Genomic DNA, 57,671 nt, shown 5'->3' with positions numbered 1-57,671 from the left:
AACCTTTTATTCAGAGTTAAATACTTGTGTTTGCATCATTTTGATAAAAAATCATTTTGAATAACATTGAAGCATAAAAACGCATTTTAGAAATAAAAACACATGCAACGAGCCGAGAAGAATAATGAAATTTCAATGCTGTCGACGCACTAGGAAGGCAAGCCAAGATAAACGGATCAATACTCAAGCTCTACCTGATGATAAAGCCTATGCAGAGTTGAATTATTACCTTCATCAATACAAAAAATTAGAAAAAAGGTTTCACCGAAAAAGTAAACTGACCAGACATATAGCATGTTATAGCCTGCCCATCGCATTAATGGCCATATTAGCCACTTTAGGCGAGCAATATTATGATATAAAATTACCTGAATTCTTCAGCAGGTTATCAGTAATTAAACCTCACTTATCGCTGATCGCCATTATCGGATTAGTTGCATTTTGTTGGGCCTATTTTACCAACCATTTATTAGGCTTTACTCGCGGCTGGAGCCGTAACCGTTTAATGCGGGAACACCTTGAACGGCTTATTCGTGAATATCAACTCGCCGTTCATGAGCAAGATAAAAACATCATACGCATAGAGCAAGACAATATTCTCAGCAAACTATCGCACCTTGAAGAACAAAACCGCATTCAAACTCACAAAGATATTGTTGGTGATTATCACACTGCCAATACAGGCGTAATGAACTGGCTTAAAATAAAAAAATAATAGGCAAGAAATAATGAATTATCAATTGAATTTAACCAAGGAAGAGTACCTTGATGATTATATATCAGGTAAATCAGCTAATGAAAACACATCAAATAATAGTGAATTTTGGCAAGATAATGCCCGTAGCGCATTAGTCAGTAACCTGTATACCATTCTTAATGATGCAAAAAAATATAGCCAATTTCGTCAAAGCATCACTGGTAATAAGACTTGGCTCTCCCATAATGCTATTCTCATCACGGGAGCACGTGGCTCAGGCAAAACCGTCTTTTTGCGTAACACTGAAAATATGTGGAAACAAGAAGCTCATAGCAAACACAACTATCAAGTCAGCGAACTGTACTTTCTTGATGTTATCGACCCCACTATGTTGATGAATAACGACTCTTTTGCCAGTGTGATTATCGCGCAAATTTATCAAGCAGTCTGTCACAAACTCAACCAACAAACCTGCACTGATAACAATCATCGAAACAAACGAGAACAGTTTCATCAAAGTTTAAAGAATCTTGCAGATTCATTAGGAAAAACCGATGAATTTAATGGCTGTACAGGCATAGATAAAATTTTAAAATACAGTTCAGGCATTCAAATTGAAAACCGCTTTCACCACTTTGTTGAGACAGCCATTCAAATTTTAAGCTGCCATGCGCTAGTCGTCCCTATTGACGATGTAGATATGGCATTAGAACGCGCCTTTGAGGTGGTGGATGAGGTACGTCGCTTTTTAGGTTGCCCCTATATCATCCCCATTGTTAGCGGTGACTTAAAACTGTATGAGCATATGACCCACATGCATTTTGATGATAAGTCCTATAGTCAGCAGTGTAAAAATGAACAACTTATCCATGACGGTAAGCAACTGAGTAAAACTCTCACCACAGCTTATCTCACTAAGGTCTTTCCAAGTCCTATGCGCATAGGCTTATTTGGCATAGATAAAATTATTCCGACATTGAGTCTGATATTAAATGAACATAAGACAAATTCAAGTTCATTAAGCTATAAAGACTATATCGAAAAGCTGCTCAATACTTTTTACTTTCTTTGCAAAAATAATGAAGCACGTAAAAACTGGCCAAAGCCTGAAACCGCCCGTGAGCTAACTCAATTGGTTAGAAGCCTAAAACCCGAAGATTTACCCGACAGAACCAGTGCCCACAAGCCCGATATCACCGAGAATAAAGCACAAATCACGCTTTGGAGCCATTTTAAGAACTGGGCCGAACAAAAACAAAATGGTGAAGCCTTTACCAATGCAGAATCAGCTTTAACCTTATTACATCGCGATAAAGGTGAGCCTTTTGATATTCAAACCTTATTAGCCTTCAACATAAAACTACAAGCCGATGCCAACCTTTACCCTTGGGCAAGCTATCCCGTACTGAAAAGTCAAATAGAACGACTTGAATACCTAATATTTTATTCACAACCTAATAAAATACACGAAAGTAATAAAAAGCAAGAAAGTAATTTAAGCATTCTAAAATCTGTGCTTGATAATGAAACAAGAAATTTACGCCCCATGCCGCCAGTAGAATTTATCACAACCAAGCTCTTTATCGTCGAAGATACAGTTAGTAACCATTTAAGAAATAAAAATCCAATACCATTAGACTCAACAGACATTTTAGGTAGGCTTAGCCAAACACAACAAAAGGCAATTGAGAAAACACCTGCTTCAATGGAACAAGTATTACTGGATATTTATACCCATGATGAACTGTATTCTTCTTTAAATAATAAACATAAGTTTGTCTTTTTCAGCCGTGCCTTTGAGATTTTATTCTATTCCCTCACCGGTTTCAATGAAAAAAATGCATTTAATGATCTTCATCAAATGCTTGTACGTAAACCCTTTTATTCCATCATGGCCCTCAATCAAACCAAGATTGCCGTTATAGATGATGAAACTGATGATGAAGAAAGTGAAGGCAGTACAACAAACGAAGAAACCCAACTTTCAAGTGCTTACGCATTAAGTGTTCAAATTAAAAAATGGTATAATGAACATAAGGAAAGTATCACTCGTTTAAATCAAGTGGATTTAATTGCCATACTAGCAAACTGTTTTAATAGCAGTTTTACTGCGCTTAATGTCATTCGTGAAAATTATATTAGAAATTCAAAAAAACACTTTTCTGATGAACATTTAACCGACATGGTTTCCCGCTTTAAATACAATATTCTCAACGCTGTAATCAGGGCGAGCATAAAAGACGAAGCCATACATGCCAATGTTGCCATTGGGGCTATGTCAGAAAGTATGCGCGATCATCACAAATTTATGCAATCTGACCGTACTTATTCCCGAAATAAATCAAAATTGGATGAACAAGAAGCATTAGAAATGGCAAAAATTCATCAAAAATCTAATGCTGCGTTAATATTAAAAACTATTAAATTGGAATATCAGCTACACAACGCAATTGAAGCACACCCTATATTTAACCTTGTTAACAATTTCAATAAAGAAAACTCACAGAAAATAATACTTAAACTATTTAAATTAGGTAAAAATAATAACGAACAACGCTTTTGGAAAGAATTGTATAAAAAAGACACTTTAGAAAGAAATAGAATAATAGAAAAAATGATGTCATCAGATATAAAAATTAAGGGTGCTAAACAAAATAAAATTCCTTTTTATTTAAATATCTTATTAAAAGGAGTGTTAAAAGGAAGAATAGCAAAAGTAGATTCAATAAAAACTCGACTTAAAAGTAAAATAGAGATATCAGATGTTCGCAATTGCTTACACTATATCCAAAAACAAATAAAATCGAATAATATTGATTTAAATTACTTAAACAATTTAGATAAGAAAAGTCAGAATATCATACAAGCAATCAAAGAATTGAATGAAGAAGGCTTTTTCGATGCTCAAAGTTAATGACACCACCATAGCGCAAACCGCTTATCTGGCATCGGATCGGTTACTGCAATTAAGTTTAAACCAGAGTCATGGCATTCAAGATCTGGCCGAGACTAAAACAAAACTTCATCAGGCCATCATGGATTACCAGCCTTATACTCATAGAAAGTTACGCAGTGATGATGTAGAGGCAATGCTTCACTTATACATCTTAGACAATTCAAATAAGATAAATAAAGAGCATCCAGTTTCAACGAAAGTCTTTTTAACTCAATTAGCAAACACTTACTTAACTTGGAATGGACAAAGCTTTATCGTAAAGCCTGACATGCTGCAGGCTTGGTTAGCATTAATGTCGTTGCAAGATCCTAGCTGGATCATTGCTCAAGCCTATACCGATTTACTCAAAGACCACCAATTTAGTGTACAAGAAATAGCCCATTGTATTGAGCAATACCAATGCCCCTTTGCACTGCCCACTGATAGCCAATATAAGATGTTTGCCGATAATCATGTGCATCTCGGCGGCCATGGTCATTTAGGCCCCAGCCTATTAAGCTTTTGCTTATACGGTGAAACCATCGACGAAACATTTGACTGGCCCGTGCGCCACGAATACACGCTATTTGAAAGTGGACGGCTTAATAAAAAAAGGCTAAGCCGCTGGTGCGGCCTACTCGCCGATGACATCGCAGTGCAGGCCTTTTACGCTCATGATCCGCGGCGCGCCATTATCAAGGCACAATACTGGGATTATAATGATGACATTCGTCAATTTGAGGATAAAACACTCAATGCCATTTCCCAATTAAAATCAATGCAAGGTCATACCAATTTAACTGACAGCCAATTTTGTTTAATGCAAGCCGATTGTAGGGCTTTGCCTTCCACCAAACGTTGGCTACTGTTTACAACTGGACTTTTAGTTAATAACCAAGAAGATACAGAACACTCACCGACAATATTACAACTAATTCGCAGCTGCAATATTTTACGTAATTATATGATCGTCAGCGGCGTTGGCTTAACCCAATTTGTCGATTTTTTTCAATTTAAAGGGCGAAAATACAGAAGTCATCAACAATTATCCGCTAAAAAAGACAGTCTTAGCGCTGACATGGACTCACAAATCTTGCGTGAGTTTCGCGTATCCCCAGAAGTTACCATAGGCAACAATCATCGCGAAATAAATCCTAAGGCATTAACTCAATCCCTTAAAGCACTTTTTAAACAAACCATGGCTGAAAATGCTCACTTTGTGCTGCATTTTTCACGCTCACTTAACAGAAAAAATCAAAATGATAAAGGCGACAAATTACAGCAAGCAAAAAGAAAAAAAATTAAATCACAAGTCACACTTTTACAAGATTTTAGCCACTCCATCACCTTTTCAGAGCAAGAAGTCACCCATGATACAGTACTGACTGGAAAAATTTCCCCCAGCATGGACTTACGTAAAGCGGTAAGAGGTTATGATGTTGCAGGTAATGAGAATGACCTCCCTATTGAAGTCTTTGCCCCTGCGCTGCGTGTACTCCGTGCCAGCCAATCCCCCTCATATGGATTAACCATTAATCGTTTACCTAAACCAGTGATTACAGTTCATGCTGGAGAGGATTTTAGTCATTTATTATCAGGCTTAAGGGCCATCGACGAAGCGATTTTCTTTTGTGATTATCAAGCGGGCGATCGCATTGGCCATGCATTAGCACTCGGTGTTTCCCCTTCCTCTTGGGCAAAACGACAACAAACGGCTTATGTATCTGTCGGTGAACATTTAGATAATCTAACTTGGTGTTTTCAAAAAGCATTGGCTGTCATTCAAACGGTGCCGACAATGACAGGGGTATTGCACCTATTACAAGAAAAAATTCATTACTGGAGTGAATTTCTTTATGGTAAGCCCAAGCAACCTAAACTCTTATATGAAGCATGGAAGCTTAGACGAAACTGCCCTATCGCTCTCAACCTTTATGAACAAGATAACCAACCTGCTATTCACATTGATGAATTTGATCCTATGTATAAAAACTGGGTCATGGATTTTACTTGCCCACTGAGTGCCCATAGACAAAAAGAACACATAAAACTCTGGCATCGGTATTTATTCGCGCATTTAACCGATAAAAGCTTCTTGGCCAATCGTGATACCTTAATAAAAATAGATTGCTTAGCAAACAATCAGAGCCAAATACCCCATAATGAAACATTCGGCTTAAAACGAGGCCATTATTTTGATTCTATATCCAGTGCTGAGTTAGCCCTTTATGAGGCGGTACAAGATTGGAGCATGGAACATTACGCCGATAAAGGCATTATTTTAGAAGCTTGCCCCACCTCAAACATTTATATCGGCCGCTTTGAGCGTTATCATGAACACCCTATTTTTCGCTGGGATCCTCCTCAAAGCTCATGGCTTACTTTAGGTGAAAAATACAACAAATTCGGCATACGTAAAGGCCCAATTACTGTGTGTATTAACACAGATGATGCGGCACTCATGCCCACCACCATTAGAAATGAGCATAGCATTTTACAGCAAACTGCCGTCGAGCATTTTAATGTCAGCGCAAAAACGGCCAATGATTGGATAGATAACATTCGCCAAAAAGGCATTGATATTTTTAAAGACAATCACCTAACTTGGGTAAATGAATAAGAGAGCTAAATGAGAGCAGAGCTTACAGCTTCAGCTCATGTACCCCCGCTTTAATCCAAATTGAAAAGATAGAATGTAGGTAGTGGTATTAATCTAAACACCTCACTCAATCGTTAGAACAAGCAGCCTTCCTTGGCCCACTTTTTATTACAAGAAGAGATGGCTCGCTTTAGTGCGGAGCATCCTATTATTAGGAAGCCGTAATATACTCCAATCTAAGGTGTGTTTTGCCATCGATAACACATTGCTTGATTTCATTGAGATCAAGTAATTTACGAACTTCCTGAAAATCAGGTTTATTTAAATCTCTTCCTATTAGCATTCCCGAACTTTTGAGTTTAGGAAGATAGGCTTCAAAAACCGATTTAACAAAACTAACACTTGACCATCTGGAGTCAAATAAATCATAAAAAATGAAATCTAAACTTCCATCTTCTATTTGATTTGCCAGCTGCAAACAGTCCCCTTTTAACAATGAGGCATTTTTATATTTACGGATTTTTTTTAAAGCCGACAACTCATTTTTTGAATTATTTCTATATGGACTCGAATCAGGCATATCTTCCCACAAGTCCATACCCACTAAATTGATTGACGGATTTCTCTTGAGAATGGCTTTCATACTGCTACCATTTTTTGTTCCTAGTTCTACACCTGAACAACAAGATTTTTCTTGAATAAATTTTCCTAAATCATCTCTCCAAAACTTTCTTTGGTATTTCATCGGTAATAAATCAATTAACATCGTTATGTCCCTTATTTTGTAATTCATTCAAAAATGAAGACCCGCCTTTCAGACTGCTGAACATTTTGAATGTTAAGATATACTTAAAACTCATTGTTGTAAAATCATCAAATGCTAAAGTAATGATCTGACAAGCATGAGGTAACACAAAAAATGAACAGATTTATTGTGGGTATATCTGGTAGTGACAACCTTTGATTAATACTAAATAAGGCAAATGAGTCATGCTCGATGATGATGAAGTGCTGACTCTTTCTTCTTTTCAAAGCCATTATTATCCACATAAATGATTGTTTAATAATAGCTATTTATAAATTTCAATATTCACTTGGCTCAATGGTTAACACAATAAAACCCAGTAAAATCCATGCTCATTTGCTAACGGCCAGAGGTGTCAAAGTCTTATGTCAAAGTCTTATTGGATCATACCACCAAAGCACAATTTAGACTAACGACCTAAGTCCCCATTTTAGAAAGTAAAATAAGCTAACACTAAGGCGGCAAAACCTAATTCAAACCACGTTCTTGGGTTTGTTATTAGGCTAGTTTTTGTATGCAATTTTTGGTTATTATTTTTAACGGAAAACCAGTTTACACCTTTATGCCGAATAAAATTAAACATACTTTTGAACCAAGGTAAAAAACCGCATTTAAATAAAATAATCAGTGCACGCGCATTATCCGTATGATTGTCATCTAAGTACTCAGGACAATGCTTTAAATAATACTTCACACTGTCATCTTTTCGAGTCAACCAGCGCTTTTTATTTAGAGTATCATCATTGATTTTACAAACAGGCGTAATCGTAATGGGGTGTTCACTTCTCAGCGGTAAATTTAGCTTTTTAACTAAATTTAATGCCAATTGATGTAATTGTCGATCTTGCTCATTCGATGCAACAGGATAAATATTAGGGACGTACTTCTGCATAATATAATAAGTCACTGGACCTTCTGAGCTGCATAAAAATACGGGAGTGGCTTTTGAGAAAAGATGAGTAAAATTATATTTTATAATTTCACTTAACAGAAATTTTTCAGAGTCCGCATTTCGACAATGGGGCTTTATCATATAAACAGATCTGTGTACATCATAATATCCATTCGCTAATTTCACTCTATGTACTCTCCAAGAGGTAAAGCCAACAATCTTGCCATTCTCAAAATATAATTTCACTTTTTGAGCGCGATCTTGAGCTTGGCCAAATAAAGAAATGAATTTATCCAAGGTAATATGGGTATAAATCCCTCTTGTTTGATAAAACAATTGGGTTAATAACCGCTCTCTGCTTTTCTCAGACATCGGCAATAAATTAACAACTTGCGTATATCTGTGTAACTGCATAAAGTCATCTCAAAAATAGTCATGTTCATTAATCATTCGAACAATTTTAACCTTGTATCAACTCACTGACCTCATCGGTGAGTATGAATTGCCCCTAAACTAATGGCTATTTTTATTGACCCAATTAGCCTTAATGGCTAATAACCAACATCATGTTCCGACCGCAGACACCTTCATTACTGGCTTTGACTTTTCCACTGATAATGCGCTTCATGGGCTAAGGCGAGTAACTCATTATCTTCTTGAGTATCCCCATAGGCATAAATTCTGGCAAAGTCCGACAGCTTCACTTGCTCTTTTACACGCTGCGCTTTTTCTGCTCCGGTGCAATCCCGCCTTTTATACAAACCCGTTAATCGTCCATGCTCATCCGCTAATTCAGGGCAAATAAGCTCAATGTGATTATTGTCCAATAACACGGAAGACTTGTCATATTTACACTCAGGATATTGGCGATAAAAGTCTGCCGAAAACGCCTCACACCAAGGCTTAAGGTACACACTCAAGGAGGCGGACACCACAATCACTTTGTCGCCATTTGATAAATGCCAATGTAATCTCTCTATTGCCTGCTGACGCACTTGCTTAGGTAAATAATCCACAGCATATTGATGGCCTAAAGCAATCACATCGGCTTTCGATACCCCTTTAAAAGCCGCTTTAACTAGCTTTTGACGCATCGTCGATGCAGAAACCCAACCTAAGTGATAACCCAAAATGGCTGGCGCAAGCCACAACCCCCAAACACAGCGCCTTTTTAAAGGTAACGCCGATTTAATAAACGGCGTAAAAGTATCATCATGTGAAATGGTGCCATCAAAATCAAATAATGCTAGATTCATCTCTATCTCTTCCTTGTAGGTCATCCATTAAGTTTGCCCTTGAGATCCGTCAGTTGAACTCTATTAATCATTAAAGATGGATTAGAAACACATAAGGTACTAAATCACAAACCTTTTCTCTGCCTTATCCCCTTATCAATCATTCCAAACCCAGTAAAAATGAGACAATCAATATAAACCCCAAAGTCCATACCGTGCCCATTTTCAGTCCTTTTTTAACCTCTGCCTTATCTTATAAGCAAGGAGCAAGGAGTAGCTTGATTCACTTTGCGCAGTATGGAAGTATCAGTCATGTCTGTAAGTACTTAAAGATCTTGAATAATAACATCAAAAAAGTGCAAAAAATAGCCGAAGCTATTTTTTACTGAACAGTCATTATATTGCTGACAATATACCCGTGACTAGTGAATCCCCATTAGTCACAGGTATATAAATGAAGGTAAACATATCATCAATGAAATGGAAAGGGTCCAGGGTGTGGGCCAAATCCTGGTCCTGGAAAAGGTAAAATGACACAGGCACTCAGTGACAAAATTGTCACTAACACAACTAAAGTATAAAAAAATCGTTTCATAGGATTACCCTCCTTTTGATCTTTAATGACTTTAATTTACTTGGCTTATTTAACTTACATGCTTGCGGCTCTTTTATGACTATCACTTTTATGACTATCACTTTTATAACTAAACTGTATCAATCAACGAGTTTAACAAGTTCAACTCGCAAGTGCGGCACTCCCCTATTTCATTTTTGATACACGGTTATATTTATAAACTGTTATAAACAGTGATAAGACCTATCCATCCTATCCATAATCATAATGAAAACTGATTAAAAATGATGTGGTCCACCCCAAGGGGCCACACACGCACTTAATGAAACCACTGTCACCGATACAATCAGAAAATAATAAAATCTTTTTGCCATGCTCTTCATCTTGATCCTCTTCAGTTCAGCTTGCTCTTAAGTTCTTAAGCTCCGTTGTAGCCTTCCCTCTCTATGACGTCGTCCTTCAGGGCCCACAAGAAGCCCACAAGAACAAGAAAGGAATCCCTTAAATACAGTAGAACAGTATAAAGCTGTATAAAAACTGAAGGATGAGTGTAAGTATATGTAAAATAAATACTCGTTATCTTTACATACTCATTCCGTTTAATAGTGAGGGCGAAGTCGAAGTATAGAAATGAAAGGAGTATAGAAATAAAAAATAAGGAATAAATAATGATAGGGAATAGGGATTATTACTCTTTACTTATGACCTATCTCTAAGCGAACTCTTAAAAAAGCCAATGATAACATTGGCTTTTTATGACTCAGCAAGCTCTATTAATTTAAATGTGCTTCTCGAACATAAAACTCAAACCATAAAGCATTAGTTCCGGGAGCTACAGAACGGACTTGCTTACTTTCTTTACCGTGTAAAGTGAGTGGTTGCCAACCTTGAGTTTCATCATCGACGGTAAAGCCCGTGCCGTCATACCAAGTGAATTTATATTGTAAATGTTGATCCGTTGAAATTTTACTGATCACAGTCGCCACACCTTCTAAAGATCCACTTTTACCGCGCATCTTTAATTGATCCACTTTCACTTTATGGGCAAAAGCTGGACTGTCAATCTTTAAATCCCCTGTTGAGCTGGCCAATATACCCGCTGTATTGGTAGAACAGCCACCTAAGAACAAGCCCACTAATAAAATAAAAAATAATTTTCTCATCGATTTGTATTCCCTATTATTGATGTGTCTAAACGCTCTCTGCTCTTTTCAGGTTAGCCTACTTTAGCTTTACCCTCCTGTTTTTTATCTCAATAAATCAAACTCAATAGAAATGCCATGCACACTCACTTCAAGAGATTATGCTTCTTGACGACGATGAAGCATAGGCCCTAATGGTGCGCCACCCACAAGGTGCATATGAATATGATAAACTTCTTGGCCTCCATGTTGATTACAGTTCATTATCAGACGGTAGCCATCTTCAGCAATTCCCGCCTCCGCGGCCAGCTTTGCCGCCACAGTGATCATTCGACCCAAGGCTTTTTCATCTGACGCTTTAACCTCATTACAAGTAGGGATAAGATGATTGGGAATAATCAATATGTGTGTCGGAGCTTGAGGGTGAATATCATTAAAAGCCGTAACTAAGTCATCTTGATAGAGAATATCAGTGGGAATTTCACGTCGAATAATTTTACTAAAAATGGTTTCTTCGGCCATTTTACAATCCTTACAATAATGATGAATATAATACCCATTAGTATCCCATTTTTTTGCAAAGATAAAAGGCATTTTTATTCAAAATGCTATTTGTTTTTCTAACACCAATATCACTTTGATTAGTCAAATTCACTATATAAAATGGGCGGTGTCGGCGGCGTAGGAATACGTTGCCAGCGATCATTAAAAGTATAACGCGCATATAAAATAAAATGATTGGGCGCATAAAAGTCAGAACGTTCAATATCCATAGATATGCCTATATACCATTTTTTACTGACTCTTTTTTCTAGTGCACCTAAAAAAGCATAACCCAGCCCCCCGCCGGAGGATCCTGAAAGAGAGGTTAAAAAAGGACCATCTTCTTGTGACCAAGACTGAGAAACAGAAGCACGTAACCAATAAGCCCACGTATCTTGATATCGTCCATAATAATTAATCGGTAATGAAATAGAAAAATAGGCTTGTGGGCTATAATAGCCTCCATGACCTAGGGTATATTCACTGACATTTTTGTCATATTGTAAATACATCAAATTGAGTCCTGTACTTAAGCGTTCCTCTTCTGTATTCATCCATTTATAATACCCGCCCACTAGCTGTCCAAAGCGTGTATTATCAGTCACCTTATTACCCGATATTTGATGGTATTGAGAACTCGTCCACATCCCCCAAGGTCCACCGAGATCTAAGCTAGTATTAAACTTGACACCAGAGCTCACCACTCCGCCCCATTTAACGCCAACAGGATCGCTCGTATTGGCTGGCACCGTTAATCCACCATAGGATAAAATCGTACTGGTTAATGCCCGTCTCGATAGCCCTGCAGTCCAAGACCAATCTTGTAACTCACCCTCAATGCTAAGTCCACCGACCCAAGTATGCTCATCAAATCCAATTGGCGTCGTTCCCACATCGACTAACCAATTTTTGGCCTTCCAACCTATACCTAATGCTGTCCCAGTATCACTTTGGTTAATTGGAATGGTATCCTCATCTAATGCCTTATCGTAATAGCGAATATCGCCTGATTCAATGTGCACTTGATCAAGCCTTAGCAATAAGTGCCCATCATGATCAGGCATTGGAATTCGTGCCTCGATGGGTATTTGAGTAAAGTTATTCGCTCCATCCCGACCACCATAGTCCATTCCAAATACAATATGCCCCTGATGACGCGCTTGAACACGATCAATATCCGCCTTCACATTTCGTGTTAGCCAGTTATCTTCGGCATTATCATACAAGCTTCTTAAAGGGGGTCGATTGATAGCAGATTTTACAGATGGCACTTCCTCTGCGTGATACAGTGCATTTGCAGCCATTGCATTTACCAAGGTCTCATCTTTCATATCCAATGCCACTTTCATGAGATCACGATATTCAATAGCATCAAGATCATTCCTTTGTTGTAAAGCTGTCAACAAAGATTTTGATTGTTTAAAATCACCTTGCTGAACCAACAACTCAGCAAAAGACACACTTTGCACTGAAGTTAATTGCCTGCGCTCTTGATACAAGGTATCACTCAGTTTCTTCGCCTTTTGTTGATGATTTGCAGCGATATAAGCCCTCAGCAGGCCTAATTTAGCCTCATAGAATAAAGGTCCTGGCTCAAAAATAGCTTGCTTATATAAATGAATAGCTTGTAAGTCGTCTCGGTTAGATAATGCTTTTTCTGCTTGTTGGACATAGTATTTTTGAAGTAATACGTGAAGTTGTTTTTTGTCTTGTTGAGACACAAATTGAGTTTGCCACTGCTGAAACCAGCGCTTAAATTGCGCTGGCTGCTGTGCTTTTAACACTAGTTCACCGTATTGAAGCTGAGTCGAATTGCTCCAATCGGCTTCAGGCGTTAATTGAGCCAAAAAGTCATGACGTTTTTGACATCTTTGGCTTTGCTGACCATTAATAGCATTGTTTTCAAATGTTAACCATACAGCAGCCAGCCTTATTTGGACATCAAGATTGTCACTGTAACTCTGCTCTATATCAATAAGCGCTTCACACGCCCGCTCGGGATCATCCTTCCTTAATTGCGCTATTTTCAATAATGCTTCATCTACTTTTAAACGAGTAAGGTTAGCTTCCATCGCGGGTGTACGTTGTGCTATTTCAATTTTTTCCAGAAGGTTAATGGCATCACTCGTTTGATTTTGGCCTGACAAATATAAAGCATTAGCAAACACCCATTACTGCGCGAATATCTGGTGCAACGGCTTTATCAACCATCACATCATCGACCCACTGCCGCATCATTCGATCGGCTTTCGACTTTTGTGCTAATACCACAAGGGTATTGGCAATATCTAATGCTTGCCATGGCGAGTCATTGCCTAACATCAATAGTGCGTCTAAGTGCTTTTTAGCCCTATTAACATCATTTGCCTTTATCGCCATTTGAAGTTCATCATTCAATTGCGCCCTTTGTATAGACACCAATTTGGGCTGGATCACTTTTTTTTGACGAGACGAATATTGCCTAAGTAAAGGGGTAATCGATTGATTCTGTAATTGTAATATATCCAGTCTCCCCTCTAATGCCACTTGATTTAACGGTGCAGATAGTAACGTTTTTTGATACCACTTATCCGCTAAGCCATATTGCTTTGTCATAACATATAATGCTGCTAATCGATTCAATCCTTCCAATATGTCAGGCTGACGCTTAATCGCCATAAGGTAATCATTTTCTGCAGTGACATAATCCTTATTACCTAAGGCCTGATCACCTTTTGCTAACAAGCCCCAATAGGTTGCCGCATCCACTAAGCTTCGCCATTTTGAGATTTGATCAGGATCGTCATTTATTGCCTGAGCTTGTGTGAACCACTCTAACGCCTGTTGATGCTGGCCTTGACGCAGCGCCACCAGCCCTAAACCTTCCAGTACTTCGACATCTTGAGAAAAATGACGCAATACATATATCAACTTTTTCTCTGCCGCCCCATTATTACCTTGTTCAAGGAATGCCAATCCCTGCATTTTAGCCATATAAACAGGATCTTTTTCTAATTCAGTTTTTTTCACTAAACGAGATTTTGCCTGTATAGCCGCTTGATTTATTTCTAGGTCGAATGGATAGTAACGAGCCATAAAAGCATATTTTTGAACAAGTTCATCAGTAATCGGCAATTGATCAAGGGCCTCAATCCAGGAACGAGTTGCCTGTAAACCAATATCTGTCCGTAGCGATAAATGCTCAAAAGTCGTGAGTGCCCATAAATTATCGGGCTCCTTTTTAGCGAGATGCTAAGCTAACGCTAATTGAAAATCGGGCACATCAGGATATTGTTCATTTAATGCTTCCAACTTCTGTCTCACAGGCACCCAATGATTATCCAATTTCCCCTTTAGAGTAAGATACTCAAGCATTAACCTAGATGTTGGCATACCATGAGGAAATAAACCTTCATAATGCACTAATGCCTCCTCATAACGACCTGAGCGAGCAAATAAACGTGCTGATTGGTAAACTTTTTTATTTTCATTAAATAACGATAATTGCGCACTTAAATTTTGAGCTTGTGTCGAATCCGGGCTCAATTGATTCAGTTTATTAAATACCAATTGCGCATTTGGAATATCCTTCAGTAACAAATAGCGATTAGCTTGATAAAACAAACCATCAAGATTATTTTCATCAATCGCTAACAATCGATTCAAAGAACCCAGCATAATATCCTCTCGCCTGAGCGCTAAGGCTAAGCGCAATTGCTCTATAAGCCATTCAACTGAATCAACTTGAGTACGAGATTTATTTAATGATTGATCCAATGATTCGATAAAAAACGACTTTTTGCCGCCTTCATCTTCTGACAATGGAAGTAATGAAGAAACAATAACAGAATGAAGTGACACTGTTGCTTTCACAGAAAAAGAAAACATGACACTGGCTATTGATCCCCATATTAAGGATGCCAAAAAAATAATCATTCGAACCATTAAAAGAGATGATATAAACCTATCACTCACTCTGAGCATGTATCAGTCCAATTGGGCAGCAATTCTCCTGTGACTCCGAAACGATACCTTTTCTCAAACCAACCTAAACCAAATAAAGCCAATACATTGTTATAATAGGACTTATCAGATTTACTTTGAAATACACCTTGCGCTCTTTTAGCCTGAAAGGATGCTAATTGTGTTCTTTTTGCAGACACGAGTAAAGGCAAAATCGCAGCCGAAAAACCGGCTCCACCTTCTTGAGTGTAGTGACCTGTTTGTGTATTCACTATTAAAGGTGGAGCATTAAATTGACTCACAGCCGTAATCATAGGTGACATTTTCGTCATTAAAGCAGCTTTATCTTCTAACTCATCGTTTAACATTCCAGCCCATAAATAAGTTCTTATGGCATTAAAACTGCCTACCGATGTTTTTTTATTTGAATAATAATGGCCATTTTTTGCTAATACCCAATCAGGGCTAAAACCTTTAGGCATAGTGTCAATTAACATTTGAAAACTGCTTTGATAAACCGCGCCCCAAGGATATTGGGGATACAGAACTTGCAGGCGTTGTAATAATTGCAAAGGCACATAGCTAGGATTTAATCGGTATGACTCATCTTCTCCCTCAAAGCCCTGCACACCGGGTAATAAAATGATGTCGTTGCCGCTCCAGCGACGTGTTTCTTCTCGTAAGATACGGCTCGCCATCAAAAAACCTAAGCTTTGATAATAATAATTATTCCAAAGCCTTCCCGCTTCAGCAAGGGTATAAGCCATCCACAAGTCAGAATCAGACGCCGTATTATTATCGATCACGCCATATATTCCCTCTTCTTTTCTCCCCCAAAGCCAAGCAGGTAACCTAGCTGTTAAATCTGCTTGTGCAAGCTTATCCTCAGTCCAAGATAATATTAATGAAAAAGCATCAGGATCATTAGCCACTAAGGCAAAAAACAGCCCATAGGATTGTCCCTCTGAAGTGGATATTAATCGAGCATCACTTCTGTCAATGACTCGTCCTTGCTCTACATATAGACTTTTAAACTGCTGCCAATCAGGCCAACATGTGGCTGCATGTAATTGAAAGGAGCATAAAAATAACATCCACTTTATCATTTACTTGCCTCTTTCATTTTAAGCCGACGTTTCTTAACAATTTTTAATACCCGCCACAGGACAATAGTCACCATCAACACTAACAAAACAGCAAGCGCCGCTAATAAAATAGGATAATGTGAAAAATGATAGAGCACTAAGGTCCAAATGGGTAACTCGCCTAAGAAATACTGCTCCCCTACATTATAACTGGCCACTTCAGCATTTTTAAAAAGCACGACAGAACCATACATATAGGGCGTTTTACCTTTATCGTTAAGCCCATCTGTCACCAATTTAAAATCATCAGACGTGTTACCGACAATTGAAACCAGACTTCGCTGCGAGTTAAAGGGTGACTGGCTCCCTGTCATAGCAGCAAAGCTTCCCCTCGCCTTCACCGATACGAGATCAACCGCTGTTTGTTGCTCATTCGCATTCCCCCATTGATGCTCGCCTTTTTGAACATTTTTAAAAGGCAGTTTTAGCAGACGGCGACTGGCATTTAAGATTAAGTTGGCTTCATCTGCCGCGATCAAGCGTCGTTGTAATTGAGGAATAACACCAATACTTAGTATATCTTTATCCCTTAATTCTTTTTCAGTCCAAGTTTGTTTTAAATCAACATGAATACTGGGATAACCTGTATACTGCCCCATATATCCCATTAAATTAACAAAGGTTTGCAATACTGCCATACTCTTCTGTGTTGGCAGTAACACCACAGTCTCAGATAAATCCGCTAGACGTGTAAAAGGGTAACCTGAGTTAGCAAATGCACGTAAATTTGGCATTTGAATATAATGAGGTAAACCAGAAAAATCGATGCTAGAGTTAGCATCAACAACAGCAAAATGTGTACTGGGTTGCATACTTTGACACTCGCCTCCAGTGAGGGAAGCGAAGCTAAATTTAAAATCGATGCGATTATTGCTACCCACTTTAAATGCCGGAATGCGAATACGATCAAACCGCGTCAATAGGTCGTCAATAAGTGGGACACGAATACGTTGTTGATCTGAGCCTTCTCCTTGTGAAGTTAAATTAAATGCTTCGATAAACTGATTATTAATCAACAAATTCAATCTTGAACCTGAATCATCTTCTAAAGGCGGGGAATAATGATAATTTAACATCAGTGGGATCCCTCGACTTTGCCATGTAAATAAGTCAGCTGGCAGTTTAAAATTAATGTGAACGGAAGGCGGGTTTCGGCCTTTAACCTGTAAATCCAGTGGATTCTTAACTAACTCAGAAAATGCAATTCGTCTATCAGTATTAAGCCATTTAGGTGCATCATAAGGACGCCTCTTTTCTATTTGTTTCACCTTATCAATGACCACCATAGGGCCAGTCAACAATTGCTGACCAAGCACCAATCCTTTTACTGCTTGTGCTAAACCATAACTCTCTTTACCAATAACCAATAATAACTTCACATAGGGATTGAGAGGGTGAGTGATCACTTGCACAACAGGTTCTTTTGTATCTGGAAAATCTTTCAAAAAATCAGGTTTATTCTTGTTCGTCATCAACACAATGGCATGTTGTTGAGGCAAAGTATTAATCCCTAATGGAAAGTCAACTGATCGCCAATTTGCTAACACACCAAAATATGAGGCAAGGATCCCCGCCACTCGAATGGTTTCTAAATCGAATTCCTCACCCACTATGATAGGCAAAGATAATGCTCTGAAATCTCGTTTGTCGAAAAAAGGGGCTGGAAATAAACTTAAATCACTTCTTAAAGCCGTTTTCTGTGTTTGTAAATGTAATGTACTAGATTGACTGATCTCAGCCCAAATACTGGGATCATTGGGATTGGAACACCTTGGGTAAATGTGACCGATAAATTCAAACCGAATTTGATTAAAATCACTCAAAAAACGTGGCTCAAAAGGAAGCATCGTATTCACTCTACTCCCCTGCTCACCTTCCTCGATAGGGATCACTCCCATTAATTCATCATTTAAATACACTTTTATATGAGAAACTAAGGATAATAGCGCAGGTGAAGGAATAAAATCGAGCGCTAAGCTGGCTTTATAAACGACTTCATCAAGACGAGAACCAAAATTAACATAAGCCACACTTTCACTTCCCACAAGGCTAATCGAACCACTTTCGACGAGTTCACTAAAAGGTATTTGATGTTTACGCACACTCGACTCTTCAACGGCCAACACTTGTGTTTGCAAAGCAGCCAAACATGCATTGACAATCAATACATTCAAAACCAAGCCCCAAAAAAAATATTGATTAATTTTCATAGCGCATCACTTTGTCTTGTCGTAACAGTAGAGGGGAAGGTTGTTGCCTTGAAATTGGCGGGACAATGACAGGTTTAAGGGAGACAAGCATCGTAATTAATTTCAATACATAATCAATACTATAATAAATACTCCTTGGACTATGGCGCCATAATCTTTGATAACCTTTGATACCAATCTCAAGCACTTGCTGCATACTGGTTAACGGTTTATCCAAGCGATAACTCCTCTGCCATTGTACCCAAGTATCGGCTCGAGCAAAGGTACATTGAACATAATCAATACATTGTTGTTTTGATAGAGTTTCCAATGCTAATCCCAGTAATTTATTTTGACGATACACAATGCGAAATGGAAAAATAAATTCTCGTCTAGATCGCGTCATTATCACCTCGACTTTCTGCCCCGTTTCTATGGGTAATGCTTGTGGTGTAATCAAACTCAGCCCCCCTAGAGAAAAGTTTTTCATACTCGCATTCAGTAAATGTCCTGAATGGAAACGAATAACAACAGGAATATCGACATCGACTCTAGGATTCTTTCTTACTTGTTTGGTTTCTTCAGCAACAGCAACCGCTCCCCCTAAAATAAATAAATTATACAAAGTCCATAAAAGATTGACGAAAACACTCCCTATCTCACCTGAAGGCCCCCAAAATAATCGATAACCTCCATATAAAACACCTGCAATATTAAAAGCCACTAATACAAGGTAAGGAGAAGCAATTGTCCAATCATAATAGGGTTTTAATACTAAACCTCCTTTACTCGTGACATTAAAAAAACCTTTATTTGGTGAAAATAATGCCATGGTCGTCGGCCTAGCGATATACCAAGCAATGACGGTCTCATAAATCTCCCCCCAAAAAGTATAACGGTATTCACCTTGCATTCTAGAATTCGTTATACTGGCATGTGCCATATGTGGAAGCACATACAAGATAATCGCCAATGCCGGCGCATAAATAACATACACATGAAAAAGTAGAAAAAATAAAGGCGCCACAAGAAAAACAATGCGAGGGATCCCAGATAAAAAATGCAACATGGCATTTAAATAACACAGCCGCTGTTGCCATTTTAATCCCTTAACAAATAATGGATTCTCAATTCGGAAAATCTGGGCCATTTCCCTTGCCCAACGTATACGTTGAGCAACGTGTTCTGATAAAGTTTCAGTTGCAAGCCCTGCTGAAATCGGCTGTTTTAAATAAGCAGAACGATAGCCCAAACCATGCAGCCGAAGGGATGTATGCGCATCTTCCGTTACGGTTTCAACTGCTACGCCACCAATTTCTTCTAATGGTTTTCTTCTTAAAACAGCACAAGAGCCACAAAAAAAAGTGCCGTTCCATAAATCATTGCCATCTTGGGTCAAACCATAAAATAAACTACTCTCATTAGGCACATGACGAAAATGCGCTAAATTCCTTTCAAAAGGATCTGGAGAAAAAAAATGATGTGGTGTTTGTAGCAAAGCCAATTTAGGATCCTTCAAAAACATTCCCATAGTTAACTGAAAAAAAGCGCGAGTTGGAATGTGATCACAATCAAAAATTGCGACAAAATCTGCAAAAGAACGTTCCAAAGCATAATTGATATTGCCTGCTTTCGCTCCCTCATGGGTCGGCCTAGCTAAATAATGAACGCCAACTTCATGAGCAAACTGCTGAATTTCTTCTCTATTTCCATCATCAAGTATGTAAATATTAAGCTTGTTTTTCGGCCAATCTATTCCAAGTAACGCATAAATAGTGGTTTTAATAACATGACGTTCTTCGTTTAACGTAGGGATCATAATATCGATACTGGGCCACTCTTGAGGATCTTTAGGTAACGGCTCAGGACGGCGATTTAATGGCCAAATATTTTGAAAATAGCCTAAAAGCAATATCAGCCAAGCATACAATTCAGCCATTAATAACGTCGTTCCAAGCATTAAAGCAATAGGGTCGTCCCAATTCAGTGTGGATGTACAACGCCACCAAATATAACGCGTTGATGCCAATATGGATAATGCAATAAGAAATAAGCCGGGAAAACGACCGGGGATCTGTCTGACCAACATCGCCAGAGCCCACAAAATCAAAAGAAAAAGACTTTGTGCCACTAAATTTAATGGCACCATAATACACACGAAAATAAGTAAAACAGATAATAGAATACCCACATAAACGATAATAGAGTGGATCTGCTGCATGAATGAATGATGATGTTCCCACTTTAACGTTAATTGACTAACTTTTCGCTTAAAAAAATCTTTTTCTGCAAAAGCATATCCATCTTATGACGAGCAAAACACAAAGGCAGATAAAAAATAGTCGCCAATGCTTTCACCCAAGTTTTCCGATTAAAAAGCTTTTCCTCTTGCCAATCTTGTTTTACAAAAATTAACCAAAAAGATTGAATAATAAAGCGAAACATGTCTAACACATTAGGAAAACAAAAATTAATATGGGGATAATAATGTAAAAGCAACCGCCAACTCGCTACTCCCGCTATTTTTGGTTTCAATAGAAGCAAACAGAAAGAAAACCAAATCCACAATCCTACCTTGCCCAATAGACTGGAATCACACTGAAAATGCGTCTCATAGGCCTGTATCTGTCGCTTAATACGCTTCACTATTCGTGGATGAAATATCAAGGTACGTCCTTAAACAATCTAAGTACCGAATTGACCTTCCGATGAAAAAGAAGATAAGTACCAATAAGCTAACGCTTGAAAGTCATGTGCGAGCAGACTCTGAGGCGCATAGTGCATCACATTCGTTAAATTAGCTAAACTCTCAATCATTGTGGGATCATAATGTAAATACACAGGCACTAAACGCATTGTTAGCTCTTTTTGTAACACCATTAAAAAATCGCGACTCACCGTCGATTCGACATGAAATTGATTAACAAGAAACCTTGTTTTAGCTAAGTATTCTTGTTGATAAAGGTTAATATTCGAATTCAAAATTTTTTGTTGAAGTAAATGGTAATGACTTGGCCCTGGCGTTAAAACAAGACAAATTAAATCGGCGCTATCTAATAAGCATTCATATTCATTTTGATTTTCAATTATATGCTCCAATAAAATTAACTGCCACTGAAAGGTGTCTTCAACGTTAATCAGTTCATTTAATAACGTCTTAAAAATGTGTCTTTTAGTCGTTTCAAATTCCTGCATTTGCTGAAAGGACAAATCACCAAATGGAAAAAACTTCACTCCTTGTGGACTTTCAAACGCAGCTTCTTCTAACACATGATTATTTATCGCATTGATACCCCAACCTTGACTGATTTCCATTTTAGTGCTGAAGTGTAACTTCAATGAATTCATTTTAGTACAATCAATAGATAAGGTTTTTTGATTCAATCTCTCAAAAGCATTGGCTAAGTTAGCCGTGACACTTGTTGCTCCTTCCCCTCCTTTTAGTCCAGCAATAATGATACGCTTAGTCATATTAGCGTCTCTGTAAATGGTTTTTTCCATTATTCATCATGTAAAGCATCGCTTGTACTTAACATCAGCCATTTCTTTCTAACTGATTGATACAATTCATCATCGGTCAGTTCAATATAGTCTTGATCGAGTGAGTCTAATGAAGCATAAACAGTATGAATATCATCCGTCAATCTTGTCAATCTAAGCCCTCCATGCTTTTAATCAAAATCATCTATAATAAATAGTCTGCAGGATCCTTTCGTTTAAATATTCAAAAATCATCTATTATATTAAAGAGTAAACTATCTAAATAAGTATAGTCAGTATTCAAAAAAACCAAATAAGAAAAAGTAAAACATCAGTGAAATGGGAATGTCTATGTCAGGGATTAAAAACCTCAATTTACATGCATAAATAGGTGATATTCAACGTCAATATGTCTATTTATTTACCAATCAAGAAACGAGTATCCTCTACCTAAACACTATCATGGACTCAACACATTCATTTATTTCACTTGTCAACAAAGAGCATTATTTTTCCGTTCTAAAAAAAGAAGAGCAACAAAAGCACCTATCTTATTTAATAAAGCACTGTAAAAAAATATGGTTTTTGAATGAATTAAAGGTTCAATCAAAAATTAAAATACATAAATTAATCAATGAGTTTAAATACATTATTTTATCTAGACAATCTAACCTTATCATCTCTATTCCAGAAAACCATTTTTACAATCTTAATGACACACAAATAGTCTCATTCTTTAAAAGCACTGCGAGCTGGAGTCATGCCAATAAAATATGCCTAAAAATCATTATTTATGGAGATAAAATTAATAGTCTAATAAAACCTAGGCTTATAGAGCTGAACCAATACATCTCAGGAATAAGCTCAATAAATGCAATCAATAAAAACAATATCACTATCATATTAGTTTCTGGTGCAATCAACATGGTGTGACTACTGACAAAACTTATCGTCTTAAAATCAATAATGAAAATTATTTCATTGCCCTCAAAGAAGTCGCCTCTCCATCTAGTATAAATACAAGCTATCATGATACAGAACGCATTTATGTCACTGCAACAGCACTGCATGAAAGCGTAACGCTCCATAACAGTGTCAATGTTATCAATACCAATGAAGAACTCTTCAGCTTATTGGACAGCATTTCGGTACAAGCCTCTACTATTGTCTTAAGTTATCAGAAAATATCTGAATTAGAATCAATGAGTAGACAGTGCTATCACTTGCGAAAAAGTAAAGGCAGCGCAATCAAAATTGTCATTCGTGAAATGACCTCCATTTTGCGCTATATCGATGAAAAGCTTCTCCTTAATGCTGGGGTTAATTTCATTATTCCATTCAATGTTTCATTTTCTCGATGTATAAGCTTAATCGAATCCATACAAGGACAGATTTTTACTCGAAAACTGCCAAATAACGAAAATGAATTACTCAAATATAATCAAGATTTTGATCAAAAGGGCTATCTTGCAAATACTGATTTTAAAGATTATTGTTCAAAAATCATGGTCATTGCCGCACAAAAAAGTATTCGCTTTGCATTAATTAAGCTTTCTTTACTATCAAGTATGAAAGCCATAGACTGCCTGCATTTATGCCACATTTACCGAGATGGGGATATTGTCACCGCCTGCAATCATGCCCTTTATGTTTTTTTCAGTGCGATCCGCCTCAATGACGTACATGCCACATTGAATCAATTATTTGATATCCCCATAGAAAGTTTATTCCTTTCTTATACTATCATTGATAATGCAATAGACATTAAGGCAGAGTTACCCATTATCATTAAAAGAGCTCAACCGATTAAAATTGAAACGCTATTGGAAAAACAAAACCTTTATGATGACACGAAAAAGAAGACTGTGCAGTTTTCAATCAACAAGCCACTCACATTAAACTGAGTGAAATATGAATATGCTTAATTTTTTTATATCTATTAGTATTAGTTTATTTGTAGGTATTTTTATTGGTTACTATTTAAAAAAAGTAGTAACTAACATATCAAGATTCTACCTGCAATACTTTAAGCAACCCAGTTCTTTTATCGAAGTCTCATCCCACTTAGCAGCTTCTCTAGACAAACAAAGTCACGATGATAAAACAAAAACAACGACAGATTAAACAAATAACATCCCTTGGTTGGTGGAACTTATATTTCATTATTAAAATTTTTCTCTACATTAAAGGAAATATTGATTTTCATTCCATCGAGAACTTCTCATTTTTAGCATTTTTATTATTCCCTATTCATCATTCCTTTTTGAGAGTTATCAGACAAGCTATTGCCTTTCCATTAGCCCTTTTGTTACTGTATTATGATGCCTATTTGCCTCCATTATCACAATTATGGGATAACATTTTACAACTATCTCAATTTGATATTCACTACCTTTATAGCCTTTTAAAACGGATAATATCAATAGAGTTACTATTATCTGTCTTCACCTTATCTGTCTTTTATTATTTAACCAAAAGATATATTAGAGTCACAGTCATCACTTTTTCACTCCTCATTTTTATCAGCACTCCACTAAAAAATCTTTTATTAGACAATGACGACTTTCTTCCTCAAGTATATACTCTTAATCATACAGTTTCAGAAACCTCCATACAAAAAACGACACCGACTTTACTTATCAATGATACAAGTTTAAATTTACTAAAAAATGATTTCTTTTCTTCTCAAGCCACGAAAAGGATCCCCATTGAAAGCACTAAAGTTAATGCACCTTTTGACATACTTATTTTAAGTGTCTGCTCACTTGCTTGGAATGACCTTCAGATGACAGAGTTGTCATCTCATCCTATCTTCAATAGCTTTGATATTGTGTTTGACAATTTTAATTCAGCAACGTCTTATAGTGGCCCTGCGCTGATCCGCTTGCTTCGAGCCAATTGTGGTCAAAAAACTCACAAAAATCTGTTTGAAAATGCCCCTTCGAATGAATGTTATTTGTTTAAAAATCTTCAAGAAATTGGCTTCAGTGAGAATGTATTCCTTAATCATGACGGTATTTATGATAGCTTTATCAATAAATTAGAAGACAATGGAAAACTAGGCAGGTCCTCTATCAAAATGACTCAGCTTCCTCCTTATTTAAAATCATTTGATGGTTCGAACATCTTTCGTGATAAAGATGTATTAGATTTATGGTGGTCTAAAAGAAATGCTAATGAAGACAGCAATATTATAGCGCTTTATAATACAATATCACTTCATGATGGTAATAGAATAATCAATAATGCAAAATTAAATGATATTAAAAATTATCAACTCAGACTCAAAAACTTACTTGATGATTTATACCAATTTTTTGAACAATTAAGTCTATCTAAACGAAAACTAGTAGTTTTTTTCATTCCAGAACATGGTGCCAACCTTAAAGGCGATCAATTTCAAATATCAGGCATGCGAGAGCTCCCTTCACCTGCCATTGTACATATTCCTGTTGGAGTAAAAATATTGGGCTATCAACAGGATAAAAAGCCACCTATTCACATTGATTTCCCTTCGAGTTATTTAGCTATAGCCAAATTACTCTCTAATTTGATAGACAATAATCTATATCAATCGCCATCTATTGATCTCAACCTTTTAATTAATAAGCTGCCCAATACCCCAATCGTAGCCCAAAATGCTTCAACAACCATGATGAAAGTACAAGATAGGTTTTACATTTCATTAGATGACAACACTTGGATAGAATACCCAAGCCAAAATTAATTCTAAATATAAAAAACAGTGACGACAATGCTATCATAAAGGAAACACCTCACTGATTAACCTCATGCAGATTCGCTTGTGCCCAAGCAATCGCCTCACCACGACTCGATACCCCTATTTTTCTAAATGAATGATATAAATGTGTTTTAACGGTACTTTCACTGACAAATAATTGTTCTGCAATGTCAATATTTGTTAACCCTAGACGCAAGGCTTTTAATACTTCACGCTCTCTGATAGTTAATTCTTCTGATAAATTCGATAAGGCTTTAACCGGCTGTTTTTGCTGCTCTAACTCTAACGGCAACACCGTTTTCCCCACTACTATCTCATTCAGCCCTGCACCTATTTTTTCTAAAGAAGCATCGCTGTAAAACACGCCCGCTGTAACAGACTTTTGAATAAGAAAACGCGCATCGATCTGTAATGGAAAATGAATAAAAACCACTCTTATTGATCGCTGCGAACGATCGATTTGCTGTTGCAATTTATAGGCATCTTGAACATCAATAGTAGACAAGTCAATCACCACAATAGAGAGTTTACTGTCATCAAATCGGTAATCTTTATTTTCTGGAGATAAGGAAATTAGGGTAATGAGGAACTCTTCTGGCCAACGTGTTTTTAACAAGTCAATGAGGAGTGTTGAGCGTGATATAATCATCCAATGCTTTATTTTAAACATGTTCAGCGATTCCTTATGTTAAATTAATGTCATTAACCAAAATCGTAAAATGAGCATAGTGATTATTTAACAATAGACTTTTCATTCACTTTTACCACTTTAAATGAAAACCACTGAATAAGCATTAAAGGCAAATTCAAGTCCCGAGTGCAACACTCAATAAAAACCAGTAGGTTAGTTTTTGGAAAGATAAAAATTTGATAATATGAAGACGGGAAATATAAAGACGGGAAATATAAAGACACAAAATCACATTAATCCTCTAAGCGAATACATCTAAGCCAAAGGGAATAAACAGCCATAGCACCTGTTTACTCCCTTGATGAAGTAAAATACTCTCTTACTTATCGAGGACGAGGTCCATTCGTGGATCCACAGCTACCAGTACCATCTCCTTTTGAGGCAATTGCTCCAGTCAATTGCTGCTCGATATTAAGGACTCTAGCCGCAACAAAAGATAACAAACCAGGTGTTCTTCCAACATCATTAGTTAACCCAGTTTCAAACTCTTCACTGGTATAAAAAGCGGTTGGATCACTATCCACGGCATCTCTGATCATCTCTGCAATATCTGCGACTTTCTCCGTCATACTTTCAACGGATAATTCTCCATCAATAAGCTCATTTAAATAGCCATGATATGTCGCTAAATGTTGTTCATCAGATAATAAGCTCGCAATTAAAGGCCGCTCAGATAGCGCACCTTGAGTGGGCTCATCAATATATAATGAGACGACATCACATCCCATGGAGAATGTGCCAAATGACTCATTAAAGTCCCACGGAATAACAGAAAATTGACCCGCTTGCTCATACAAATAGTAATTATGGGATAAGGTGCCTTGATAACTATCTAAATTACTCATCGCTGTCGATATGGCTAAATATTTTAATATTGCGTCACTGTCGAGTACGCTACTCTCGTCTCCTCCCTGATTAATCACTTTCAAAAATGCCATTAGTGCACTGTTGTCCGTCGTTGTCTTGTTGGTTTTAAGTTCAATCGCCGAATAACTCGCGAAATTTTCATCTATCCACTGTAAATCATGCCCAACTAAGCCTTCATTATCGGCATCATCAGGCTTATAAAGATCGCCGCTTGCATCGTTAAAATTCCGTGCTAGAAAAGCGCTATCAACTTGCTCAACCATGGTATATAAACCATGTAATTCATTATTAATATATAAATTAACGAACGCAGTTCTTGGAGAAGGTAACCCCATCCCCCTCATTAAGTCATAAGAGAGGGTTTCTCGCATATAAGTGGGATCATTATAATTGTTGTTAAAGTTCAATTTCGTTAAATTGAATAAAGCTTGATTCGACTCATACTCATCGGTGTCCACCTTAAAACTAAAGCGAGTGCTTCCAGTACTAATGATACTGGACAAAGTAGAGTTACCTTTGGTGCGGAATCCAATATTATCTAAGGTGACATTTTTATAAGTAATAGAAGCGGTGTGGTAGGCTTTATCTGCGGCGTTAGCGATAATATCTTGCCAATCAGACTCAGACACCTCTATATATACATTTTCTATATTGTCGGTATCAAACACTAAAGCTTGTTGATTACTTTCCCCTTTAGTGGCAGCCAATGTGTATCTTGATGATCCACCGTCAGGATAAGAACCATAGCTATATCCTGACGGTGCATCGCTCTTATTCCAGGCAAGGTAATCGCGGATCTCAGCGGTTTCACTCAAACTCAATGTTAAACTATCACTTGAGCCTAACACCATAGGTAAGTCATTATCAGCCGTACTGCCTTCACTCAACTCCCCTTCACTTAACTCCATAGTGTAATGAGCGCCTGCGGCTAACTGGATGTTGGGTAAAGTGAAAGGCACATCATCATTCGCATTTTGTATTTGATAATCTGATAACAGAATACTGTTTGAGTCCGTATTATAAAACTCGACCCAGCCATCACTATCGACACTGTTAACCATGACTTCATTGATCATTAACGGGCCTCGTTCTAACAACTTATTGGCACTTTCTGGCGTGGGGGTTAACACTACCCAGCTATCTTCTCCATCAGGGTATCGTCCATAACTAAAACCGGCAAAAGCCTCATCGCTTTCCCATGAAACTTGATCAACGAGTTCAAGGCCTTTAAATAAATTAACACTGTCACTGCTTCCCAATTTAAAAGTGACATAAGCCCCTTCTTGGCTAGCGGCGTCATCCTCATCAATCGCTTTAATCACATAATATTCTCCAGCAGAAAGGAGCACATCGGGTAAACTTTGCATCTCATGATCGGTATTATCATCAAGTAAACTGTAATCACTTAAATTGACTTCACCTTGTGTCACATACAGCTCAATCCAATCATCTTCAAGCCCTTTTGACACCACTTCATTGATCACTAAGGTGCCTGATGTATCTTCAGAGATGACTTCCTCATCAGCACTTGATTCAGTATCACTGTCATTGTTACCGCCACAACCAGTTAACACACCAAATGACAGAGCAAGAACAATTGACAAAACGCTTTTTTTTACAGGGCACCCTATTACATCCTGTTCATTTTTTATTCTTTTATCCAAAACAATTCACCAACACTATTCCATTAAAATGAACAATAATTGTAATTTAAGTTAATCTTTTGGAATTCAAGATAAGTAAATAACTGAAAGCAAAAATAAACAAAGGTAAGCTAATAGTAATTCTCAGCTTAGATTCAAACGTTTATCTATCTCCCTCATCTGATGTTTACGGATGAACAAATGTCGTGCTCACATATATGTGCATGAACAACCATAAGGTCGTATATTGAAAACATCTAAGTCACATAAAGTATATTGAAACCCGCACAAATAAGGCCAGCTCTATTTGAATGCCATAAAAAAGCACCGATAAAATCGGTGCTTTTAAATAAAGTGTATTGTTAGTCATGCATAACACGCATTAAGGACGTGCTTTTAATGCTGCAATCCTTTTTTCTAAAGGTGGATGACTCATTAACAATTCAGAAATTGAACGTTTACCGTTAATACCAAACGCCGCCATTTGAGCGGGCATTTCACCCGTCTCAGGCCCTTGGCGTAAGCGTTCTAATGCGGCAATCATTTTATGCTTACCCGCCAATGCTGCTCCCCCTTCATCCGCTTTAAACTCACGGATCCTTGAGAAGTAAGCCACCACAAAAGAGGCTAAAATACCAAATAACATGTCAAGGACAAACACCACTGCCATATAGGCAAACATGCCTAATCCTTCACCTTCATCATTACTCACGAAATTATTAATGATACCCGCCACCACTCTTGCAGCAAATATCACAAAGGTATTCATGACGCCTTGGATCAAGGTTAATGTCACCATGTCTCCATTAGCAACATGACTGACTTCATGGGCTAATACGCCTTCAATTTCATCTTTAGTCATGCCATACAGCAGCCCACTACTCACAGCCACTAACGCATTATCTTTGCTTGGACCAGTCGCGAAAGCATTAAGCTCTTGAGATTGATAAATGGCAACTTCAGGCATTTTGATGCCTGCGGTTTCCGCTTGACGAGCCACTGTCTGTACTAGCCAGCGTTCGGTTTCATCACGAGGATTAGTGATCACTTCACAACCCATTGCTCGCTTAGCCATCCATTTAGAGATCGCCAAACTGATAAACGCCCCTCCAAAACCAAAAATAGCGGCAAAGATCAATAACCCTCCCATACTGGAGGTATTAACCCCTAATATTGACATCACTATGGATGCTACCAGCAAAATAGCCATATTAGTGGCTATGAGTAAAAATATGCGCTTCATACTTGCTCCTTAAAAATCGCTCTATCGGCTTTATCAAAAGCTAAAACTGGGACTCTTCTTGTCTAAGCTAACTTAAACATCATCACTTTCCCTCGGCTCTTATGACATAATATGTCCTAATAATGAAAATTCAAGGTCATAACCGATCAAAAGGCGATTTTGACAGCAAAAAGTCAGCGATAATCCATAATAAACAACGCAAAATAAACAATAAAACTCTTTATAATTATTACATTATGAATAATGAAAATAAAAAGAAGCATTGGATTAATCTTGATTCACAAAATCATACAAGACGATACGCAAAACACTTTTAAGGTAATGTCAGATAGCTTGCCGCAACACTCGCTATTGGCTCCTTTAAATGAGGGATCACACCTAAACACTCTCCCTGCATAATCTCTTTTAATGTTGCTATGTTATCTTCTAGGTAAGGCATATCAGGATCAATGCAATTTGCCACCCACCCTGCGATGTTAAGGCCTTCTTTGAGTAATGCTTCTTGGGTCAATAAAGCATGATTTAAACACCCTAACTTGACACCCACAACCATGATCACTGAAAGCTTGGCTTCCTTAACCACATGAGATAATAAATACGGTCCCCCCAGAGGCAAATGCCATCCACCCGCGCCTTCAATAAGACAAAAATCGAGAGGTAAGTCTCTTGCGAAAGCCACATGGCTCAGTAATGTCATAGGTTCAATGACGATATCAACTTGCTGGGCAGCAATATGGGGAGCAATAGCAGGCTCAAATGCATAAGGATTAACATGCTGATATTCTAGCATTATTGTCTTATCATTATACTGCAGCGTGTCTCCAAGCTTAACACTGGAAGCTGCAAGCAAATTTAACGCATCGGCATTTCTTAACCCCTGCTGGCTTTTTTCACATCCAGATGCAATCGGCTTAAACCCTAAGCTGCGCCCTGGCGCATTATGCAGCAATGCACTGGATACTAAGGTTTTTCCACAATCTGTATCCGTGCCTGTGATAAAATACATCCACTCTCTCCTCTTTTACATCACCTGATAATTGTTCAGCCGCTCTCAAACCCTATGACATTGACGCTTTGCACGAATAATGGCGATATAATAAGTCAGTGGTATCCCTTTTTCTTGTCTTAGGCTCTGAGCTTTCTCATTTAAAGCTTGCCAATCTTGACGTCCTCGTAACACTAGCGACGATGGCTCAGATCGATTCATTAATACTGACGCTCCCACTCCTTTGATGGAATAAAGCAAACTTTTCAAATCATCAAAATACACAGTCACAGGCACAATTTTTGCTTCTCTTAACTGCCAATCTTTCTCTTTAAAACAAGAAACTAAGGTATCAAAAGGATGAAAACGATTCACTTTAAATCCCAGAGAAGACAATTCAGGCAAACTATTTTCAACCACCACACTGATATCAACGCTCCCCGAAGGTTTTAATACTCTTGCCGCTTCCATGACAGCTTGCTCAAAGTTATGACACCACTGTAAAGCCAAATTAGAATAAATGGCATTCACACTCTTGTTCAATAAAGGTAAAGACTGAGCATCGCCTTGTATCCCATGATAGTTTGGAAAGTTATCTTTTAACTTTTTCAGCATGCCCGCTGCAATATCTATGCTCATGACATTGTCAAGTTTCAAGCAATGAGAAAAGTCAGTCCCAGGACCGGCACCAATATCCAGTAGTGTCCCTTGAACCTGTAAATGCTCACATAAAATAGCAGAGGCATGTTGCTGAACAATATTATGTTTATGATAGCCCTTTGCTGCAGATGAAAAATCCTTTGCGATTAACTGATCCCACTCATTTTTTGTCGCTTGCGATGTCGCAAGTTGACTGCTTGATTCAGTCATAACGGGATCATAAACAGATGATGTGAGGTTATCAGCTAAGGCTGTCATATTCACTATTGTACTCATTATTATATTGTTTTTTTAGTGTTGGCTATTGCTAGCTTTCAACGGATGATAATGCAGATGATAAATGCTCAACTAAAGCTTGAATGTCTTTTACTTGATGGCTCGCGTTTAAGGTTATGCGTAACCTTGCACTGCCTTTTGGCACTGTCGGCGGCCTAATGGCTCCCACCCAAAACCCGCTCTGTTTTAAGGTTTCAGCCACTTGCAACATTCTTTGCAAGTCACCAATAATCACGGGCTGGATCGCCGTTAAAGAATTCGTTAATTCAATTCCCGCCTTTTCACATAAGCGTCTAAATAACATGATATTATCATTTAATTTCTCACGCTTCCTATCCGCCAAAACCACACATTCAAGCGAGGCTAAAGCTGCAACGGCATTGGCAGGAGATAATGCCGTTGAATAAATATAGTGTCTTGCATTGGCGACGAGAAAATCGATTAACAATTGACTCCCTAAAATGGCGGCACCTTGACAACCCATTGCCTTTCCAAAGGTGATCACTTGAGCGTCAATGGGCAGCTTGGTTTCAAACTTAACTTGAGTCGATCCTAGTCCTTGTTGGCCGAGTAAGCCAAAATGGGGAGCTTGATTAACGATGGCAGGATCCTGCCATTGACTCGCCCCTAAACCACGGCGACCCAGTACACCAAACCCATGTGCATCATCAACAATTAACCAGGCACCATGTTCACGACATAACTGTGACAATTCAACCAGTGGCGCCTGCGTGCCATCCATACTAAAAAGACTTTCCGTAACTAATGCACACGGTGAGAATTGTGCTAGATGGGCTTTAACACTATCAAGATCATTATGATGAAACCGCTTAAATTGCGCGCCACTGTCACGTAACCCATCAATAATGGAGGCATGAACCAGCCTATCTGCTATCACTTTATGGGTGCTATCAAAGAGGGTTTTGACTAATGCATTATTCGCCGCAAACCCCGAGCAGAATATGATAGCCGCTTCATGGCCTGTGAGCTCACATAAACGCTGTTCAAGCTGAAAATGAGCTGGGCTATATCCAGTGACTAAAGGCGATGCAGTGCTCCCTACCCCATAGTCAAGCGCACCTTGATATAGCGCATTCGCGATGGCAGGCTCACGGGATAACCCCAGATAATCATTACTTGAAAAATTAGTATAATGCTGCTGCTTTTGAGTCAGTTTTGCATTCACTTTTAAATGAACTGTTCGCCTTTTTCTCAACAAATCACTTTGCTGTAATTTGGCCTGCTGGGCCAATATTTTTTGAGTCAGTTCATTATCTATCATCAGTTACGTGTTCTTTATTAGTATTAACTAAAAAGTGGGATTATAACGCGGCGGCGTCATAAAATGCCGCTGACTTTTTATCTTGTTTCGCAGCCGCCTTGGCAAACATAGCTTCATCTTGCTCTTTCGTTGCGGCCACTCCTTGCTCTGGACGAAGTCCTAAACGCTTAAACAAGGCCATATCATCATTCTCTTCAGGATTTGGCGTCGTCAATAATTTACAACCATAAAAAATAGAATTTGCTCCCGCAAAGAAACACATAGACTGTAACTCATCACTCATATTTTCACGCCCAGCCGAGAGCCGTACATGAGATTTAGGCATAACAATACGGGCAACAGCAATAGTGCGAACAAATTCAAGGGGATCTAAGTCATCAATGTCGGCAAAAGGGGTTCCTGATACTTTTACCAACATATTAATAGGGACAGAATCAGGGTGTTGTTCTAAATTAGCCAACTGCTGTATTAATCCCGCCCTGTCTTGGGCTTTTTCACCCATTCCCACAATACCACCGGAACACACTTTCATACCAGATGCGCGTACATTTGATAATGTATCCAATCGGTTTTGATAAGTGCGTGTCGTGATCACATCACCATAGTATTCAGGAGAAGTGTCCAGATTATGGTTATAATAATCCAATCCAGCATTCGCTAATTCCTCAGCTTGACTGGCAGACAACATACCGAGTGTCATGCAGGTTTCCATTCCTAATGCTTTGACTTCTTCGACCATAGTTTTTAAATAAGGCATATCGCGAGGTTTAGGATTACGCCATGCCGCTCCCATACAAAAACGTGAAGCACCAGCGGCTTTGGCGCTGCGTGCTTCCGTTAATACGGTTTCCATTGCTAATAAGCGCTCTTTTTCTAATCCTGTATCATAACGTGCACTTTGAGGACAATATTTACAATCTTCTGGGCAGGCACCTGTTTTTATTGATAATAACCGACTTATTTGCACTTCATTAGGATCAAATGTTTGACGATGAATACTGTGAGCTTGAAAAAGCAGATCGTTCATGGGCAAGGCAAATAATGCCTCTATTTCATTACGTGTCCAATCATTGCGCACATCTATCATTGACATAGAACTCACCTTTCTCGAGTATTCATTTTTTTGGCATTACACCGTTTTATCTTGCCTATGATACCCGCAGCCCTTAAGCTGTCAACGCTAATCCTTACAACTGGTTTACTGGCGGTTAAATTATGAACACACATAACACGCAATCTACACAGCCTCTGGACTATGACTTCGACGCTAAGCATATCTGGCATCCTTATACCTCTATGACACAACCGTTACCCACTTATGGTGTGATAGCCGCTAAAGATAGACAATTAACACTAGAGGATGGACGCGTGTTAATTGATGGTACGAGTTCTTGGTGGTCTTGTGTTCATGGTTATGGTCACCCAGATATTTTGCAAGCAATGGAACAGCAACTCCATCAATTGAGTCATGTGATGTTTGGTGGGATCACCCACTCGCCAGCCATCGAGTTATCTAAAAAACTGATTTCGATGACCAGTGATAACCTCACTAAAGTCTTTTTAGCCGATTCGGGCTCTATTGCCGTCGAAGTGGCACTAAAAATGGCACTACAATACTGGCAAGGCCGACAGCAAAGCCAAAAACAGCAGATACTCACCGTTAAAAATGGATATCACGGAGACACATTTGCAGCAATGAGCGTGTGCGATCCCCAAGGTGGAATGCATACCATGTTTGGTAATTCAGTGACTCAACAACGCTTTGCTCCCGCGCCTCAAACCCCTTTTAATGCGCCGTTATTAGACAATGATTTATTGTCAATCAGGCAAATCATGAAGCAGGAGCATCACACCATCGCCGCATTAATCATTGAGCCCATTATGCAAGGGGCTGGCGGTATGCGCTTTTACAGTGCAGAGTATTTAGCAGGGCTTCGCACCTTATGTGATGAATTCAACATTTTACTGATTTTAGACGAAATTGCCACGGGCTTTGGACGCACAGGTAAACTATTCGCCTATGAGCATGCCAATATAGAGGCCGACATTTTATGTTTAGGAAAAGCGCTGACAGGAGGTTACATCTCTCTAGCCGCAACCCTTTGCTCTGATGAAGTCGCCTTAGGGATCAGTGATTCACCCGCGGGCGTTTTTATGCATGGTCCCACTTTCATGGGCAATCCTTTAGCTTGCGCAGCAGCCAATGCTAGCCTCTCTCTCATTGCAACCAATCAATGGCAAGCTCAAGTTAACGCAATCGAAGTTCAGCTAAAAAAAGAGCTCAGTGACGCTATTCATTATGACAATGTCAAAGACGTAAGAATATTAGGTGCTGTTGGCGTGTTAGAAATGACATCAACACTCAATACCGCTCAATTACAACAACAATTTATTGAACTAGGAGTATGGATAAGACCCTTTTCTAATATTATTTATATCATGCCGGCCTATAACATCACGGCCTCAGAGCTCACACAATTGACCACAGCAATGAAACACGTTGCTGCCAATATAACGAAGACATCCAACGAACGCACATTCATTAGTCACGGTTAAGCGTTATTCTCTACTTAAATTTCAATAGCAACCCCATTCATCGATAAAAGAATGGGGTTGTATTTTGAAGAGAATATCAACACTCAATACCGTTTAATGACAACAACAATTTATTGAGCTTAGGATACGAATAAGGGGGTATGGATAAGACCCTTTTCTAATATTATTGATATCATGCCGGCCTATAACATCACGGCCTCAGAGCTCACACAATTGACCACAGCAATGAAACACCTTGCTGCCAATATCACGAAGACATCCAACGAACGCACATTCATTAGCCACGGTTAAGATAAATGGATCTTTGATGGGGCAATTAAACCATTTCCAAGGATCCATTTCCTACCCAACTTTTAATAGCAACAAATTGACCTTTAGAATAGAAATTGGGTTATGTTCTAGTGAGATCATCAAAGCTCAATACCGTTTAATAACAACAACAATTTATTGAGCTTAGGATACGAATAAGGGGGTATGGATAAGACCCTTTTCTAATATTATTGATATCATGCCGGCCTATAACATCACGGCCTCAGAGCTCACACAACTCACACAACTCACCACAGCAATGAAACACCTTGCTGCCAATACAACGAAGACATCCAACGAACGCACATTCATTAGTCACGGTTAAGAGCTATTCCCTACTTAAATTTCGATAGCAACCCCATTCATCGATAAAAGAATGGGGTTGTATTTTGAAGAGAATATCAACACTCAATACCGTTTAATGACAACAACAATTTATTGAGCTTAGGATACGAATAAGGGGGTATGGATAAGACCCTTTTCCAATATTATTGATATCATGCCGGCCTATAACATCACGGCCTCAGAGCTCACACAACTCACACAACTCACACAACTCACCACAACAATGAAACACCTTGCTGCCAATATAACGAAGACATCCAACGAACGCACATTCATTAATCACGGTTAAGAGCTATTCCATACTTAAATTTCGATAGCACCCCCATTCATCGATAAAAGAATGGGGTTGTATTTTGAAGAGAATATCAACACTCAATACCGTTTAATGACAACAACAATTTATTGAGCTTAGGATACGAATAAGGGGGTATGGATAAGACCCTTTTCCAATATTATTGATATCATGCCGGCCTATAACATCACGGCCTCAGCGCTCACACGACTCACACAATTGACCACAGCAATGAAACACCTTGCTGCCAATATACCGAAGACATCCAACGAACGCACATTCATTAGCCAGAGCTAATTGACTTCATTATGCTGTGATAAAAAGGTGAACATTTATAACGATGAAGCATTCAAAGGTAATTTCTTTGATTTTAAAAATGGCATTTTGGTGATTTGCGACACACTCACTCCTAGTAGTGCCAATCCCCCCCCCACATAATGATAAATCGTTAACTGTTCATTTAGCCATTGACTCGCAGCAGTCGCCGTCATCACAGGCAATAAATTCATGAAAATAGCCGTCCGCTCAGCGCCCAAAAGACCGATCCCTTTAATCCACGCCCAAGGGGCAATAATAGACGCCGCTAATGCAGCAAAAGTGACTAAAGGCAATGCCGCCAAACTAATAGTGGCGCTCGGGGCCACCAAAAGACTGGGCAATAACCAGATAATGGCAAATATTCCTTGCATATACAAAGAGACCCAAACCGATAACCCCATATCCCAACGCTTTATCATGACGTTATAGAGCCCATAGGAAAAAGCAGCAATCAGCAATAAACCGTCACCTTGATTAATACCTTGCTGTATAAATTGATGCACATTGCCTTGACTCAACATAATAAATAAGCCAATTAAAGAGAGACTGGCACCTAACAAAGCCCACTTGGATAACGCCTTATTCAGTAACATAGGTGCAAGTAAAAGGCTCATTAATGGAACCAGGGATGTGATAAGACCAATGTTTGTCGCCGTTGTCGTTGACGCGGCAAAATAAGCCAGTGATTGGTATAGCACCATGCCTAGCAAAGATAAGAAAGCCAGCTTGCCAAGATTCGCTTTAATATTCACTCTTTGCTTCCACACTGATTTCATTAAAAATGGGCTTAAAATCAATACGGCAAAAAACCAACGATAAAAGGCAATGGTCTCAGCGGGGATCACACCAAAGGATAATTTATTAACGAGTGCATTGATTGACCATATCAACACGGCTACCACAGGGAAAAAATAAGACATACCACCTCAAATAATAATCAACTTCACTTTGAAGGTATTATTTTCTCATGTCCTATTTATAGGTTATATTGCTTAGCAGACAGTTAAACTTGCAGATCGGACAGATCCACTTAATTCCTGAAGAAAAGACACCAATATGGCCAATATCTACCCGACAAAATTTAGCGACACTCCCTTAAGTGATGTTTTTTTCAGTTATGAAAATTTTCTTCCTGATGCCATTACTCCCATGCACAGTCATCAATGGGGACAATTACAAATCGTGCACACTGGCGTTATTGAAATTTATACTCAAGAAAAACAATTCGTCGCACCGTCTCAATACGGTATTTGGGTCCCCAATAACATTGCGCATGAAAGTTATATGCGCAAAAAAATGCAATATTACTCTATCAATATTATGCCCAATGTCATGAACATGCCTAACTATGTCTGTTTACTCGAACTAAGTCCTATTTTATTGAGCATTATGGATGACTTCCATCTTCGAAAAATGACAATCGCTTCCTCTGCCCCCGATAAACGTTTAGTGCAAGTGATCTTAGATCAACTCTCACAAGCCAGTTGTACATCCGCCTTTTTACCCACCACAGACGATCGCCTGCTCTCTCCTATTTTAATGACGTTAGAACACCAGCCCCATGATCCCACCTCTTTATCTCAATGGGCTAAAAAAATTCACACGACAGAACGCACGCTCGCAAGACATTTTCAGAATGAATTAGGCCTAAGCTTCACCGAGTGGCGACAGAGACGAAAATTTATTGAAGCCATTTATTTACTCAAAAAAGGCCTCTCGATTAAAGATATTGCATTGACCTTAGGTTACAGCCAAACGACCCCCTTTATCATTTTATTCAAACAATATGCAGGCTGTACGCCTAAACAATACAGCCAACGTCTCTCAATATAGTGATGTTGTATTCGCTAATGACGTTTTTTTGATGAGTATAAATAACATTAAATAAGCGACGCACAGAGAAATTCTTAAGAAAAGTGACAAAAACAATAATGGCTGACAATAATAAGGCTTCCTTAACAGCAATGGTGATCCCAAATAAAGGGTAAGGTCAGAACTGCATTCATACAGTAATAAGCTAATCCGCTGTCACACTCTCTACAATACTCATTTTTTCAACTGTCCTTGTTTCTTTCCATCGTCCTCAAATCAAAGAATGCCATTCAATACCCGCTGACTTGATTCGACACACGGAAAATAAAAACGAAAAAATAACCTCATCATTATCATTAATGTTCGAACTAATCGCTCTCCGACATCAGCGTAGCCAAGGCCTCAGCAAAATAAATGCTATTTGGAGAGCCAAAACCCGTGGTTAAATCCCACCCATCAGCCACTGAATAACCCAGTGTGCTGCCAGGGCTAACAGAGCCATCACTGTTAAATTCAAATAACACATTATTGCTCAGCTCTCCGGCAGCAATATCGGTACCAAATGTAAGAGGTTTAATATCATTAAAAGCACTTTCTCCACTGTCATTATTATCGACATCACTCATTTGATAAAGCCACTGATTGAGGTAACCCATATTATCTAACCCTTGATTAGATAAATATTCATTCACTAAGCTCATGAATCCAGCTGTTTGCGGTGATGAGGCACTGGTTCCCCCAACAACCATCCATGTTCCATTAACATAAATATACACCCCACCAAACTTAGCAGCACTCCAAGATAAATCCGGGATCCCCCTCATGGCTGCTAGACCATTTTCATTATTAGTGATGACTTCATTCACAAAAGCATTATCACTTTGCCATTCAGGCATTGGGATATATTCACTCACGCCCCCTCCTGTCGCAGACGGGATCCATGCTTCATTCCACATAGCTTCAACTCGACGTTTAACGAAAAGATGTCTCGAATAAGAAAAGTAATCTGGATTTTTTACCGTTCCTTCTCCAGTACTCGAATCATAATCTAAATATGGCTCATCACTTGTTGGTGTCCAAGTCCAGCCATATTGTAAAAAAGTGCCCCCCACAGCTGTAACATACACACTACTTGCGGGGTAATTCACTGAAGGTTGATTGTCTTGAGTCGATTCAGTCTGCTGATTTGTAGAGCCTAAATCACCCGAACTGGCAAAAAAAGTCAACCCTTTCTCAATACCTTTCTCAAATTGAGTCTCTATATCGTTTATTGCTATCTCTCCTAGATCCTCTTCAGGTAAAGAGAAACTCATCGATACTACTGTGCCTGAAGAGTAATTTTCAATAATGTATTCCAAAGCGCTTAAGTAATCTGTTGGCGCTTCACTTTGAGCAACAACAACATGAATCGTTGCGTTCGGCGCGATCGCATATGACCATTGAATGTCTAAAGACGTCTCTTCAGCCCAAAAATCGGCCACATCATCATCATAATCAGGGGACACATTATCGGGAAAGATTTGTTTAAAATCAGGTTCGTCAAAGTCTGAAAAATAAGTGTCATGAAACACATCTAAATCTGCCTCGGCAGTTTGACTACCATAAGCATCAATAAGAACGATCACTTTCCCTTTGCCATAAAAACCAAGATCATAAAAGGCATTTAAATTATATGCTTCATGGATATCTTGTGGAGTATAAGCATAAGAATTGTCATCCTGAGAATGTTGTTCTGTGTCATCACTATCACCAAAACAAGCTGATAATAATAACATTATGATGCTAGCACTCATTAATCGTGTTAATTTAACCCTTTTTAATTTCATTGCTTTCCCTTATTCATAATAACACTATGTAACACTCATCTTACAACATGGTACAAAATAACTTAACAAACTGATTATATTGATCTTATAATTAATTTATACAAAACTCAGCATGAGCTAAAAATACTGACGGTAACTTAATACTCTCAGAAAAGTGAAAGAGATCAATTCACAAAAAACACGCGACTACTGCCACTGTAAGCTTTTACTTCCCCAGTCACTGGCTTTTTTTCATCACCCATATGCACTAAACGGTAATAACCACTTGCAATATCACTTGGAATATTCCACGTCAGTGTCGCCTGAGAGGTGCCCCAAAACCCATCAATACGCCGCCATTCATAGAAGGTATTCCAATCATTATCCGTTGCAATCACTTGCCAATGATCTCGCGCCCAAAATTGCACTTCCATGAAGGTACTTTGAGTACGTAAATTATTCTTTGGATGCCCAGACCAAAAACGTGCGATTACTTGTTCACCTTTTTGATACATATCTTGTACATCATCCACAGTATCACCGATGTTTTTAAAAAGAGGGGCTTGGTCGTGAACCACTCCCGTCTGAAAATTAATGGTTTCTCCGGTTAAATCTCTCGGTATAGGCTCTATTTCAGGAAAGGGGATCGGCATTAGAACCTTCTTCGGTGATCCACCAAGCGGTAACATACGTTCGGCTAATTGATAAAAAGACTGTTGATATGCCGCTAACGTCCAAGGACCAAAGTGAGTAGAGCCCCCCTCATAATGCTGCAGATCATATTCTTCCTTTGTTGATACGTAACCACTATATGCATTGGCAAGCCCCGCGATGACAGTGTATCGCAACTGCTCACCCAATACATTTTCTACTGTTCTCATCAAACGTCTACCGGCCATAACCGTAAACTCAGCAGGCACAGCCATAATGGCCAATTGCCCTATTTTTTGCAATGACAAAGGGAGTACTTCTGGAGACCAAGGGTAAGGGGTTGTTTTACCCACGGCCAGTAATAAGGCTTTATTCTCGTGACAAGCAATATCTTCTTCAGTAGGCTCAACAATCATACCACTGACAAACTGAAAGAAAGGGCTAGCCTCGGTGCTCCCTTCTTCAAAAAAACTCGGGCCACGACCATCTTCCGTCCCTGCTGCAAAAGACTCACCTAATGCTGCAATACAGGTTTGTTTCACGTCTATTCCCGTAAAATCTGCCGATACTCTTGTATTAGAGAGATCAACAAATTGTTGCTGATATTCAATAGAACCGACTAATTGCTCTGTTGCATTCTCATATAAGGTCAATGCTCTTTGGTATTGGCGCTCACCCATTATCTTTACATTTTCCAATCTATCTGTGGTGGGTCCTCTCCCTTGCTCATCTGAATGCAAATTAGGTGACATATCACCGGCGTTACTAATAGCAAAAGCGGCGACAAAACTCTCATGGCTTTGATAATCGCTGTTTTTTAATTTTTTCTCAAACAAATAGGCTGCATAGCCTTTGTTATCTGAACTGAGTACAGTTAGCTCTCTACCCATTGCATTGGGATGAGTCGCAAACCAATTAATCATGCCAATTTCGTGCGGTTCAAGTTCCTCCTCCTGATGTATCAATTTCAACACCGTCATTTCGGGTTGAATGACGCTTGCATAGTTCAAGCGTTCCAAAAAGGGATTATTTTGATAAGCGTCTAATGAACGATTATAACTGGCGTTGTATAAATTCCCTTTATTGATGAGAATATAACCTGGTTTCAGGTCATTATGGGCTTTTTCTATCGCTGCAACAATGCCTTCCACCTGTGCTAAATACGCCTGTTCAATAAAGCCTAAAATCGTAATATCATAAAGTGTGTAATGTGACTGCCCACCTACTGCTGAATGGGTATGGGTGGCACTCAAGATCACATTCTCATTGGTATAAAGACCACCAAACTTTGTTTCTAATGCCGCCATCACACCTTGTGTCACAGCCTGAAATACCGCTCCAGCATCCACGTTCACAAACACAACACGTTGCTCACTTATTTCATCGACAATAATAAAAGCTCGAGCCCATTGCCGAGTATGAATGCCACTGCTTTTCTGTTCGATATTGGCATAGCCCATTAACCCCACCTCTGCAGCGGGCCCAGTAATATCATGGATGCCACGACCAATGACATAATTACTGTCATAACTCCAGCTCAATGGTTGAAAAAAAACAATAAAAGAATAGAAACAGACTAACGCTCCAATTTGTCGATATGTCACTTTGTGTGTCCTTTTGATTTTCATTATTTGAAAGTTTAATCTGATACTTTGAATAATCGATTCATTCACATTCAACTCATGATAGAAACATAAAGCAAAATCGAAATATCATAAAAAACAAATATTGGAATAATGGCAGGAGAGTTCTAGACTAATTTATTAATTTACAGCGCTAAATCTATTTTATGTTGAAGTGGAATATTCAGATCATTTCATTAGTATTGGCTAATAAAATAGTCTATGAAGTTTCCTTTCTTTTTCGACACTATTTACTGTGAAGGGAAATAAGTTGGTTGGCATCCCAGCGATATGCTTTTGTATAATCACTAGAGCGCTGCACAAACACTATGAATAAAATGGAACAAGATGAATAGATTCAATTTGACATAAAAAAACGCTCACTTGATCATGAGCGTTTAATCTATGTTTTGCCTTTAATTCAAACCAATATTAATCAGTTGTCTCATTTTGTGATTGTTTAAGCTGAATTTTTTTCTGCCTACGTTGCTCAATTACTTGCTTCACATCACTGCCAATATGAGCCTCACCCCGTTGCTGAGCCAATTGCATTTGACGCTCTCGTTCAATAAAACGTTGACGCTGTTTATCTGATATCTTATCAATACAATGTGGGCAACTCACTCCTTGAACGTATTCACTGGATGCTTTCTCTTCGGCTGTAATAGGCATTCGACAAGCATTACATTGATCATATTGCCCTTTTTCTAGATTATGATTAACAGCAACACGATTATCAAACACAAAACATTCGCCTTCCCAGAGGCTCTCTTCTGGCTTCACTTCTTCAAGATATTTTAAAATACCACCTTCAAGATGATAAACTTCATCAAAGCCTTGTTCTTTTAAATAAGCTGTCGATTTTTCACAACGGATCCCACCAGTACAAAACATAGCCACTTTCTTGTGTTTCTCAGGATCAAGGTTTTCTTGAACATACTCAGGGAATTCTCGAAAAGTGGTGGTTTTTGGATCAACCGCATGCTTGAAGGTGCCAATCTGGACTTCATAATCATTACGTGTATCCACTAAGAGTACATCAGGATCTGAAATCAATTGATTCCAATCTTTAGGTTTAACATAAGTGCCCACGACTTTATTGGGATCAATACCTTCCACTCCCATAGTCACAATTTCTTTTTTCAATTTAACTTTGGTGCGGTAAAAAGGCATTTCATCATCAAAGGATAACTTATAGACAATATTATCGAGTCCGGGTTGAGTATCCAGCCAAGCAAGTAACTTATCTATGGCCTCTTGGCTTCCCGCAACAGTACCATTGATCCCTTCGCTTGCTAATAACAAGGTTCCTTTAATTTCAACCTCCTCCATCAAACCCAATAAAGGTTTTTGGATTGCTTCAAAATTCGGTAACGCAACAAATTTATACATGGCACAAACAACAAACATATCAACCTCTTTAACAGCTCGCTGGAACTTCATTTCCAGTGCGTAAAACATAAATAACCCTAAAAAAATCGCGGTAAATACTACCTTAATTCCACCAAAATAAACAGTCTCGCCCATTGAAATATAAAGAATCTAATGTCAAACAGACCTATTTCACAGTAAACTGCTCTTTATCTTATACCAATGACAATTTTTTATGCCGCTCCCCATCCTTTACTCTTTTAGACGCTGTCCCTATGCCATGCGAGCACGTTTAGGTATTTTGTTAAGTCACCAGTCTGTTCTTCTTAAAGAAATCATTCTCAAAAATAAGCCTGAGTCTATGCTTAAAGCGTCACCAAAAGGTACTGTCCCCGTATTAATTTTACCGAACAATCAAGTGATTGATGAAAGCTTAGACATTATGATGTGGGCTTTGGAGCAATCTGATCCCAACCACGTCTTGCCCATCAATCAACAACAAACTCAATTGACATTGGCATTAATTAAGCAAAATGATACGACATTCAAATCTTGGCTAGATAAGTATAAATATGCTGATCGTTACCCTGAATATTCAGCCATACACTATAGAAAGCAAGCAGAAGCATTTATTTTAACGCTAGAAAATAAACTGAAAACGAACAAACAACTATTAAGCGATACTCCTTCATTGGTTGATTATGCCATTTATCCTTTTGTCCGCCAATTTGCTCACGTCGATATCGACTGGTTTAATCAAGCCCCTTACCCTAAAACTCGACAATGGCTATATAATCATATAGAAAGTGAACTGTTTCTTAGTATTATGAAAAAATATCCATTATGGCTTGAGTCACAACAAATGGTTACCTTCGGACAATTAGAAACCACAAAATAAAAATGGGTCAACTTTGCATTGCTATTCATAGTCTTTATCGAAGATATATATTCAGGGCGAAGATATACATTCAGGACATAAGCTGATGCACTAATGAATTAGCACTACCAGCGTTTTTGGGAGCAACACGTCGAGGCCGATCTTTGTGCTCCCTTAGTCAATAAGGCCTATCGCACGAGCCACATCTTCAATAGGTTGATAATCATGATCCTCGACTGGCACATATAATAATCTTGATTCTGACTCAGAACTACGCATGTTTAATAATGCCTGCTGAAGTTTTTGCTTAAACCCTAGACCAAACTGCTGATCAACATCAGCTCTTACAGTCCACTGTGTATCAGGAAAAGAGGGACTTTCCCATATCACCGATACTTTTTCAAAATCCACGATACCGTTTGAAACGGCTCGCTCCCACACTTTATAATCCACTGCACCCACTTGATAAAGACCCGATTGGACTTTTTCAATGGTTTCTAAATGATTTTTCGTAAAACCCACTCGACGAAAAACATCATGAGGAGCTTTACCTAGATTACGTTCAATAAAAAACTGAGGCATTAAACGACCCGAAGTCGAGTCAGGTGAACCAAAAGTAAAAGTAAAACCATTTAAATTAGGAAAACTTTTCGAAGGTAAAATATCTGCAGAGGCATTCGCAATAAAATAACTGCGAAAAAATTGATCGTCCAAACCTTGAGCTATGGCCTCAGAACCTGGAACAGCCCTTCTTGCTTGCACACCTGATAATCCTCCAAACCATGCCAGTTGCACTTGATCTTCTTTAAAAAGATCAACCGCCTCAACATAAGAGTTAACTGGCGTATAGATCACCTCGACCGCTAAAACTCCGGTTAAATAATCAGCAACTTGGTTAAAACGATATTCAAGAATATTCTTATCATCATTAGGAATTGCAGTCATAAATAGTTCAGCCGCAAAAACCTTAGGGATCATCAAAAACAATAACAAGATATTGAATTTTTTTAAAAAGACCATCTAAAACTCAAAAAAAATACTTTTTAATTTACTATATTTTAACTAAAAAGTTACTATAAACCTAGTCATAAGTGAATTTTTCCTCTTTCGTTTCTATCAGGCGAGACTATCTTCTTCCACTGAGTCATTCTTTCATCAACGCACTTTCCCAGCATCACCAATGACCTTTCTCCATTATTAACTGTTACAGCATCAATGGTTCGCATCTTCTAGGTACTTAGGTATAATGAAGGAGTTAACGATTCATTTAAATTCAGCCACGGTTAAGTTTATACTCATAAAACTTGGTTTATACTGAGTGATGAACATAAATAAAAATCAAATCACAAATATGTAAAATACTCATTTTTACATATTTGTCGATATCAAAGCCCTTTGAGGACGCAAAATTATGAGGATTTTGGTTGTTGAGGATGATCCCATCCTATCCCACCACTTACAAGTTCAATTGAGTGAGCTAGGAAACCAAGTACAAACCGCTCCCACAGCCAAAGAAGGCTTTTATCAAGCCACTAATTATCCTATTGATGTGGCTATCATAGATTTAGGTTTACCTGATGAAGATGGGATCAGTTTAATTCAAAAATTGCGCGATAATGAATTAAAAGCACCGATATTAATTCTTACTGCACGAGTAAACTGGCAAGATAAAGTCGAAGGTTTAAATGCAGGGGCTGATGATTATTTAGTTAAACCTTTTCAAAAAGAAGAGCTTGTAGCAAGATTAGATGCATTAGTTCGGCGCAGTGCTGGCTTTGTCAAACCCGTTATTAACAGTGGCCCTTTAGCATTGGATTTAGCGGCGAAACAACTCAGTCTAAATGGGATCCCGATGGAAGTCACTGCGTTTGAATACCAGATTTTAGAGTATTTAATGCGCCACTGTCATGAAGTCGTCGCAAAACAACGATTACTCGATGTGATTTATGCCGATAAAGAAGGTGATCCTAACACTATTGAAGTCATGGTCAGCCGCTTACGCAAAAAACTGTCCAAAGAAGGCATTGAAAACCCTATCGCCACCATTCGAGGGCAAGGCTATAAATTTAACTTACCATGCAGTTAAGCTCCCTCTTTAAGAAACGTCTGCTCACACGGATGTTTCTCACCTCACTGTCCATCATTGCATTAGTTGGTTTTGCTCTGGCTTGGTTAACGAATATTTTACACGCGCAAAACAATTACAATGAAGAAACAGCAAAACTGATTTCAGAAATACCGAAAGTCGCGGCTGAACTGAGAGAGCATAACCTCATTCCTGATACCAGTGCTTGGCGAAACAATAGCGTCACCCCTGAAAAATATATTATTGCAAGTTGTGATGATAACTTTAAGCAAGTCTGGACTTCCTCCCTCGCCGTTGATAGAGGTCTTTTTGATACCTGCGAACGTTTTAATAATATTCGACATGAATCTCCCCCTTATTACCTGACGTTAGCCGATTCAAAAGGTTACTTTGTGTATTTATTAACCTTTAATTTAGCCGGTGGTCATTATAATCTTCTTGTCATGAAAGATGCTCAAAAACTCGAGCAAGAATACGCCCAATTTAGCCGTAGAACCTATTTACGATTAGCCATGGTACTGGCCCTAGCGTTGGTATTACTCATTAGCGCAGCTTACTGGGGAATGAGTCCCTTAGTTCGACTACGAAATGAATTACACTCCATTAATAGTGGTAAGTCTAAATCACTGTCTGATGGTTACCCCGTTGAGCTAGAGGGCGTAACTCAAGCGCTTAACCAATTACTACAACAATCCAGCGCACAACAAGAAAGATATCAAAATGCCATGAACGACCTTGCCCATAGCCTGAAAACTCGCTTGGCCGCAGTGCATGCAATCACTGATGATAAATCATTGGATAGAAACCATGTGGGTGAAAAAATCATGGAACAGGTCAGTCAGATGGATCAATTAGTTAAATACCAACTAAGAAGAGCCATGTTAGGGCGTAAGGGGCTAAAACAAGAGCAAACTCATATTGCCCCACTTGTTGAACAACTCTCGCAGATGTTATTTAAGGTGTACAAAGATAAACGCGTACAGTTCGAGGCAAGCATTAGCAGCGATCATGTCTTTCCTGGTGATAAAGGTGATTTGATGGAACTTTGTGGAAACCTGATGGAAAATGCATTTAAATTATGTATTAGCCGCGTCTCTGTTTCTTCATACTTTAATGATGCAGGACAATTTGAATTAGTCGTTGAAGATGATGGCCCAGGTGTTGATGAAAATATTCGCCAGAAAATTATCCAGCGCGGCGTTAGGGCCGATACGCAACAAGCAGGTCAAGGAATAGGACTGGCTGTGTGCCACGAAATTATCACCAGTTACGGTGGCCAGCTCTCCATTGAAACATCAACACTAGAAGGTGCCTGCTTCAGAATATCCATTCCTGTATAATGCCGCATATTGATGCATAGGCTTAAAATCTATCATTTAAGCCTATAGCCCGACTTAAAAAAGCAAAGACACACTTAAATCCTGCTACATAAAATTCAACGCCATTAATCACAGTTTACTTTATTGGCGCATATAATTGCTCAGCACGATTAAACATCACCCATGATGTGGCAATGTACTTATCATTACTTTTGGGTGTGATACCACGGTGACTATGTGTAAAACTGGCTGGAGCGATAACCATAGTCCCTTTTTTTGGCGTTATTTTCTTATTTTGATAGAAAAACTCTGTTTCTCCACCGTCTTCAACATCATTTAGGTAAAACATGTAAAGCACGACTCGGTGCAGAGCTTCATTGTGATTTAATTGAGGAAATTGCTCTGAATGCCAATGAGGGTACCCCCCTTTATTTTTTTCGTATTTTTGTATATTGATGGAGCCGCTTCTATATAAATACTTAACTAATGCCTGTGCCCTTGGCCTTCCAAATTGATGATAATTATCTGGCGTTAACGTCACAGAGCCACCTTGATCATCCGCAACATTCACTGCGACAGCTCCCATCAAAGCCATAGAATATTGGTCAAAATATTGTGTAATAGGTTTCAATGCATAGGTTAATAATGTATTTCTCAACTCACTTAAATCTGAAAAACTGTCTAAGGTTAAATCTAAACTGTCTTTCTTATTCAAATCGACACCATGGCCTGTTCGACCTTGAACCGTCCCTTCATGTTGCTCCAAAGTGGCGATTAACTCATCACACAAGCTCTTCGGAATCGCATTTTCATATACTTCAATAAAATCCATAAACGCCCTACACTCAAAACAATTGAAATTGTTTCATTGTAAAAGCTATGTGTTTATAAAGTAAATGTATAAATACTTAAGCTAACTCGATAAAAATATAAAACTAGACTAAGGTAGATTAAGGTAGATTAAGGTAGATTAAGGTAGACTTAGGTTAATCATAAACGAATGAGGAGATAAAATGGAGCCTTTACCCCCTTTTGATGAATTAAAATGGTTAGCCAAGCACGATCCAGAAGCGTTAAATCAATTGCAAGAGCAAGTCACTCAAAAAACCATAGCAACAGCACCTCAATACCACCAACACCGACTCATGTGTATTCAACATAATTTAATGCTAAGACTCAATCGCTGCCACAATAGCCGTGACAGAAGCTATCTGGCTATGACTATTCTAACAGAAAAGCTCAACTATTTGTCGGCAGTCATCGAGCAAGCTGGCACAAACAACTTACCGGCTTGCGTAATGAAATTAAAATCGATATAAAATCTGTAATTTTTATAGCCAGCCTTTACGCTTAAAAAAGAAATAAGTTCCAGCTGCACTACCAACCATCATCATGACTGCCATAGGATATCCAAAAGACCAATGTAGCTCTGGCATATTATCAAAATTCATTCCGTAACCACTGGCAATAACCGTTGGAGGTAGAAAAATCACTGCTGCAACGGAAAAAATCTTAATGATCCTATTTTGCTGTAATCCACTAAAGCCCATAGCAGCATCCAATAAAAAATTTAATTTATCGAAAATAAACTGACTATGAGGCATTAAAGACTCGATATCTGATAGCATTTCCCGTAAGTCTTTTAGCTCATGATCTGATAACTGACCACGATAGTACCTTTGCATATAGCGCAATGAACGCTGAGTATCCAATAAACTTAACCGTATCTTTCCATTTGAATCTTCTTGGCGAGTAATGAGTTTAAACACATCATCCAATTCTTCATTTTTAAAGACCTCTTCACTCACATTCTCTAATACAGTATAAACATCTTCTATTAAATCAGAAAGGTAATCGACTTTTAAATTAAATAACTCCAAAAAAAGCCCTTGAGGCGTCGCCACTTCTATTCGGCCTAAGCGTAAATAGTTTCGTAATAAGCGAATTAAGCCAACTTCTTCTTCTCGTATCGTCAAGAGAAAATTATCTCTCAAATTAAAGGACACGTTAACGCCTCTGACATCCTGTCCAGCACGCTGTGGAAATAATGAATTGATATGTAAGCCATCTTTATTTTGATAAAAACGAGCGGAGGCTTCAATTTCATTAATATCCTCTTCATCTGGCACTTCTTCTACAGAAAAACCGCTAAGCCAAATACGCTCTTCGTCATCGGGTTTGTACAGATCTAACCAAATGGTACCAGGAGGAATAGTATCCAGTATGTTTAATTCACTGATCGTTAAATGACGATCTTCATAGACATAGGCTGTTATCATATTTCCCCCAAGACCACTTTTTATAAAAATGCAAATACTCAAAAACTTCTATCATTTTACCCTATTAGCAAGCCTTGCATAGAGCTAATCTTTCCAAATGAACAAATATTATGTCTATTGTAGTTGAATCATGACATCAAAGCCCTTGTTTATCCGCAAACAAATAAAAGCAACAAATCACAAGCACTCAAATTTATTAACCCCCCTCTATTTCGCATTTTTTTTGCAACCACAGAAAACAACAACCACAACAAAATAAACAATAAAACACCAAAAGTTACACTAAAAAAACAAAAAGCATGCATTAAGGCTTTCAACAAGCATTACAGGATTAAAAAGGTGAAAAGTAGACATTTTTCCGTATTCAGATGAAATGGCCAATGTTATGCTAAAAAATTAATTTTAATTAAACTTTTTAGGGCCTGTTTATCTTTAGTGATGATTTCTGCAGCAGTTTGTGGGTTCTTTATACAAGGTAGAGCTTGTGTGGTGTAGTTATTCTACATAAACAAACGATAACGCCGTAGAAAGGAGCCACAAACGCTGTCCGTAGGATCCGGCTAAACGTGTTTTACTCTTTGTTGGGAGAAATTTGCGTAGTTCACTAGGCGTCATTCCTCCCGTCGCGATTAAAACACGTTTATCTCGGACATAATTTAACCACCAAAGATAAACAGGCCCTAATCATTCACTGGATATATTATGAAAAAAATGCCTTTGCTTGCTGCCCTTATAACCCTCAGTGTTGGTTTTCCCGCTTTAGCTGATATCACTCTTAAGATGCCTTATAATGCCGAACTCGTTTTAGTCAACGGAAAGGATGCCTCTGGAAATGAAAAAATAAAGCTGCCAAACGGCATTAACCAAATTGCTTTTCGTTACCAAGGTAATTTTTATCAACAAGATCAAGAAAGCTCATTTGACTCAGATGTCATCATTATGACATTTAAAGGTTTCAACACATCATATTCTTTAAGCCTTCCCAATTTACGTACCATGAATGCGGCCCAAAAGTTTAACCACAAACCGACACTCACACTCACAGATAAGAAAGGTAAAGCGGTGCCTTTTAAACAAGATAAACTGATGAAAAAAGGATTACAATTTGGTCGAGATTATGAGGCTGAAATCGCCGCCTACAATAAAACTAACCAAGCTGCTGCATTGAGTTCACTCAATATCGATACAGCTTCTATCCCGGCACAAACGCCATCAACATCATCCAATGACGCTTCGCCTGTGAATAATCAAGTTAACGTGGGGCAAATGCTTGATTTTTGGTATAGTCAAGCCGATGAAGCTACAAAAGAGAGTTTCAAAAAGCGAATTGAAAACAATTAAATTGCCTTAATCATTATCAAAAAGTATGACGCTCGAAATGGATCCCCAATCTAATCACCACATTCTGATAGATTGGGGATCTTCTAATATCACTCTTTCATTACCATACACAGCCAGCTTGCTTTCTCATACAGATATAATGATTTCTTTCAATATCCAATAATGTAATAAACTAAGTAAATTAGCAATCTTGCACACTAAAACAAATGGAATGCTCTAACGATAAAGCTGCATCTTGCTACAACGCTATATTAGACACTTATTACTAACATCGACGACAAGTCTAAAAAAACACAAAAAGGGATAAATTGAGTCAATGCTTCGAAGGAGAAAAAGAAAAGATAAAAATAGAAAAGAAAAAAGAGCCGTGTTAAACACAGCCCTTATGAATTTTTTGTTTACTTAGTTAAGTTTGAATTAACCAAGTAGATTTTCAAACTTAAATGACAGTAACGTTTTCAGCTTGAGGGCCTTTTTGGCCTTGAGTAACGGTGAAAGAAACTTTTTGACCTTCGTCAAGAGTTTTGAAACCGTCTGAGTTGATTGCACGGAAGTGTACAAATACATCTGGGCCTGATTCTTGCTCGATGAATCCGAAACCTTTATCAGAGTTGAACCACTTAACGACACCAGTAGTTTGCATGATATTAAATCCTGTATGTATAAATTAAAGCCTTAACGGCGGTAACGCTGGAAAATGCCGGTTTACTTAATGTTGACAGGACGAACAGGTCGTATTGAAACACACATAAATAAGCCCAACTTTCAAGCTGAAATAACTATAACCTATTCACAGGATAAGTCAACAAACAATAAAAACATATGAACAGATATTTTCACTTACATTTCGGTCAGTTGCTCTTAATTTCAGCACATTTAAAATAGAATTAAAGGTTAAAACCGAGTTTTTCACTAAAAAAACCAATGTTAACAATAAATTAAACGAACCTTATCACAGTTAAACAGTCAAAATAAAATATTCAGTTTTTGATATAAAAAATAATCTTTTGTACTTCCATCAAAACAATCTACATTTCGCTGGCTAAACGGCTTTAAATAACTCAATTTTAAAATCAAGCTGGCAGCTTAAACCTCGATGAGCTAAATCATACTTTTGTTCATCCGTTAATTTCCAAGCATAAGGTGTCATATTCAAAAAATGAGTAATATCGACTTCATTATCCATTTTTAATACCCACCTAAGTCTCTCATTATGGAGTAAATCAAAGCCTTCAATCACACTTTGCTCATCGGTATGTAACTCAGGTTCATCGTAAATGAGCTCCTTTAGCTCAAAATGATGTTGAGGACCGGCTGATACAGTCAATAACACTCCCTCTTGCTTCATTACCCGCTTCAATTCCTCATCAAGAGAAGGCGCATAAATCCTTAACATAAAATCAAAACTGTTATCAAAAAAAGGCATTTCAAACGCACTTGCAACACTAAAATCTATATCAGAATAACGTTTTGATGCAAACTTCAACGCTGATTTTGAAATATCGACCCCATTAAATGACAAAGGGGCTTCTGTTTCTTGAACATCTGATATCGCTTTCAATAAACGATGACTGTAATAACCTTCCCCACATCCAATGTCTAAAACCGATGTCATATTCGGTGAAAATTGAACGGCCAACGCATTGACTCGATCACTTAACGCTTGATAGTACCCTTTATTTAAAAATTCTCTGCGAGCAACAATCATGGGCTTATTATCCCCAGGATCCTTTGAATTCTTTTTTTGTACTGGCAATAAATTCACATAGCCTTCTTTAGCGCAGTCAAATACATGATTATTTTGACAGCGCCAGCTTTTATCTTCTAGTACTAATGCATGACAGCATAAGGGACAACGGTATTTCATGATGATTCCTATCCAATGATAATCTCTCGCTATAAAGCAAGATTGCGTTGCATTTTATACCTAAGAAACGAGAGAATACAGCATGAATGTAAGGATTAATGTTATCATTACATTCATCAACTTATTTACTGCAGCGACGCTATACATGCCATCAGCCATTCAGCCTACTTTTTTCTGGCACGACTATGAAACCTTTGGTGCCAATCCAGCCAAAGATCGCCCCTCACAATTTGCTGGGATCCGCACAGACATGGATTTCAATATTATTGATGAGCCGATTAACCTTTATTGTCAGCAAGCAAAAGATTACCTTCCTTCACCGGAAGCCATCTTGATCACAGGGATCACGCCTCAACTAGCAAACCTAAAAGGCGTTCCTGAAGCTGAATTTATGGCTCGAATTAATCAAATATTTTGTCAACCACAAACCTGTGTCGTAGGATATAACTCTTTACGATTTGATGACGAAGTCACCCGTTATGGTTTATATCGCAACTTTTTTGATCCCTACGCAAGAGAGTGGCAAAACGGTAATAGTCGTTGGGATCTGATTGACTTAGTCAGAGCATGCTATGCCTTTAGACCAGAGGGAATTGCTTGGCCTGAAAAAGAAGATGGCTCTCCAAGCTTTAAACTCGAAGATCTCACAAAGGCCAACCAATTAAATCATGAGAAAGCCCATGATGCCATGTCGGATGTGTATGCCACAATTGCCATTGCTAAGTTAATCAAAAAAGTTCAACCTAAACTCTTTGATTACTATTTTAGTTTAAGACGCAAACAAGCAGTTAGTCAGCATATTGATGTACTGGAAATGAAACCTTTGATACATGTGAGTTCAAAGATCAGTGCACTCAACGGCTGTACCGCGATTATCGCTCCCGTTGCCTACCACAGCACGAATAAAAACGCGGTGATATGTATCAATCTTAATATGGATATTACCCCCCTCATTGACTTGTCCGTTGAAGCCATTCAAAAGCGTATGTATACCAAGCATAGTGAACTTGCGGAGAATGAATTACCCATTGGCGTGAAACAATTACACATTAATAAATGTCCATTTGTTGCCCCAGCAAAAACCCTCACCGATGACAATGCACAGCGCTTAGACATAGACAAGTCCTTTGCCAGAGAGCAATATAAGCGCCTTAAACAACACCCAGAGATCAGAGAAAAACTCATCGCTTTATTTGATTTACCCCATGACAAAAACATCACAGATCCGGATCTACAACTTTATAGTGGTGGCTTTTTCAGTAAAGCAGACAAAGATAAAATGGAAATGATTAGGCATACACAACCGAGTAACCTCGCCGCATTAACATTGAATTTTGACGATGAAAGGCTCGAAGAAATGTTATTTCGATACCGCGGCCGTAACTATCCAGAAACACTCAATCAAAGTGAGCAAGATAAATGGCGTACCTTTTGCCAAGACAGACTCAATGATCCTGCTTACATGATTAATTTAGAAAATTTAATCGAAGAAACCACCAGTGACGAAAATAAGCAAAAGCTACTTTCAGCATTGTGTCGTTACCTTCAATCTCTATGAAACTTGATTAATCTGCACTGAACCACTGCACACTTTATTTTTTTCTATGTTACTATTGGCTGCCAATAAAAATAATAGCAGTAGGAGTGGTTCATGCAGGATAGATTTCTTGAACCCATTAACACATTAACAGATCCATTGGCTCAAGCTTTAATACCCTTGTTAACAGACGATTTTTCAGGGTATATCACAGCTCAACAATTGCAGCAACTTATCGATGTCACGCAGCTAAACGAAGAGGAATTACTGCTTCAACTGCTTCCCATCGCTGCAGCGTTATCAAAGCCTACCATTAGTGGATTTTATGTCGGCGCTATTGCGAAAGGTGCCAGCGGTGACATTTATATGGGGGCGAATATCGAACTACAAGGCAAGGCTTTGTTTCACTCAGTCCATGCCGAACAAAGTGCGATTAGTCATGCTTGGCTCAAAGGTGAAAAGTACATTACCGATATCATAGTCAATGCTTCTCCTTGTGGCCATTGCCGACAATTTATGAATGAGCTAGTCAAAGGTCAAGATATCACCATTCACCTTCCTAAGCAAAATCCACAGTCATTAACCCATTATTTGCCTTATGCTTTTGGCCCTAATGATTTGAATATTAAGCGGCCTCTATTATCTGATCAGCACACTCCTCACTCACTCGACACAGATGATCCTGCCGTGCAATCCGCCCTTGCACATACCAATAAAAGTTATGCCCCTTATACACATAATCACGCCGCCGTAATATTAGAAACCATCGATGGGAAACAATACACTAGTCGGTATGCTGAGAATGCCGCCTTTAATCCATCGATGTTACCAATGCAAATGGCCTTATCAGCAATGGTGCGTCATGGTCAAGATTTTGCCGATATTACACGAGCCGTATTGGTAGAATCATCAAAAGGTAAAGTCTCACTCATTGGTGCAACAACCGATGCACTCAATGCAGTCAGTCAGGTGGAATTAGAGCATATATTGGCAACACCTGCATAAAAGACATTCAAAAAGTCATTGTATCAATATAATGACTTTTTATCATATGAACTCACGTTGTTATGCTGTTATAAAGCAGAATGAGACGCCATGTGATCAGTTAACTGTTTTCTTAATTCCATCAACTTCAGCGCAGACTCTCTATCTTGAATTTCTTTTTGAGTTTTTGGTTCCCATACTGGAACCGGCGTGGGAGAACCAGCATCATCAACGGCCACCATAATCAAAATACAATTGGTCGTTTCATGACGTTCAGCGCCTTTAGGATCACCCGCCTTAACCTCAATACTCAAATGCATTGATGTTCGTCCGGTGTAAATCACTCTTGCACTCACCTCAACAATGTTTCCCACATAAATAGGCTTAACAAAACGGATCCCACCTGCATAGGCTGTAATACAATATTTTCCACTCCACCCAGCCGCACAGGCATAACCCGCAAGGTCAATCCATTTCATGACCGCACCACCATGCACTTTGCCACCAAAATTGACATCAGCTGGCTCAGCTAAAAAACGCAATGTTATCGTATTTTCTTTACCAGACATAATTCCCCTCAACACCAAATACAATACATATAAAGTGTATGTTAAAAATCATTTAAAATCTTATAAACAAAAAAAGCGCTTCACTGAGCTAATGCCAGTAAGTTAAGCTTATTGGCATTTTTTATTTCTAGCATATCGCTGTGGTCTTCGTTTGACTGCTCGGG

The 57,671-nt window shown here is 38.4% G+C and carries 46 protein-coding genes and 1 pseudogene; 15 read left to right on the top strand and 32 right to left on the bottom strand.

The features are described 5' to 3' along the window. Nucleotides 1–124: 124 nt before the first annotated feature. Genes Q0791_RS08140 through rdrB form a run of 3 tightly spaced genes read left to right on the top strand, consistent with a single transcriptional unit; the run spans nt 125 to nt 6,252 of the window. Entirely contained in the window at nt 125–715 is a 591-nt protein-coding gene (locus tag Q0791_RS08140; RefSeq protein WP_299004642.1) for a hypothetical protein, read from the top strand. A 13-nt stretch (nt 716–728) separates the two neighbouring features. Continuing rightward, nucleotides 729–3,611, top strand: coding sequence for an antiviral RADAR system adenosine triphosphatase RdrA (rdrA, locus tag Q0791_RS08135; protein WP_299004640.1), 2,883 nt, complete (start codon nt 729–731; stop codon nt 3,609–3,611). Beyond that, nucleotides 3,598–6,252, top strand: a complete 2,655-nt coding sequence (rdrB, locus tag Q0791_RS08130) for an antiviral RADAR system adenosine deaminase RdrB (protein WP_299004637.1) — start codon at nt 3,598–3,600, stop codon at nt 6,250–6,252. The genes rdrA and rdrB overlap by 14 nt, the downstream gene beginning before the upstream one ends. A gap of 190 nt (nt 6,253–6,442) precedes the next feature. Here the strand turns inward: rdrB and Q0791_RS08125 are convergent, their stop codons facing one another. The 15 genes from Q0791_RS08125 to Q0791_RS08055 all read right to left on the bottom strand — a co-directional run bounded on the left by Q0791_RS08125 (nt 6,443) and on the right by Q0791_RS08055 (nt 22,351). Next, nucleotides 6,443–6,997 (bottom strand): class I SAM-dependent methyltransferase, encoded by a 555-nt coding sequence (locus Q0791_RS08125; RefSeq protein ID WP_299004634.1) that lies wholly within the window; start codon nt 6,995–6,997, stop codon nt 6,443–6,445. A gap of 469 nt (nt 6,998–7,466) precedes the next feature. Then, on the bottom strand, nt 7,467–8,342 hold the full coding sequence (locus tag Q0791_RS08120) for a hypothetical protein (protein WP_299004631.1): 876 nt from the start codon (nt 8,340–8,342) through the stop codon (nt 7,467–7,469). Between the two features lie 176 nt (nt 8,343–8,518). After that, complete coding sequence (locus Q0791_RS08115) at nt 8,519–9,184, bottom strand: HAD-IB family phosphatase (RefSeq protein ID WP_299004628.1); 666 nt, start codon at nt 9,182–9,184, stop codon at nt 8,519–8,521. Between the two features lie 451 nt (nt 9,185–9,635). Beyond that, a complete protein-coding gene (locus Q0791_RS08110; RefSeq protein WP_299004625.1) occupies nt 9,636–9,758 on the bottom strand; it encodes a hypothetical protein in 123 nt (40 codons plus the stop codon). A 752-nt stretch (nt 9,759–10,510) separates the two neighbouring features. Next, the gene (locus Q0791_RS08105) at nt 10,511–10,900 is read right to left on the bottom strand and encodes a YcfL family protein (RefSeq protein WP_299004622.1); all 390 of its coding nucleotides are present in this window, start codon (nt 10,898–10,900) and stop codon (nt 10,511–10,513) included. A 138-nt stretch (nt 10,901–11,038) separates the two neighbouring features. Further along, the gene (hinT, locus tag Q0791_RS08100; protein ID WP_299004619.1) at nt 11,039–11,401 is read right to left on the bottom strand and encodes a purine nucleoside phosphoramidase; all 363 of its coding nucleotides are present in this window, start codon (nt 11,399–11,401) and stop codon (nt 11,039–11,041) included. A 119-nt stretch (nt 11,402–11,520) separates the two neighbouring features. Further along, a complete protein-coding gene (locus tag Q0791_RS08095; RefSeq protein WP_299004616.1) occupies nt 11,521–13,590 on the bottom strand; it encodes a cellulose biosynthesis protein BcsC in 2,070 nt (689 codons plus the stop codon). Next, the gene (locus Q0791_RS08090) at nt 13,580–14,536 is read right to left on the bottom strand and encodes a tetratricopeptide repeat protein (protein ID WP_299004613.1); all 957 of its coding nucleotides are present in this window, start codon (nt 14,534–14,536) and stop codon (nt 13,580–13,582) included. The genes Q0791_RS08095 and Q0791_RS08090 overlap by 11 nt, the downstream gene beginning before the upstream one ends. Nucleotides 14,537–14,653: 117 nt before the next feature. Next, complete coding sequence (locus Q0791_RS08085; RefSeq protein ID WP_299004610.1) at nt 14,654–15,325, bottom strand: hypothetical protein; 672 nt, start codon at nt 15,323–15,325, stop codon at nt 14,654–14,656. A 47-nt stretch (nt 15,326–15,372) separates the two neighbouring features. Beyond that, entirely contained in the window at nt 15,373–16,470 is a 1,098-nt protein-coding gene (gene bcsZ, locus Q0791_RS08080) for a cellulose synthase complex periplasmic endoglucanase BcsZ (RefSeq protein WP_299004607.1), read from the bottom strand. Next, nucleotides 16,467–18,719: a cellulose biosynthesis cyclic di-GMP-binding regulatory protein BcsB gene (gene bcsB, locus Q0791_RS08075; RefSeq protein WP_299004604.1), complete on the bottom strand. Its 2,253-nt coding sequence runs from the start codon at nt 18,717–18,719 to the stop codon at nt 16,467–16,469. The genes bcsZ and bcsB overlap by 4 nt, the downstream gene beginning before the upstream one ends. Next, nucleotides 18,709–20,919: a UDP-forming cellulose synthase catalytic subunit gene (gene bcsA, locus Q0791_RS08070; RefSeq protein WP_299004602.1), complete on the bottom strand. Its 2,211-nt coding sequence runs from the start codon at nt 20,917–20,919 to the stop codon at nt 18,709–18,711. The genes bcsB and bcsA overlap by 11 nt, the downstream gene beginning before the upstream one ends. Before the next feature lie 29 nt (nt 20,920–20,948). Further along, nucleotides 20,949–21,365 (bottom strand): hypothetical protein, encoded by a 417-nt coding sequence (locus Q0791_RS08065; protein WP_299004599.1) that lies wholly within the window; start codon nt 21,363–21,365, stop codon nt 20,949–20,951. 18 nt (nt 21,366–21,383) lie between these two features. Next, nucleotides 21,384–22,199, bottom strand: coding sequence for a cellulose biosynthesis protein BcsQ (gene bcsQ / locus Q0791_RS08060; protein ID WP_299004596.1), 816 nt, complete (start codon nt 22,197–22,199; stop codon nt 21,384–21,386). Beyond that, nucleotides 22,199–22,351, bottom strand: coding sequence for a hypothetical protein (locus tag Q0791_RS08055; protein ID WP_299004593.1), 153 nt, complete (start codon nt 22,349–22,351; stop codon nt 22,199–22,201). The genes bcsQ and Q0791_RS08055 overlap by 1 nt, the downstream gene beginning before the upstream one ends. Before the next feature lie 726 nt (nt 22,352–23,077). Here Q0791_RS08055 and bcsE point away from each other — a divergent pair. Both bcsE and bcsG read left to right on the top strand, forming a co-directional pair. Beyond that, nucleotides 23,078–24,082: pseudogene (gene bcsE, locus Q0791_RS08050) on the top strand (cellulose biosynthesis protein BcsE); the annotation flags it as partial. Between the two features lie 191 nt (nt 24,083–24,273). Next, nucleotides 24,274–25,905 carry a cellulose biosynthesis protein BcsG gene (gene bcsG, locus Q0791_RS08045; protein ID WP_299004590.1) on the top strand — a complete coding sequence of 544 codons (1,632 nt, stop codon included), beginning with the start codon at nt 24,274–24,276 and terminating at the stop codon, nt 25,903–25,905. Nucleotides 25,906–25,954: 49 nt separating this feature from the next. Here the strand turns inward: bcsG and Q0791_RS08040 are convergent, their stop codons facing one another. The 7 genes from Q0791_RS08040 to bioB form a co-directional block, all read right to left on the bottom strand. Further along, nucleotides 25,955–26,590 carry a response regulator transcription factor gene (locus Q0791_RS08040; protein WP_299004587.1) on the bottom strand — a complete coding sequence of 212 codons (636 nt, stop codon included), beginning with the start codon at nt 26,588–26,590 and terminating at the stop codon, nt 25,955–25,957. A 344-nt stretch (nt 26,591–26,934) separates the two neighbouring features. Then, nucleotides 26,935–29,142 carry a CotH kinase family protein gene (locus tag Q0791_RS08035; RefSeq protein WP_299004582.1) on the bottom strand — a complete coding sequence of 736 codons (2,208 nt, stop codon included), beginning with the start codon at nt 29,140–29,142 and terminating at the stop codon, nt 26,935–26,937. Between the two features lie 361 nt (nt 29,143–29,503). Continuing rightward, nucleotides 29,504–30,364 (bottom strand): protease HtpX, encoded by an 861-nt coding sequence (gene htpX / locus Q0791_RS08030; protein WP_299004580.1) that lies wholly within the window; start codon nt 30,362–30,364, stop codon nt 29,504–29,506. A gap of 313 nt (nt 30,365–30,677) precedes the next feature. Continuing rightward, nucleotides 30,678–31,370, bottom strand: a complete 693-nt coding sequence (gene bioD / locus Q0791_RS08025; RefSeq protein ID WP_299004577.1) for a dethiobiotin synthase — start codon at nt 31,368–31,370, stop codon at nt 30,678–30,680. Between the two features lie 45 nt (nt 31,371–31,415). Then, complete coding sequence (locus tag Q0791_RS08020) at nt 31,416–32,267, bottom strand: methyltransferase domain-containing protein (RefSeq protein ID WP_299004666.1); 852 nt, start codon at nt 32,265–32,267, stop codon at nt 31,416–31,418. A gap of 49 nt (nt 32,268–32,316) precedes the next feature. Further along, on the bottom strand, nt 32,317–33,567 hold the full coding sequence (locus Q0791_RS08015; RefSeq protein WP_299004574.1) for an 8-amino-7-oxononanoate synthase: 1,251 nt from the start codon (nt 33,565–33,567) through the stop codon (nt 32,317–32,319). Between the two features lie 40 nt (nt 33,568–33,607). Then, nucleotides 33,608–34,660 carry a biotin synthase BioB gene (bioB, locus tag Q0791_RS08010; RefSeq protein WP_299004572.1) on the bottom strand — a complete coding sequence of 351 codons (1,053 nt, stop codon included), beginning with the start codon at nt 34,658–34,660 and terminating at the stop codon, nt 33,608–33,610. 122 nt (nt 34,661–34,782) lie between these two features. Here bioB and bioA point away from each other — a divergent pair, with 122 nt between their 5' ends. Then, nucleotides 34,783–36,123 (top strand): adenosylmethionine--8-amino-7-oxononanoate transaminase, encoded by a 1,341-nt coding sequence (gene bioA, locus Q0791_RS08005; protein WP_299004570.1) that lies wholly within the window; start codon nt 34,783–34,785, stop codon nt 36,121–36,123. A gap of 508 nt (nt 36,124–36,631) precedes the next feature. Beyond that, entirely contained in the window at nt 36,632–36,757 is a 126-nt protein-coding gene (locus tag Q0791_RS08000; protein ID WP_299004569.1) for a hypothetical protein, read from the top strand. Between the two features lie 644 nt (nt 36,758–37,401). Here Q0791_RS08000 and Q0791_RS07995 read toward each other — a convergent pair. After that, complete coding sequence (locus Q0791_RS07995) at nt 37,402–38,307, bottom strand: DMT family transporter (protein WP_299004568.1); 906 nt, start codon at nt 38,305–38,307, stop codon at nt 37,402–37,404. Between the two features lie 136 nt (nt 38,308–38,443). Here Q0791_RS07995 and Q0791_RS07990 point away from each other — a divergent pair, with 136 nt between their 5' ends. Continuing rightward, nucleotides 38,444–39,220, top strand: coding sequence for a helix-turn-helix transcriptional regulator (locus Q0791_RS07990; RefSeq protein ID WP_299004566.1), 777 nt, complete (start codon nt 38,444–38,446; stop codon nt 39,218–39,220). A 347-nt stretch (nt 39,221–39,567) separates the two neighbouring features. On the opposite strand, the gene Q0791_RS07985 is transcribed toward Q0791_RS07990, so the two are convergent. The 3 genes from Q0791_RS07985 to Q0791_RS07975 form a co-directional block, all read right to left on the bottom strand. Continuing rightward, nucleotides 39,568–41,025 carry a S53 family peptidase gene (locus Q0791_RS07985; protein ID WP_299004564.1) on the bottom strand — a complete coding sequence of 486 codons (1,458 nt, stop codon included), beginning with the start codon at nt 41,023–41,025 and terminating at the stop codon, nt 39,568–39,570. 164 nt (nt 41,026–41,189) lie between these two features. Then, nucleotides 41,190–43,259, bottom strand: coding sequence for a neutral/alkaline ceramidase (locus Q0791_RS07980; protein ID WP_299004562.1), 2,070 nt, complete (start codon nt 43,257–43,259; stop codon nt 41,190–41,192). A gap of 450 nt (nt 43,260–43,709) precedes the next feature. Beyond that, the gene (locus Q0791_RS07975) at nt 43,710–44,720 is read right to left on the bottom strand and encodes a rhodanese-related sulfurtransferase (RefSeq protein WP_299004664.1); all 1,011 of its coding nucleotides are present in this window, start codon (nt 44,718–44,720) and stop codon (nt 43,710–43,712) included. Between the two features lie 163 nt (nt 44,721–44,883). Between Q0791_RS07975 and Q0791_RS07970 the strand changes: the two genes are divergently transcribed. Then, entirely contained in the window at nt 44,884–45,546 is a 663-nt protein-coding gene (locus Q0791_RS07970; RefSeq protein ID WP_299004560.1) for a glutathione S-transferase, read from the top strand. 153 nt (nt 45,547–45,699) lie between these two features. Here Q0791_RS07970 and Q0791_RS07965 read toward each other — a convergent pair whose 3' ends face one another. After that, nucleotides 45,700–46,545 carry a putative selenate ABC transporter substrate-binding protein gene (locus Q0791_RS07965; RefSeq protein ID WP_299004558.1) on the bottom strand — a complete coding sequence of 282 codons (846 nt, stop codon included), beginning with the start codon at nt 46,543–46,545 and terminating at the stop codon, nt 45,700–45,702. Nucleotides 46,546–46,936: 391 nt separating this feature from the next. On the opposite strand from Q0791_RS07965, the gene Q0791_RS07960 reads away from it, so the two are divergent. Both Q0791_RS07960 and Q0791_RS07955 read left to right on the top strand, forming a co-directional pair. Continuing rightward, nucleotides 46,937–47,611 carry a response regulator gene (locus Q0791_RS07960; RefSeq protein WP_299004556.1) on the top strand — a complete coding sequence of 225 codons (675 nt, stop codon included), beginning with the start codon at nt 46,937–46,939 and terminating at the stop codon, nt 47,609–47,611. Then, nucleotides 47,602–48,951: a sensor histidine kinase gene (locus Q0791_RS07955; protein ID WP_299004554.1), complete on the top strand. Its 1,350-nt coding sequence runs from the start codon at nt 47,602–47,604 to the stop codon at nt 48,949–48,951. The genes Q0791_RS07960 and Q0791_RS07955 overlap by 10 nt, the downstream gene beginning before the upstream one ends. Nucleotides 48,952–49,066: 115 nt before the next feature. Here the strand turns inward: Q0791_RS07955 and Q0791_RS07950 are convergent, their stop codons facing one another. Continuing rightward, nucleotides 49,067–49,762, bottom strand: a complete 696-nt coding sequence (locus Q0791_RS07950) for a 2OG-Fe(II) oxygenase (protein WP_299004552.1) — start codon at nt 49,760–49,762, stop codon at nt 49,067–49,069. 181 nt (nt 49,763–49,943) lie between these two features. On the opposite strand from Q0791_RS07950, the gene Q0791_RS07945 reads away from it, so the two are divergent. Continuing rightward, nucleotides 49,944–50,249 (top strand): DUF3135 domain-containing protein, encoded by a 306-nt coding sequence (locus Q0791_RS07945; RefSeq protein WP_299004549.1) that lies wholly within the window; start codon nt 49,944–49,946, stop codon nt 50,247–50,249. A gap of 12 nt (nt 50,250–50,261) precedes the next feature. Here Q0791_RS07945 and corA read toward each other — a convergent pair whose 3' ends face one another. After that, entirely contained in the window at nt 50,262–51,209 is a 948-nt protein-coding gene (gene corA / locus Q0791_RS07940) for a magnesium/cobalt transporter CorA (protein ID WP_299004544.1), read from the bottom strand. Nucleotides 51,210–51,911: 702 nt separating this feature from the next. Between corA and Q0791_RS07935 the strand changes: the two genes are divergently transcribed. Next, nucleotides 51,912–52,550, top strand: coding sequence for a DUF2057 domain-containing protein (locus tag Q0791_RS07935; protein WP_299004541.1), 639 nt, complete (start codon nt 51,912–51,914; stop codon nt 52,548–52,550). A 439-nt stretch (nt 52,551–52,989) separates the two neighbouring features. Here Q0791_RS07935 and Q0791_RS07930 read toward each other — a convergent pair whose 3' ends face one another. Beyond that, complete coding sequence (locus Q0791_RS07930) at nt 52,990–53,196, bottom strand: cold-shock protein (protein WP_299004662.1); 207 nt, start codon at nt 53,194–53,196, stop codon at nt 52,990–52,992. 396 nt (nt 53,197–53,592) lie between these two features. Next, nucleotides 53,593–54,417, bottom strand: a complete 825-nt coding sequence (gene rlmA / locus Q0791_RS07925; RefSeq protein ID WP_299004539.1) for a 23S rRNA (guanine(745)-N(1))-methyltransferase — start codon at nt 54,415–54,417, stop codon at nt 53,593–53,595. A 145-nt stretch (nt 54,418–54,562) separates the two neighbouring features. Between rlmA and sbcB the strand changes: the two genes are divergently transcribed. After that, nucleotides 54,563–55,975, top strand: a complete 1,413-nt coding sequence (sbcB, locus tag Q0791_RS07920) for an exodeoxyribonuclease I (protein ID WP_299004659.1) — start codon at nt 54,563–54,565, stop codon at nt 55,973–55,975. A gap of 93 nt (nt 55,976–56,068) precedes the next feature. Further along, on the top strand, nt 56,069–56,959 hold the full coding sequence (gene cdd, locus Q0791_RS07915; protein WP_299004534.1) for a cytidine deaminase: 891 nt from the start codon (nt 56,069–56,071) through the stop codon (nt 56,957–56,959). 68 nt (nt 56,960–57,027) lie between these two features. Here the strand turns inward: cdd and Q0791_RS07910 are convergent, their stop codons facing one another. Next, nucleotides 57,028–57,507 (bottom strand): acyl-CoA thioesterase, encoded by a 480-nt coding sequence (locus Q0791_RS07910; protein WP_299004531.1) that lies wholly within the window; start codon nt 57,505–57,507, stop codon nt 57,028–57,030. Between the last annotated feature and the right edge of the window lie 164 nt (nt 57,508–57,671).

The organism is uncultured Shewanella sp., from assembly GCF_947495455.1.
Classification (GTDB): domain Bacteria; phylum Pseudomonadota; class Gammaproteobacteria; order Enterobacterales; family Shewanellaceae; genus Shewanella.
The sequence above is the reverse complement of the archived record's forward strand: the minus strand, read 5'-3'. Positions and strand labels throughout refer to the sequence as shown.

Coding starts and splice junctions, on each gene's coding strand:
- Q0791_RS08140 (WP_299004642.1), top strand. CDS start 125: ATGAAATTTCAATGCTGTCGACGCACTAGGAAGGCAAGCCAAGATAAA.
- rdrA (WP_299004640.1), top strand. CDS start 729: ATGAATTATCAATTGAATTTAACCAAGGAAGAGTACCTTGATGATTAT.
- rdrB (WP_299004637.1), top strand. CDS start 3,598: ATGCTCAAAGTTAATGACACCACCATAGCGCAAACCGCTTATCTGGCA.
- Q0791_RS08125 (WP_299004634.1), bottom strand. CDS start 6,997: ATGTTAATTGATTTATTACCGATGAAATACCAAAGAAAGTTTTGGAGA.
- Q0791_RS08120 (WP_299004631.1), bottom strand. CDS start 8,342: ATGCAGTTACACAGATATACGCAAGTTGTTAATTTATTGCCGATGTCT.
- Q0791_RS08115 (WP_299004628.1), bottom strand. CDS start 9,184: ATGAATCTAGCATTATTTGATTTTGATGGCACCATTTCACATGATGAT.
- Q0791_RS08110 (WP_299004625.1), bottom strand. CDS start 9,758: ATGAAACGATTTTTTTATACTTTAGTTGTGTTAGTGACAATTTTGTCA.
- Q0791_RS08105 (WP_299004622.1), bottom strand. CDS start 10,900: ATGAGAAAATTATTTTTTATTTTATTAGTGGGCTTGTTCTTAGGTGGC.
- hinT (WP_299004619.1), bottom strand. CDS start 11,401: ATGGCCGAAGAAACCATTTTTAGTAAAATTATTCGACGTGAAATTCCC.
- bcsZ (WP_299004607.1), bottom strand. CDS start 16,470: ATGATAAAGTGGATGTTATTTTTATGCTCCTTTCAATTACATGCAGCC.
- bcsB (WP_299004604.1), bottom strand. CDS start 18,719: ATGAAAATTAATCAATATTTTTTTTGGGGCTTGGTTTTGAATGTATTG.
- bcsA (WP_299004602.1), bottom strand. CDS start 20,919: ATGCAGCAGATCCACTCTATTATCGTTTATGTGGGTATTCTATTATCT.
- bcsQ (WP_299004596.1), bottom strand. CDS start 22,199: ATGGAAAAAACCATTTACAGAGACGCTAATATGACTAAGCGTATCATT.
- bcsG (WP_299004590.1), top strand. CDS start 24,274: ATGATAAAACAAAAACAACGACAGATTAAACAAATAACATCCCTTGGT.
- Q0791_RS08040 (WP_299004587.1), bottom strand. CDS start 26,590: ATGTTTAAAATAAAGCATTGGATGATTATATCACGCTCAACACTCCTC.
- htpX (WP_299004580.1), bottom strand. CDS start 30,364: ATGAAGCGCATATTTTTACTCATAGCCACTAATATGGCTATTTTGCTG.
- bioD (WP_299004577.1), bottom strand. CDS start 31,370: ATGTATTTTATCACAGGCACGGATACAGATTGTGGAAAAACCTTAGTA.
- Q0791_RS08020 (WP_299004666.1), bottom strand. CDS start 32,267: ATGACAGCCTTAGCTGATAACCTCACATCATCTGTTTATGATCCCGTT.
- Q0791_RS08015 (WP_299004574.1), bottom strand. CDS start 33,567: ATGATAGATAATGAACTGACTCAAAAAATATTGGCCCAGCAGGCCAAA.
- bioB (WP_299004572.1), bottom strand. CDS start 34,660: ATGTCAATGATAGATGTGCGCAATGATTGGACACGTAATGAAATAGAG.
- bioA (WP_299004570.1), top strand. CDS start 34,783: ATGAACACACATAACACGCAATCTACACAGCCTCTGGACTATGACTTC.
- Q0791_RS08000 (WP_299004569.1), top strand. CDS start 36,632: ATGCCGGCCTATAACATCACGGCCTCAGAGCTCACACAACTCACACAA.
- Q0791_RS07995 (WP_299004568.1), bottom strand. CDS start 38,307: ATGTCTTATTTTTTCCCTGTGGTAGCCGTGTTGATATGGTCAATCAAT.
- Q0791_RS07990 (WP_299004566.1), top strand. CDS start 38,444: ATGGCCAATATCTACCCGACAAAATTTAGCGACACTCCCTTAAGTGAT.
- Q0791_RS07985 (WP_299004564.1), bottom strand. CDS start 41,025: ATGAAATTAAAAAGGGTTAAATTAACACGATTAATGAGTGCTAGCATC.
- Q0791_RS07975 (WP_299004664.1), bottom strand. CDS start 44,720: ATGAAGTTCCAGCGAGCTGTTAAAGAGGTTGATATGTTTGTTGTTTGT.
- Q0791_RS07970 (WP_299004560.1), top strand. CDS start 44,884: ATGCCGCTCCCCATCCTTTACTCTTTTAGACGCTGTCCCTATGCCATG.
- Q0791_RS07965 (WP_299004558.1), bottom strand. CDS start 46,545: ATGGTCTTTTTAAAAAAATTCAATATCTTGTTATTGTTTTTGATGATC.
- Q0791_RS07960 (WP_299004556.1), top strand. CDS start 46,937: ATGAGGATTTTGGTTGTTGAGGATGATCCCATCCTATCCCACCACTTA.
- Q0791_RS07955 (WP_299004554.1), top strand. CDS start 47,602: ATGCAGTTAAGCTCCCTCTTTAAGAAACGTCTGCTCACACGGATGTTT.
- Q0791_RS07950 (WP_299004552.1), bottom strand. CDS start 49,762: ATGGATTTTATTGAAGTATATGAAAATGCGATTCCGAAGAGCTTGTGT.
- Q0791_RS07945 (WP_299004549.1), top strand. CDS start 49,944: ATGGAGCCTTTACCCCCTTTTGATGAATTAAAATGGTTAGCCAAGCAC.
- corA (WP_299004544.1), bottom strand. CDS start 51,209: ATGATAACAGCCTATGTCTATGAAGATCGTCATTTAACGATCAGTGAA.
- Q0791_RS07935 (WP_299004541.1), top strand. CDS start 51,912: ATGAAAAAAATGCCTTTGCTTGCTGCCCTTATAACCCTCAGTGTTGGT.
- rlmA (WP_299004539.1), bottom strand. CDS start 54,417: ATGAAATACCGTTGTCCCTTATGCTGTCATGCATTAGTACTAGAAGAT.
- sbcB (WP_299004659.1), top strand. CDS start 54,563: ATGCCATCAGCCATTCAGCCTACTTTTTTCTGGCACGACTATGAAACC.
- cdd (WP_299004534.1), top strand. CDS start 56,069: ATGCAGGATAGATTTCTTGAACCCATTAACACATTAACAGATCCATTG.
- Q0791_RS07910 (WP_299004531.1), bottom strand. CDS start 57,507: ATGTCTGGTAAAGAAAATACGATAACATTGCGTTTTTTAGCTGAGCCA.